The 57,504-nt window shown below is 72.5% G+C and carries 48 protein-coding genes, 1 tRNA gene, 1 pseudogene and 1 riboswitch (2 of these 51 cut by a window edge); of the genes and pseudogenes, 11 read left to right on the forward strand and 39 right to left on the reverse strand.

Annotated elements, in window-relative coordinates; translation table 11 throughout:
* The 7 genes from rho to LRS74_RS10250 form a co-directional block, all read right to left on the reverse strand.
* Positions 1–1,320 carry the 5' portion of a transcription termination factor Rho gene (rho, locus tag LRS74_RS10220; RefSeq protein WP_277740706.1) on the reverse strand. Its footprint begins 798 nt before the window's first position, so 1,320 of the gene's 2,118 nt are visible here — the first part of the coding sequence; it begins with the start codon at positions 1,318–1,320; its stop codon lies off the left edge, out of view.
* Between the two features lie 428 nt (positions 1,321–1,748).
* Positions 1,749–2,663: a homoserine kinase gene (gene thrB / locus LRS74_RS10225; RefSeq protein WP_277740707.1), complete on the reverse strand. Its 915-nt coding sequence runs from the start codon at positions 2,661–2,663 to the stop codon at positions 1,749–1,751.
* Between the two features lie 568 nt (positions 2,664–3,231).
* Complete coding sequence (gene thrC, locus LRS74_RS10230; protein ID WP_277740708.1) at positions 3,232–4,329, reverse strand: threonine synthase; 1,098 nt, start codon at positions 4,327–4,329, stop codon at positions 3,232–3,234.
* 74 nt (positions 4,330–4,403) lie between these two features.
* Positions 4,404–5,705, reverse strand: a complete 1,302-nt coding sequence (locus LRS74_RS10235) for a homoserine dehydrogenase (protein WP_277740709.1) — start codon at positions 5,703–5,705, stop codon at positions 4,404–4,406.
* Positions 5,706–5,972: 267 nt separating this feature from the next.
* Complete coding sequence (gene lysA, locus LRS74_RS10240; RefSeq protein ID WP_277740710.1) at positions 5,973–7,364, reverse strand: diaminopimelate decarboxylase; 1,392 nt, start codon at positions 7,362–7,364, stop codon at positions 5,973–5,975.
* Positions 7,365–7,380: 16 nt separating this feature from the next.
* A complete protein-coding gene (gene nrtL / locus LRS74_RS10245) occupies positions 7,381–8,514 on the reverse strand; it encodes an ArgS-related anticodon-binding protein NrtL (protein WP_277740711.1) in 1,134 nt (377 codons plus the stop codon).
* A gap of 146 nt (positions 8,515–8,660) precedes the next feature.
* Positions 8,661–9,152, reverse strand: coding sequence for a response regulator (locus LRS74_RS10250; protein ID WP_277744688.1), 492 nt, complete (start codon positions 9,150–9,152; stop codon positions 8,661–8,663).
* 177 nt (positions 9,153–9,329) lie between these two features.
* On the opposite strand from LRS74_RS10250, the gene LRS74_RS10255 reads away from it, so the two are divergent.
* A tRNA-Arg gene (locus tag LRS74_RS10255) sits at positions 9,330–9,401 on the forward strand.
* 245 nt (positions 9,402–9,646) lie between these two features.
* On the opposite strand, the pseudogene LRS74_RS10260 reads toward LRS74_RS10255, so the two are convergent.
* From LRS74_RS10260 to LRS74_RS10280, 5 genes and pseudogenes are all read right to left on the reverse strand, one after another.
* Positions 9,647–9,874 (reverse strand): annotated as a pseudogene (locus LRS74_RS10260) (site-specific integrase); the annotation flags it as partial.
* A gap of 3 nt (positions 9,875–9,877) precedes the next feature.
* On the reverse strand, positions 9,878–10,573 hold the full coding sequence (locus LRS74_RS10265) for a hypothetical protein (protein ID WP_277740712.1): 696 nt from the start codon (positions 10,571–10,573) through the stop codon (positions 9,878–9,880).
* 562 nt (positions 10,574–11,135) lie between these two features.
* Complete coding sequence (locus LRS74_RS10270) at positions 11,136–11,342, reverse strand: hypothetical protein (RefSeq protein WP_277740713.1); 207 nt, start codon at positions 11,340–11,342, stop codon at positions 11,136–11,138.
* A 327-nt stretch (positions 11,343–11,669) separates the two neighbouring features.
* Positions 11,670–11,969 (reverse strand): hypothetical protein, encoded by a 300-nt coding sequence (locus LRS74_RS10275; protein ID WP_277740714.1) that lies wholly within the window; start codon positions 11,967–11,969, stop codon positions 11,670–11,672.
* Positions 11,962–12,522: a bifunctional DNA primase/polymerase gene (locus LRS74_RS10280; RefSeq protein WP_277740715.1), complete on the reverse strand. Its 561-nt coding sequence runs from the start codon at positions 12,520–12,522 to the stop codon at positions 11,962–11,964. Before LRS74_RS10280 ends, LRS74_RS10275 begins: the two co-directional genes overlap by 8 nt.
* A 382-nt stretch (positions 12,523–12,904) precedes the next feature.
* Between LRS74_RS10280 and LRS74_RS10285 the strand changes: the two genes are divergently transcribed.
* Entirely contained in the window at positions 12,905–14,149 is a 1,245-nt protein-coding gene (locus LRS74_RS10285) for a hypothetical protein (RefSeq protein ID WP_277744689.1), read from the forward strand.
* 9 nt (positions 14,150–14,158) lie between these two features.
* On the opposite strand, the gene LRS74_RS10290 is transcribed toward LRS74_RS10285, so the two are convergent.
* Complete coding sequence (locus tag LRS74_RS10290) at positions 14,159–15,085, reverse strand: aminoglycoside phosphotransferase family protein (protein ID WP_277740716.1); 927 nt, start codon at positions 15,083–15,085, stop codon at positions 14,159–14,161.
* Between the two features lie 517 nt (positions 15,086–15,602).
* Positions 15,603–17,882 carry a serine/threonine-protein kinase gene (locus LRS74_RS10295; protein ID WP_277740717.1) on the reverse strand — a complete coding sequence of 760 codons (2,280 nt, stop codon included), beginning with the start codon at positions 17,880–17,882 and terminating at the stop codon, positions 15,603–15,605.
* A 262-nt stretch (positions 17,883–18,144) separates the two neighbouring features.
* Here LRS74_RS10295 and LRS74_RS10300 point away from each other — a divergent pair, with 262 nt between their 5' ends.
* The gene (locus tag LRS74_RS10300; RefSeq protein WP_277740718.1) at positions 18,145–18,657 is read left to right on the forward strand and encodes a hypothetical protein; all 513 of its coding nucleotides are present in this window, start codon (positions 18,145–18,147) and stop codon (positions 18,655–18,657) included.
* A gap of 125 nt (positions 18,658–18,782) precedes the next feature.
* Here the strand turns inward: LRS74_RS10300 and LRS74_RS10305 are convergent, their stop codons facing one another.
* Both LRS74_RS10305 and LRS74_RS10310 read right to left on the reverse strand, forming a co-directional pair.
* Complete coding sequence (locus tag LRS74_RS10305; RefSeq protein ID WP_277740719.1) at positions 18,783–20,585, reverse strand: tryptophan 7-halogenase; 1,803 nt, start codon at positions 20,583–20,585, stop codon at positions 18,783–18,785.
* Between the two features lie 370 nt (positions 20,586–20,955).
* Positions 20,956–21,096: a hypothetical protein gene (locus LRS74_RS10310; protein ID WP_277740720.1), complete on the reverse strand. Its 141-nt coding sequence runs from the start codon at positions 21,094–21,096 to the stop codon at positions 20,956–20,958.
* Positions 21,097–21,544: 448 nt separating this feature from the next.
* Between LRS74_RS10310 and LRS74_RS10315 the strand changes: the two genes are divergently transcribed.
* The gene (locus tag LRS74_RS10315) at positions 21,545–22,012 is read left to right on the forward strand and encodes a hypothetical protein (RefSeq protein WP_277740721.1); all 468 of its coding nucleotides are present in this window, start codon (positions 21,545–21,547) and stop codon (positions 22,010–22,012) included.
* 302 nt (positions 22,013–22,314) lie between these two features.
* Here the strand turns inward: LRS74_RS10315 and LRS74_RS10320 are convergent, their stop codons facing one another.
* The 10 genes from LRS74_RS10320 to LRS74_RS10365 all read right to left on the reverse strand — a co-directional run bounded on the left by LRS74_RS10320 (position 22,315) and on the right by LRS74_RS10365 (position 34,709).
* A complete protein-coding gene (locus tag LRS74_RS10320; RefSeq protein ID WP_277740722.1) occupies positions 22,315–23,199 on the reverse strand; it encodes a hypothetical protein in 885 nt (294 codons plus the stop codon).
* A 128-nt stretch (positions 23,200–23,327) separates the two neighbouring features.
* Positions 23,328–24,974 (reverse strand): MFS transporter, encoded by a 1,647-nt coding sequence (locus tag LRS74_RS10325; protein ID WP_277740723.1) that lies wholly within the window; start codon positions 24,972–24,974, stop codon positions 23,328–23,330.
* A 711-nt stretch (positions 24,975–25,685) separates the two neighbouring features.
* Entirely contained in the window at positions 25,686–27,074 is a 1,389-nt protein-coding gene (locus LRS74_RS10330) for an NDP-hexose 2,3-dehydratase family protein (RefSeq protein WP_277740724.1), read from the reverse strand.
* Positions 27,071–28,135 carry an NAD-dependent epimerase/dehydratase gene (locus tag LRS74_RS10335; protein WP_277740725.1) on the reverse strand — a complete coding sequence of 355 codons (1,065 nt, stop codon included), beginning with the start codon at positions 28,133–28,135 and terminating at the stop codon, positions 27,071–27,073. Before LRS74_RS10335 ends, LRS74_RS10330 begins: the two co-directional genes overlap by 4 nt.
* The gene (rfbC, locus tag LRS74_RS10340) at positions 28,126–28,728 is read right to left on the reverse strand and encodes a dTDP-4-dehydrorhamnose 3,5-epimerase (RefSeq protein ID WP_277740726.1); all 603 of its coding nucleotides are present in this window, start codon (positions 28,726–28,728) and stop codon (positions 28,126–28,128) included. Before rfbC ends, LRS74_RS10335 begins: the two co-directional genes overlap by 10 nt.
* An 88-nt stretch (positions 28,729–28,816) precedes the next feature.
* On the reverse strand, positions 28,817–29,938 hold the full coding sequence (locus LRS74_RS10345) for a DegT/DnrJ/EryC1/StrS family aminotransferase (protein ID WP_277740727.1): 1,122 nt from the start codon (positions 29,936–29,938) through the stop codon (positions 28,817–28,819).
* Between the two features lie 99 nt (positions 29,939–30,037).
* Positions 30,038–31,021, reverse strand: coding sequence for a dTDP-glucose 4,6-dehydratase (gene rfbB / locus LRS74_RS10350; protein WP_277740728.1), 984 nt, complete (start codon positions 31,019–31,021; stop codon positions 30,038–30,040).
* Positions 31,018–31,905 carry a glucose-1-phosphate thymidylyltransferase RfbA gene (gene rfbA, locus LRS74_RS10355; protein WP_277740729.1) on the reverse strand — a complete coding sequence of 296 codons (888 nt, stop codon included), beginning with the start codon at positions 31,903–31,905 and terminating at the stop codon, positions 31,018–31,020. The genes rfbB and rfbA overlap by 4 nt, the downstream gene beginning before the upstream one ends.
* A gap of 278 nt (positions 31,906–32,183) precedes the next feature.
* Complete coding sequence (locus tag LRS74_RS10360; RefSeq protein WP_277740730.1) at positions 32,184–33,185, reverse strand: isocyanide synthase family protein; 1,002 nt, start codon at positions 33,183–33,185, stop codon at positions 32,184–32,186.
* A 111-nt stretch (positions 33,186–33,296) separates the two neighbouring features.
* Positions 33,297–34,709: a cytochrome P450 gene (locus LRS74_RS10365; RefSeq protein ID WP_277740731.1), complete on the reverse strand. Its 1,413-nt coding sequence runs from the start codon at positions 34,707–34,709 to the stop codon at positions 33,297–33,299.
* Between the two features lie 1,111 nt (positions 34,710–35,820).
* Here LRS74_RS10365 and LRS74_RS10370 point away from each other — a divergent pair.
* Positions 35,821–38,898 (forward strand): BTAD domain-containing putative transcriptional regulator, encoded by a 3,078-nt coding sequence (locus LRS74_RS10370; protein WP_277740732.1) that lies wholly within the window; start codon positions 35,821–35,823, stop codon positions 38,896–38,898.
* A gap of 1,388 nt (positions 38,899–40,286) precedes the next feature.
* Here the strand turns inward: LRS74_RS10370 and LRS74_RS10375 are convergent.
* The 9 genes from LRS74_RS10375 to LRS74_RS10415 all read right to left on the reverse strand — a co-directional run bounded on the left by LRS74_RS10375 (position 40,287) and on the right by LRS74_RS10415 (position 49,060).
* Complete coding sequence (locus LRS74_RS10375; RefSeq protein WP_277740733.1) at positions 40,287–40,517, reverse strand: ferredoxin; 231 nt, start codon at positions 40,515–40,517, stop codon at positions 40,287–40,289.
* 84 nt (positions 40,518–40,601) lie between these two features.
* Positions 40,602–41,762 (reverse strand): nucleotide disphospho-sugar-binding domain-containing protein, encoded by a 1,161-nt coding sequence (locus LRS74_RS10380; RefSeq protein ID WP_277740734.1) that lies wholly within the window; start codon positions 41,760–41,762, stop codon positions 40,602–40,604.
* A gap of 132 nt (positions 41,763–41,894) precedes the next feature.
* A complete protein-coding gene (locus LRS74_RS10385) occupies positions 41,895–43,112 on the reverse strand; it encodes an FAD-dependent oxidoreductase (RefSeq protein WP_277740735.1) in 1,218 nt (405 codons plus the stop codon).
* A 51-nt stretch (positions 43,113–43,163) separates the two neighbouring features.
* The gene (locus LRS74_RS10390; protein ID WP_277740736.1) at positions 43,164–44,366 is read right to left on the reverse strand and encodes a cytochrome P450; all 1,203 of its coding nucleotides are present in this window, start codon (positions 44,364–44,366) and stop codon (positions 43,164–43,166) included.
* 494 nt (positions 44,367–44,860) lie between these two features.
* The gene (locus LRS74_RS10395) at positions 44,861–45,874 is read right to left on the reverse strand and encodes a ParB/RepB/Spo0J family partition protein (protein WP_277740737.1); all 1,014 of its coding nucleotides are present in this window, start codon (positions 45,872–45,874) and stop codon (positions 44,861–44,863) included.
* 289 nt (positions 45,875–46,163) lie between these two features.
* On the reverse strand, positions 46,164–47,024 hold the full coding sequence (locus LRS74_RS10400; protein WP_277740738.1) for an ABC transporter permease: 861 nt from the start codon (positions 47,022–47,024) through the stop codon (positions 46,164–46,166).
* Positions 47,021–48,028 (reverse strand): ATP-binding cassette domain-containing protein, encoded by a 1,008-nt coding sequence (locus LRS74_RS10405; RefSeq protein ID WP_277740739.1) that lies wholly within the window; start codon positions 48,026–48,028, stop codon positions 47,021–47,023. The genes LRS74_RS10400 and LRS74_RS10405 overlap by 4 nt, the downstream gene beginning before the upstream one ends.
* A 190-nt stretch (positions 48,029–48,218) precedes the next feature.
* Positions 48,219–48,506, reverse strand: a complete 288-nt coding sequence (locus LRS74_RS10410) for a hypothetical protein (protein ID WP_277740740.1) — start codon at positions 48,504–48,506, stop codon at positions 48,219–48,221.
* A 5-nt stretch (positions 48,507–48,511) separates the two neighbouring features.
* Positions 48,512–49,060 (reverse strand): hypothetical protein, encoded by a 549-nt coding sequence (locus LRS74_RS10415; RefSeq protein WP_277740741.1) that lies wholly within the window; start codon positions 49,058–49,060, stop codon positions 48,512–48,514.
* An 81-nt stretch (positions 49,061–49,141) separates the two neighbouring features.
* Between LRS74_RS10415 and LRS74_RS10420 the strand changes: the two genes are divergently transcribed.
* The 4 genes from LRS74_RS10420 (at position 49,142) to LRS74_RS10435 (ending at position 52,922) form a co-directional block, all read left to right on the forward strand.
* Entirely contained in the window at positions 49,142–49,486 is a 345-nt protein-coding gene (locus LRS74_RS10420; RefSeq protein WP_277740742.1) for a helix-turn-helix transcriptional regulator, read from the forward strand.
* Positions 49,483–50,169 carry a permease prefix domain 1-containing protein gene (locus LRS74_RS10425; RefSeq protein ID WP_277740743.1) on the forward strand — a complete coding sequence of 229 codons (687 nt, stop codon included), beginning with the start codon at positions 49,483–49,485 and terminating at the stop codon, positions 50,167–50,169. The genes LRS74_RS10420 and LRS74_RS10425 overlap by 4 nt, the downstream gene beginning before the upstream one ends.
* A gap of 689 nt (positions 50,170–50,858) precedes the next feature.
* Positions 50,859–51,072: riboswitch (cyclic di-AMP (ydaO/yuaA leader) on the forward strand.
* A gap of 5 nt (positions 51,073–51,077) precedes the next feature.
* Positions 51,078–52,274 carry a transglycosylase family protein gene (locus LRS74_RS10430; RefSeq protein WP_277740744.1) on the forward strand — a complete coding sequence of 399 codons (1,197 nt, stop codon included), beginning with the start codon at positions 51,078–51,080 and terminating at the stop codon, positions 52,272–52,274.
* Between the two features lie 81 nt (positions 52,275–52,355).
* Positions 52,356–52,922, forward strand: coding sequence for a hypothetical protein (locus tag LRS74_RS10435; RefSeq protein WP_277740745.1), 567 nt, complete (start codon positions 52,356–52,358; stop codon positions 52,920–52,922).
* Positions 52,923–52,926: 4 nt separating this feature from the next.
* Here LRS74_RS10435 and LRS74_RS10440 read toward each other — a convergent pair whose 3' ends face one another.
* Positions 52,927–53,493, reverse strand: coding sequence for a heme-binding protein (locus tag LRS74_RS10440; protein ID WP_277740746.1), 567 nt, complete (start codon positions 53,491–53,493; stop codon positions 52,927–52,929).
* Positions 53,494–53,642: 149 nt separating this feature from the next.
* On the opposite strand from LRS74_RS10440, the gene LRS74_RS10445 reads away from it, so the two are divergent.
* Together LRS74_RS10445 and LRS74_RS10450 are read left to right on the forward strand one after the other, a co-directional pair.
* On the forward strand, positions 53,643–54,866 hold the full coding sequence (locus tag LRS74_RS10445; RefSeq protein ID WP_277740747.1) for a sensor histidine kinase: 1,224 nt from the start codon (positions 53,643–53,645) through the stop codon (positions 54,864–54,866).
* Complete coding sequence (locus LRS74_RS10450; RefSeq protein WP_277740748.1) at positions 54,863–55,552, forward strand: response regulator transcription factor; 690 nt, start codon at positions 54,863–54,865, stop codon at positions 55,550–55,552. Before LRS74_RS10445 ends, LRS74_RS10450 begins: the two co-directional genes overlap by 4 nt.
* A 36-nt stretch (positions 55,553–55,588) precedes the next feature.
* On the opposite strand, the gene LRS74_RS10455 is transcribed toward LRS74_RS10450, so the two are convergent.
* The 3 genes from LRS74_RS10455 to LRS74_RS10465 all read right to left on the reverse strand — a co-directional run.
* Positions 55,589–55,999, reverse strand: a complete 411-nt coding sequence (locus LRS74_RS10455; protein ID WP_277740749.1) for a DUF427 domain-containing protein — start codon at positions 55,997–55,999, stop codon at positions 55,589–55,591.
* A 150-nt stretch (positions 56,000–56,149) separates the two neighbouring features.
* Positions 56,150–56,380, reverse strand: a complete 231-nt coding sequence (locus LRS74_RS10460; protein ID WP_277740750.1) for a hypothetical protein — start codon at positions 56,378–56,380, stop codon at positions 56,150–56,152.
* Between the two features lie 139 nt (positions 56,381–56,519).
* A protein-coding gene (locus LRS74_RS10465; RefSeq protein WP_277740751.1) for an MFS transporter crosses the window boundary here: on the reverse strand, positions 56,520–57,504 show its 3' portion. Its footprint extends 281 nt past the window's final position; the window shows 985 of its 1,266 coding nt (coding positions 282–1,266); its start codon lies off the right edge, out of view; the stop codon is at positions 56,520–56,522.

The raw sequence follows: 57,504 nt of genomic DNA on the forward strand, positions 1-57,504 counted from the left end.
GTCGATGATCCGGGTCGTCAGGCCGCCCGGGTCGGACTCCAGGCGCAGCCGCTCCTGCGGGTAAAGGGGCGTCAGCTTGCCGAACTCCGGTCGGCCACGGCCGGATTCGGGCGCCATGCCGTTGACCGAGTCCAGGCGGACCAGCGCGTTGAACTTCTCGCGCCGCTCGCCCTCGCGCGGCTGGCGGACCGCACCGGTGACGTGGTCGCCCTTGCGCAGCCCGTTCTTACGGACCTGGGCCAGGGAGACGTAGACGTCGTTGGGGCCCGGCAGGTAGCCGGAGGTGCGGATGAAGGCGTAGTTGTCGAGGATGTCGAGGATGCCCGCGACCGGGATCAGCACATCGTCCTCGGCCACCTGCGGCTCGCCGGCGAACTCCTCGCGCCCGCGGCGGCCACGCCGGTCGCGGTAGCGACCGCGGCGCCCGCGGCGCCCGCCCGCCTCGTCGTCGAAGTCGTCCTGCTGGCCGCCCTGCGCGCGGTCCTGGCGCTGCTGACGGCCGCCCTGCTGGCCGGCCTCGTCGCCCTTGCCGCCGCGACGGTCGCCGCGCTCACCGCGGTCGCGGTCGCCCCGCTCACCGCGGTCACGGTCGCCCCGCTCGCCGCGGTCGCGGTCGCCCCGCTCACCGCGGTCGCGCTGGCCGCGCTCACGGCGCTCGCCCTTCTGGCCGCGCTCGCCGCGCTCGCCGCCCTTGGCGGGCTTGCCCTCGGCGGTGTCCACCGCGGCCTCGGCCGCGGCACCCGCCCGGACCTCGACCTTGACGTCGGACTTGGCCTCGGTCGCGCCCTCGGCGGCGTCGGGGCTGCCGGAGGGCGCGGTGACCCGACGGCGGCGACGCTCGCCGGCCGGCTGGTCGTCGCTCACCGGCTGGCCGGGGATGTCGATCTGCTGCTGCCCCTCGGCAGCGTCGGCGGCCTTGGCGGCCTTCTCGGCCTTGGCGGCCTTGGGCGCGGCCTCGGCCTCCTCGCCGGTGCGGGCCTTGGAGGTGGCCCGGCGCTTGGGCTTGGCGGCCGGCTCGGCGGCGGGGGCGGCCTCGGCGGCCCCGCCCTGGGCCTGCTTGTCCTTGATGACCTCGATCAGCTGGCTCTTGCGCATCCGCGCGGTACCCCTGATGCCGAGGCTGGAGGCGAGCTGCTGGAGCTCGGCCAGGACCATGGCGTCGAGGCCGGTGCCAGAGCGGCGCCGACGCGGGGCACTACCAGTGGCAGCACCGGTGGCAGGCGCGGCGGGAGCGTCCGTGGCGGGCGCGGCGGCATTGCCGACAGAGCTGTCGGAGGTGCCGGCGGCGTTCACGCCCATCAGATCGGTGGTGTCGCTCACGAAGGGTCCTTCCCTGGAGCGGGCGTCGGCCTGTCTGGCTCGGCGACCGGTTGTGCTGTCCGGCTGTAGTCCTCATTCGTGCGGACCGGGCCGGGGCGGTGGTCCGCCGCGTACGGCGGAAAGATCAAATTCATGGTTCCGGCGCGACGGCAAGGCTTTCGTAGAAGTCCGTCACGCCTGTTCCGGAGCGTGCTCGTCACTGCTCAGGCAGGCTGCTCAGGCAGTCGGGGAAGCTCCCGGAAGAAGGGTGGTCCCTGATGGGGACACTGAGCACTGCGCCTCCGAGGCCATGCACCATCGGTATCGGAAGGCATCCAGTGCAGACTTGAGATTAACACTACCGGATCCAACAAACATTCCCCCTCTCAAACAAGTCCCGGCGATCGCGTTTCCGCGCCGCCCCGGGTCTACCCCGGAACCGCCGCGGGTCAGGTCAGCGGCAGGACACTCGCTCCCTGGGCGTCGAGAGCCAGCCGGTTGGCCGCCCACCCCTCGCCCGCCAATCGTGCGACCTTGTCGGCCGCACCGTCCTCGACCAGCGCGAGGACCGTGGGCCCCGCGCCGGAGATCACCGCCGCGACGCCGTCCGCGCGCAACCGGTTGACCAGCGCCATGCTCTCCGGCATCGCGGGAGCACGGTACTCCTGGTGCAGCCGGTCCTCGGTGGCGGCCAGCAGCAGCTCGGGGCGCCTGGTCAGGGCCTCCACGAGCAGGGCGGAGCGGCCCGCGTTGACGGCCGCGTCCACATGCGGGACCGTGCGCGGCAGCAGTCCGCGCGCGGTCTCGGTCAGCACCGGCCTGCTGGGCACGAAGACCACCGGAACGATGGAATCCGCCGGATCCATCCGGATCGCCCGGGCGGCTCCGGCATCCGTCCAGGCCAGGGTGAAGCCGCCGAGCAGACAGGCGGCGACGTTGTCCGGGTGGCCCTCGATCTCGGTGGCCAGCTCCAGCAGCGCCGCGTCGTCCAGCTTCTCGGCGCCACCTATCGTCACCGCGCGGGCCGCGACGATCCCCGCGCAGATGGCGGCCGAGGAGGAGCCGAGCCCCCGGCCGTGCGGAATGCGGTTCGCGCACACCACTTCCAGCCCTCGCGGCTGCCCGCCGAGCAGGTCGAAGGCGGTGCGCAGGGACCGTACGAGCAGGTGGTCCTCGTCGCGCGGCAGGCTGTCCGCGCCCTCACCGGCGATGTCGATATGCAGCCCGGAGTCGGCGACCCGGACGACGACGTCGTCGTAGAGCCCCAGGGCCAGGCCGAGGGCGTCGAAGCCGGGGCCGAGGTTGGCGCTGGAGGCGGGGACGCGCACTCGGACAGCGGCGGCGCGGAACGCTGGACCGGCCATCGCTCGATGACTCTCCTTGTGTGACTGCGAATTCTCGAATTCGAAGAGGTACGGAACACCGCCAACGGCCGTGACACGGAGGTACGGCAACGCCGCGCAGAAAGACAACAGATGGTGCTCTGCTAGCTCTGCGTCGGGGCGGATTCATTACAGCCTATCGAAGGAAGGTTCTGTGGCGACATAGGGCGCACAGGAGGCGCACGATGCGTGTCGCACGCCGCCCCGTGCTTCGCCCTGGCGCGGTGGGGTCGGTTGCCTTGCCGCCTCCCGGTGCTTCCTCGGTGTCAACCGCCGTGACCTGGGGTGACGCGGGTCCGCAGCGGTCCGCGAGACGCCCCGCACGGCCGCCGGGGACGCCCTCCACACCCCCGGCCTGTGGCCGGGTGCCGTGCGGGGACGTCGGGCGTTCGACGCCCCCGCACGGACCGGTACGGACATCGGGCCCCGGCCCCCGAAGGGTGCGGCCGGACACCGCACCCGCACTCGCCGGCGCACCGGCGCCGTGTCGACGCCGGACGGGGCGAGGGACGGGCCGGCCGACGGCCGGCCCGCTCCCAGGCGAGGTCGCCTAGGCGAGGCCGAGGCGCTCGGCGGCCGCGGCCGCGTCCACCGGCACCGGAACCGCCTGCGGAGCACCCGCCACCGCCCAGTCCGGGTCCTTGAGACCATTCCCCGTCACGGTGCAGACGATGCGCTGCCCCGGGTCGACCTTGCCCTCCTCGGCCGCCTTCAGCAGCCCCGCCACGCTCGCCGCGGAGGCGGGCTCGACGAAGACGCCCTCCTGGGCGGCGAGCAGCCGGTAGGCGGCGAGGATTTGACGGTCGGTCACCTCGTCGATGAAGCCACCAGACTCGTCACGGGCCCGCTCGGCCTGGGCCCAGGAGGCCGGGTTGCCGATGCGGATCGCGGTGGCGATGGTGTGCGGGTCCTTGACCGCCTGGCCGCGCACCAGGGGCGCGGCGCCGGACGCCTGGAAGCCCCACATGCGGGGGGTGTGGGAGGCGATGCCGTCCCCGGCGTACTCCTGGTAGCCCTTCCAGTAGGCCGTGATGTTGCCGGCGTTGCCGACCGGCAGCACGTGGATGTCGGGCGCGTCGCCCAGCATGTCGACGATCTCGAAGGAGGCGGTCTTCTGCCCCTCGATGCGCGCCGGGTTGACGGAGTTGACCAGCGCCACCGGGTAGTTCTCGGACAGCCCGCGGGCGAGCGTGAGGCAGTCGTCGAAGTTGCCGTCGACCTGGAGGATGCGGGCGCCGTGCACCAGCGCCTGCCCCATCTTGCCGAGCGCGATCTTGCCCTGCGGGACCAGGACGGCGCACACCATGCCGGCCCGTACGGCGTAGGCGGCCGCGGAGGCGGAGGTGTTGCCGGTGGAGGCGCAGATGACGGCCTGCGCGCCGGCCTCCTTGGCCTTGGTGATGGCCATGGTCATACCGCGGTCCTTGAAGGAACCGGTCGGGTTGGCGCCCTCGACCTTCAGATGGACCTCACAGCCGGTGCGCTCGGAGAGCACCTGGGCCGGCACCAACGGCGTGCCACCCTCGCGGAGCGTGACGACCGGGGTGTTCTCGTCGACCGGGAGGCGGTCGCGGTACTCCTCGATGATGCCCCGCCAGCCCTGCCAGCGGGCGCCGCTCACCGGCGAGTGATCTGCAATAGCGTTCATGTCTTCCTTGGCTCCCCTAGCTCCGCTGGCTCCCGTGCTGCCCTGACGGGTCCCCTGAGTCTCCGGTCCGGCGGTCATTCGCCACGCTCGCCTTCGACGCGCATCATGCTGGCGACGTCACGGACGGTGTCCAGACCGCGCAGCGCCTCGACGGTCGCGGAGAGCGCGGCGTCGGCGGCCCGGTGGGTGACGACGACCAGCGAGGCCTCGCCGGCCTTGCCCTGCTGGCGGACGGTGTCGATGGACACGCCGTGCTCGGCGAAGACGGTGGCGACCTGCGCCAGCACACCCGGCTTGTCGGCCACGTCCAGGCTGATGTGGTAGCGCGTGACCACGTCGCCCATCGGGCTCACCGGCAGCCGGGTGTAGGCGGACTCGCCCGGCCCGGTGGTGTCCGCCAGCTTGTTGCGGCAGGCCGCGACCAGGTCGCCGAGGACGGCCGAGGCGGTCGGCGAGCCACCCGCGCCCGGACCGTAGAACATCAGCTGGCCGGCGGCCTCGGCCTCGACGAAGACGGCGTTGTACGCCTCGCGGACCGAGGCCAGCGGGTGCGACAGCGGGATCATGGCGGGGTGCACCCGGGCGGTGACGGACTTGCCGTCCCCGGCCCGCTCACAGATGGCGAGCAGCTTGACGGTGCAGCCCATGCGCTTGGCGGAGGCGATGTCGGCCGCGGTCACCTCGGAGATGCCCTCGCGGTGCACATCGTCCAGGCGCACCCGGGTGTGGAAGGCGATGCCGGCCAGGATGGCGGCCTTGGCGGCGGCGTCGAAGCCCTCCACGTCGGCGGTCGGGTCGGCCTCGGCGTACCCCAGCGCGGTGGCCTGGTCGAGCGCCTCCTGGTAGCCCGCGCCGGTGGTGTCCATCGCGTCGAGGATGAAGTTGGTGGTGCCGTTGACGATGCCCAGCACCCGGTTGACCTTGTCGCCGGCGAGCGACTCGCGCAGCGGCCGCACCAGCGGGATGGCGCCGGCGACGGCAGCCTCGTAGTACAGGTCCCGGCCGTGCTCCACGGCCGCCGCGTGCAGCGCGGCGCCGTCCTCGGCCAGCAGCGCCTTGTTGGCCGAGACGACGCTGGCGCCGTGCTCGAAGGCGGTGGTGATCAGCGATCGGGCGGGCTCGATGCCGCCGATCACCTCGATGACGACGTCGAGGTCGCCGCGTTTGACCAGCGCGGTGGCGTCGGTGGTGATCAGCTCCGCCGGGATCCCCTCACGGACCCGGTTGGGCCGGCGCACGGCGACTCCGGCGAGCTCGACCGGCGCGCCGATGCGGGCCGTGAGGTCGTCCGCGTGCGTCGTCATGATGCGCGCCACCTCTGAGCCGACCACTCCACAGCCCAGCAGCGCCACTTTCAGCGGACGCGTACGCATCATCCGACCTCACTTCTCATTCATTCTTGCGACGCGTCTCTTCTTGTGACGCGCCGGGAGCGTCCGAGAGGACGCACCAGTCTTGCTCACGGAGGGCGTTTCGCCTCCGTGGATCCATTATCCGAGATTCATTTCTCGGGTACCGACACCGTGCCGTTCACGCGGCGGGCGGCACCGGACGAACGGCGCGCCCGGGGCACCGGGCACCGGTTGCGGACGGGAGACCGGACCGGTCCGCCCGGCCCCCGCCCGTCCCCCGCCTGGAGCCGCTCACCCCACATCGAGGCGCAGCAGGTCCTCCTCAGTCTCCCGCCGGACGATGACCCGGGCCGCGCCGTCCCGCACCGCGACGACGGGCGGGCGCAGCGCGTGGTTGTAGTTGCTGGCCATGGAGCGGCAGTAGGCGCCGGTGGCGGGCACGGCGATCAGGTCGCCGGGCGCGATGTCGGCGGGCAGGAAGGCGTCGCGCACCACGATGTCCCCGGACTCGCAGTGCTTGCCGACGACGCGGACGAGCAGGGGTTCGGCGGTGGAGGTGCGGGAGACCAGCGCGACCGAGTAGTCGGCGTCGTAGAGCGCGGTGCGGATGTTGTCCGACATCCCGCCGTCCACGCTCACATACGTCCGCAGCCCCGGCAGCTCCTTGACCGTGCCCACCTCGTACAGCGTGAACGTGGTCGGCCCGACGATGGCTCGGCCCGGTTCCACGGAGAGCCGGGGCACCGCCAGCCCGGCGGTCCGGCACTCGCGCTCCACGATCTCGCGCAGCGCGCGGGCGATCTCGTGCGGCTCGCTGGGGTCGTCGTCCGGCGTGTACGCGATGCCGAGTCCGCCGCCCAGGTCGATCTCGGGCAGTTCGACGCCGTGCTCGTCGCGCACCTGCTTCAGCAGCCCGACGACGCGGTGCGCGGCGACCTCGAAACCGGAGGTGTCGAAGATCTGCGAACCGATGTGCGAGTGGATGCCCACCAGCTCCAGCCCGTCGAGCTTCAGCGCCCGCCGGACGGCCTCGGCGGCCTGCCCGTTGGCCAGCGCGATGCCGAACTTCTGGTCCTCGTGGGCCGTGGCGATGAACTCGTGGGTGTGCGCCTCGACGCCGACGGTGACGCGGATCTGGACCCGCTGACGCCTGCCGAGCCGCTCGGCGATGTGGGCGACCCGGACGATCTCCTGGAAGGAGTCGAGCACGATGCGCCCGACGCCGGCCTCGACGGCGTACCGGATCTCGGCCTCGGTCTTGTTGTTGCCGTGCAGGGCGATCCGCTCGGCCGGCATCCCGGCCGCCAGCGCGGTGGAGAGCTCGCCGGCCGAGCAGACGTCGAGGTTGAGCCCCTCCTCGTGCAGCCATCGCACGATGGCGCGGGAGAGGAACGCCTTGCCGGCGTAGAAGACGTCGGCGGCCTCGCCGAACGCCTCCCGCCAGCTGCGGCACCGAGCCCGGAAGTCCTCCTCGTCCAGGATGTACGCCGGCGTGCCGAACTCCTCGGCGAGCCGGGTCACGTCCAGCCCGGCGACGGTGGCGACGCCGTCCTCGTTCCGGTCGACCGTACGGGACCAGACCCGGGGTTCCAGGACGTTCAGATCGGCGGGCGGTGCGAAGTAGTGGCCCTCGGGCAGCACGTCGGCGTGGCGGGGTCCTGCGGGGTGAGCGGAACGACTCATGGTGTCTCTGGACTCCTCAGAGATGTGCGGGTGCGCTGATGCCGAGCAGGTGCAGGCCGTTGGCGAGCACCGTCCCGGCCGCGTCGGCGAGCGCCAGCCGGGAGCGGTGCACGGCCAAGGGTTTCTGCTCGCCGCACGGCAGCGCGGGACACGCGTCGTGACAGCGGAAACAGGCGTCGGCCACGGCTTCGAGGTACCGCGCGACCCGATCGGGCTCCCGATCCCGGGCGGCGGCCTCGACGATGCGGGGAAAGTCCGCGAGCGCCTGCGCGAGACCGGTCTCGGCGGGGTGCTCGTAGTCCCCCGCGAGGGGCTCGACCCCCAGGTCGCGCCCGTTCCGGAGCAGGGCACGGGTACGGGAGTGGGCGTACCGGACCCGGAAGAGCGGGTTGCTCTCACGCTGGGCGAGGAGGCGGGCGGGGTCGAGATCGGGAAGGTCGTGCGGGGCGGGCCGCAGCAGGGCCCAGCGCAGCGCGTCCTCGCCGAGGAGGGGGAGGAGCTGGTGGAGGGGGGACTCGACGTCACGGACGTGGACGCGGTGGACGCGGAGCGGGTGAGGGTCGTCGGGGGAGCCGCTCATGGCGAAGGCGCCAGCGGCGCTTTCACCAACCGCGCTGCTGTCGACGCCCACGTCGCCCATGACCGCGTCGCACATGACGATGTCGCCCCCGCCATCCTCGGCCGGGTCATCGACGCGCGCGCCGGAGGCGAGGGCGAGCCGGCACACGGCCTCACCGACGACGGTGGCCCGGGCTCGCCCGTCGTGCGTGATCCTCAGCCGGTGGCCGTCGAGCCCCTGGTTACGCCCGTAGTCGGCGCCCTGCTCTCGGATCAGCTCGACGAGGCGGGCGTGAGAGTCCCCGGAGAGGGTGATGTTGAGGAAGCCCGGCCCGGCGATGTCGACGCCGCGGATACCGGGTTCCCGTACGAGCCGCCGCCGCAGCACCTCGGCCACGGCGCGGGGGGCGAGCCCATCGCCCCGGGCGCCGCCGGCGAGCCGGAGGGCCACGTTCGTCGCGTAGTCCCCACACCCGGGCCGCGGCGGGCTCTGCACGACGACCCGCTCCGGCACCGCCACCCGCAGCTCGTCGGCCTCGACGGCGCGACGCACTGTGCGCAACACGATGCGGGAGAGCTGGGCGGGGGTCACGGCACAAGCGTATGGGAGGAGGGGGGTGGGGACGCGAACCGGTTTCGCGTGGTGGGACGCGGTGGTGGTGAGGGGAGCGGGCGGGGCGAGAGACAGGGGGACCAGCAGCGGATCACCGGGGCTGGGCTCGATCGCCCGGCGCTGGATCACCCGGCACTGGGCCCGACGGGCTCCGCATCGCCAGGGGCCGCCGCCCCTGACACCCCCTCCCCTTCCCTCTTCCGCAACAGCTGCCGAACCAGCCGCACCAGCTCCGAGGGCTCGAACGGCTTCGCCAGAAACGCGTCCACCCCGGCCGCGAGGCCCTCCTCGACCTCCAGCTGCGTACACGCGCTGACGAGCGCCACCGGTACATGGCACGTACGCGCGTCGGCGCGCAGCAGCGCCGCCGTCCGCACTCCCCCGAGCCGCGGCATCACGACATCGAGAGTGATCACATCGGGCCGCACCTGGTGCACGATCTCCAGACACTCGGCACCATCGACCGCGGTCACGACCTCGAAGCCCTCAAGCTCGAGATTGACCCTGATCAGCTGCCGGATGACCTTGTTGTCATCGACAACAAGGACCCGGCCGGTCAAGCCAGGCACATTCGAAGAGTAGGCGCGCCACCGCGACCGCGTCCGGGTTTTCCCCACTTCCACCACGTGCGGGGGACCTTTCGCCGACCACCTGCGACAGGCTCCCGCGATGCGCTAGCCCCCACCGATTACAGCCCCCTCGCCACCCACCCGCCGCCCGTCCCGGTACTCGTACCTGATCACCCTCTCGGAGCTGGTAGTGTTCTACCCGTCGCCGCGAGCAGCAGCGACGAAGCCCCCGTAGCTCAGGGGATAGAGCAACGGCCTCCGGAGCCGTGTGCGCAGGTTCGAATCCTGCCGGGGGCACCTTGTACGAGGTGCCGAAAGACCCCGCCACCAGCCAAGACGCTGAGGCGGGGTCTTTGTGTATGTGCAGCCGGGTGCCGTCGAGCGCAGCCCCATGACAGTGATCACGTAGTGACGACGTAATGATCTTGGTGGGCCTTTCAGCAGGTCAACGGCCGCTTCCGCACCCTTCTCAAGGCAGCCTCTCAGACGCGACGAAAGCCCCGGATCGCTTCGGGGCCCGCGTCGACTTGTCTAGCGGAGCTCTACTCTTCGGGTCCGTCCTCCTCTTCCTCTCCCAGACTCTTCATGATCCGTTCGTTCATCTCGACTTCCTGGCCATCGACGCACTTGGCGTGGATCTTGAGCAGCACCTCAACCGAGTGCCCGGCCCGCGCGGCGACCTCCGCCGGAGGGACGCCGGAGTTGAGCCACTGGGAGACGCCCGCGTGACGAAGGTCGTAGGGGCGAGCCGCCAGCACAGAGGAGACCTTGGCTCAACGGGCGCCCATTCCAGACCACAGGCCAGCGATTCCGGCGATGACAGCGCCTATCACCGCACCGCTCAGCCCAATGATCAATTGCCTGCGCGTTTCGATACTCAATCCGCGAGCCTCTCGACGCCTCTGAGGAATTAGGCGAACCGTCCCCGTGACGTAAGCGCCTATTGCGTTAGGGACGAAGGTCGCGCAGGCACCTCCAACCAGGACCGGAAAAGCATACACCCAAAGACCGATGTCCATAAGAAGAAAAACCCCGGCAATGATCACAGCAGACAAGAGCGCGCATTTATCAAAAGCACCCTGGAGTAGGGCGTATCCTCCGCGTAGATTCCGCTTACCCTTCACGAAGTCGCGGATGGCAACTGCTACGGCACGACTTTCAGTATTCGAGGACGCGGTAACATCCGCGCGCTCGTCCCATAGATCTACTGAGACCAGCGGATCCTTGAGGGCAAGACGCACGCTCTTGAGCTCCTCAGATGTCGCATCTCGCAAGTCATCCGGCTCATCTGCGATTGCGTCCCCGGCCGTAAGCGATACCGCTTCGACGCAGCCGCTTTTCCTCTCTAGTTCCTTGAGGGCCTCGTAGATTATCTGCACATCATCCAGGTAAAGCTTCGATGACCCAAGTCGATAACGCACCAATCCCGGATCGTTCGACGGGATTTTAATGGATCGTTGAAGCGCCATTTGAGGCCCCGTGGTAGCGTTACTGCAGCTCAGCGCTCAGGAATCCGCGACGAGCCAAGGAAGTAAGCGTCACTTCCTTTCTAACACCGCCCCCTGTCCGCGGCATCTCGGAAGGGGCCTACCCAGGCATGCAACGCGGACATCAACTCATGCGGCATGCCTACTAATTGCCAGAAGTGGACCTCGCTCTAGGCAGTTGAATACCCTGCGTTGCTCAGTAGCACAGTAGAGCAACTGGGGAAACTAGCAACGTCGCCGCTCGCGGATCGCCCAACTGATTAGATATCAGATCTCCACGATCTTGCGACCGGTGTTGGTCGTGGGGCAGCCTGACACCCACCCCTGGCATCAGTATCGGCGCACACCCGCCTCCCATGCTGGCCACGCTGGCTTCAGGAGCGAGCTCCACGGCCGTTACGGAGGGTGACCGAGTGAGCTTACAGAGTGCGTGTCAACAGGGAAAGGTGCGTCGCCCCGCGTTCCAGCCGCCATACAGCGACGGCACGCGGGGCTGCTCTGTTCGCGACCCTAACCCGATTAGGTCGCCCTGGATATTACAAGCTCAGCGCGTGATCTCCACGGAACAAACGCGCGAAGCTAACAGCTGCGCGAACGGAGAAATAACCAAGGTTCTGCCGTCTTCCAGGATCAGCCCCTTGGACCCCCCGTGCAGGGTCAGCAAGTTGTCCACCCTGGAATGAACGCCGTCGATTCTCACGATGTCGCCTCTGCGGATTGTCCTGGCGTTGACCGCCATTACCTTCAGCATTCTGGTCCTCATGCTGCCCCCTTCCGCCCGCTCTCGTCTTCCATCTCGGAAACCAGGCCCGAGGTCAGCAGCCTCGCCAGCGACAACACCACATCCGGGTGCACCGAACCGAGGCACACCATCCCGTCACCCTCGACGTTCACATCGGCCCTGAGCCCGGGGAACCCCGACTCCAAGCCGGCTGCGCGGAGCCTTTGCGCCAGTGCCTCCGCACCGCGGTTCGCTGCCGACCAACCGCGCACGTAGGGCACTCCCGGTTCCAGGCTCTCCGCCCGTCTCCGGCATACGCCTCGCGGGTCCGTCATGTACTCCACTCCTTGACCGCATTCAGTCCGCGATGTCACCAGAGGAAATCTCGCTCCCCGGGGCGGGACCTGCGCAGGTGACAGCCCGCCGTAGCAACTCCGAGAGTCGTTGCGCGGTCTCCGGCGAGATGCGGCCGAGCTCGATGAACCCCTGTCCGAACGCGTTCAAATCGGCCCGCAGAAAGGGGAATTCACGCTCAAGCCCGGCCGCGATCAGCACGTCACGCAGGGCCGCGACCGCGTCACGGGCCGCGTACCACTCGCCGTTGTCGACCGGCGACCAGCTGGCGGCGTCGTGCTGCCCCGTGTCGCCGTCAAGCACGGAGAGGATCCTGCTCCGGCCGCCCTGACTGCGTGGTCTCGGCGAGACGCTTCTGCTCCTCGCCGTACCGGTCCGCCCGGGCCACCAACGCGGCCGCGGCGACGAACATGGCCACCAGGGCGTGGATGCGGGCCGGCCGGTACTCCGGTACCCCTCGCGGCGTGCACAGCCAGGTGTAGCGGTCGCCGCTCAGCGGCATGGGGCCGGGCACCACGATGACGGAGCCTTCATCGAGGTAGCGGTACTCGGGCGGCTCCGCGGTCTCGTTCTTCATCGCCGTCTCGAAGCGCTCCCGCGACCTCGCCGGAAGGAAGAACTCCGCCTTCTTCTCCGCCCAGTCGACGATGACCGGGCCCATCGGCATCGCATACCGATCGAGCTGATCGAAGGTCTCCAACCCGATTCGCTGGTCCATCTCCACCACGTCGAAGAGGCGGCCGGTGTGCAACGAGTACGGGGTACGCGGGTTCGCCGCCCACGTCGCACGGCACACTTCCGGATTCTCTGCGACGGCGGAAAGCCACTGGATTCCCCGCTTCGTCACGGTCTGCACGTGATCTCACCTCGCTAGCCTTCGCGGCGACCTGTTGTCCACCGGTGGGACCAGCCTTCGCCTCAAGCCCCTGAGCTGGGCAGATGACGAGAGGTGACGAGGGGTGACGACCCCCGAAGCAGCGCGTCACCCGGCGTCGCCCCATCGTGGGCAGCAATCGCCAAGTACCGGCCACAACAACGGCTTTGTTTCCGTACATTCAGGGGACATCTGAAGCACCGCCCCCCTCATGAAGGAGGCGAGCACCACGGACTCAACGCAGTCGTTCGGCGCGCTTCTGCGCGAGGCGCGGAAGGCTCGCGGCTGGGGTCAGCTGCGGTTGGTGAGGGAGCTTCGAGACGCGGCAGCCCGTCAGGGGAAGGCTCTGCCGACCGACGCCAGCGTGAAGCGGCGTATCGCGAGCGGGGAGAACGGGCACAGTGTGCCGGACGAGTTCTACGGGCCGCTGATCTGCGAAGTGTTCGGGATGACGGCCGCTGAGTTGGGCCTGCACCACATCACCGGCCAGGACTCCCAACTTCTGGAGACCCGCTACCCGCCGAGCCCGGAAGATGCGTTCCGCACCGTTGATCAACTGTGGCGTGCGGACCTCCACGGCTACGAACCCCTTCTGGTGTCGGAGCCCTCATTGACGGCGTGGAGTGAGGCGTCACTCCGGTGGCTCGTTGCTCCCGAACCCGCCTTCCCGGCGACGCCCGGCCGGAGTGGGGTGCGCGTGGGTCTGGCCGACGTGGCAATGATCAAGTCCACCAGCGGCATGTTCGCCCAGCTCGATGACCGCTTCGGCGGCGAGCATGCCCGCCATTCAGTTGTGCAGTACCTCAGCCGCGATGTCGCGCCCCTGCTTACCGGGCAGTACACGGAGGCCGTGGGCCGCGCGCTGTTCTCCACGGTGGCAGAGTCCACGCTGCTGGCAGGCTGGATGTCGTACGACGCCTGCCAACACGGTCTGGCCCAGCGCTACTTCCTCCATGCGTTGCGGCTGGCCCAAGATGGCGACGACCGCCGGCTGGCCGGGAGCATCCTATCCGCGATGAGCCATCAGGCCACGTTCTTGGGCCACTTCACCGAGGCAGCGACCCTTGCCCGGGCCGCGCGCATGGGTATCGCCGGCGTGGCGACGCCGACACTCATGGCACAGTTCCACGCCATGGAGGCCCGAGCGCTGGCCCGTACCGGCGACACTCGCGCCTGCGAGCTCGCCCTAGCCGAGGCGACGAAGGCCCTGGAGAGCCGCAACAGCGGTGACGAGCCCGAGTGGATCACCTACTTCGACGAGGCGGAGCTCGCCGCCGAGGCCGCGCACTGCTTCCGCGATGTAAACAGCGCCCGCCGTGCCGTCGCGCACGCCGAGAACGCGATGAGTGGTCACCACGTGCGAAGCGACTTCTTCGCGACGATGGTGCTCGCCGACGCGCACCTTCGGGCCGGCGAACCGGCGGAGGCTTGCCGCGTGGCACTGGACGCGCTCGACCTGGGCGAACAGCTCAGGTCGGCACGCTGTGTCAGCTATCTTGCCGAGTTCCGGCAGCATCTCGCGACCGTCGGTGGCACTCCCGCAACGAAGGACTTCTACGACCAGGCCGCCGAGCACCGCCTGTGGCTGGCCACGGGCAAGACTGCATAGGAGGCCAGGTCAGAAGGGGCGCCAGTCGCGTCGGCTGGCGCCCGTCCTGAGAGCGTTCACCCGCCGCGTGAACTCTTCGGCCGCCTCGGCACTCGTGGTGACCTGGTGGCCGAGCCACACGACCATCATGAGCTCGCGGACGTCGGCGAGGACCGGGTATCCCGGCCAGTTCATCAGGTCGAACCCGTAGTGGTAGACGAACGACTCGTACTCGGCCCGCGTGTGCCAGCCGAAGCGCTCGTAGTAGATCGCGGTGAGGACGAGGTCCCACTCGCGCGGCGCCAGGGCGAAGCCGTCCAGGTCGATCAGGATCGCTTGACCGGCGCGGTGGCGGATCACGTTGCCTATGTTCGCGTCCCCATGGATCATGCCGAAGGGCAGCACGAAGTCCAGGCCGTCGTACGCCTTGTGGAGCTCACCAGCCCGCTTCTCAAGGAAGGACCGGTCGTCCTTGCCGACCCCGTCGAGCGCCCGCAGACCGGCGTCAAGCCGGGCGAACGGATCGAAGTACGGCAGGCCCAGCGACTCTGGCTCTTCCAGCCAGTGCAGCCGCCGCAGCAGGTCCGCGAGCTCATCCAGCCTCGCGTACTCCTCGTCATCCTGAGCGCTCTCCCAGAAGGTGACAACACTGCCGCCGGCCTCCAGCGGCTGGCGCACCCGCGGCAGCACTCGTGTCGCGGGAAAGTCCTCCGCCTCCAGCCAGCGAGCGACCCGCACGGCCCGGGTCATCTCGTCCAAGCTGCCGGGATCACGGGCGATGCGGACGACCGCGGAGATGGAGGCGAGCCGGTAGACGGCATTGGAGCCGAGCCTGAGCAGCTCAGCGCCCGAGGGGTCCAAGCCCGCCGTTCGACATGCCTCTTGGAGAACGGCACTCGCGCTACTCTCTGTGAACTGCGTCGCCCCGTTCGGGGACCCTCCATCACCCGAGATCATGCGTCGACGCTATCGCTCGCCGAAGCCACTCCGACAGAGACCCACGTAATCACGACGTAATGATCTTGCGTTGGGAAGTGGCGCGGTCTGGCCGCCTCCAGGTCAGGTGCTACCTGCGCTGGCGATCTCCGATGGGCTCCGGAGCCGTGTGCGCAGGTTCGAATCCTGCCGGGGGCACTTCACTGAAGTGCCGAAAGACCCCGCCACCAGCCAAGACGCTGAGGCGGGGTCTTTGTGCAATGTGCAGCGGGGTGCAGCCGTGATCCGCTGTCTGTCGGCAGTCGTGGCGTATTCGTGGCGTGGAGAGTGAGCCGTTTTCCCAGATCAGGCCCATGAGGCGGCTGAACCCCCGAGCGGTTCCCGGATCGCGACGAGCTGGGGCGGCAGCGGGACCGGACGGGTATCTTCGGCGGCTCGGTTCTTGAGCGCCCTGTCGTCGTCGCGGGCCAGCGGAAGGCCCCTGCGTGACCGCAGGTCAGCGTGGCTCGGGGGCGGGTCGCTTCTGCTGTTCGGACCCCTAGAACGTGATCACCGACACCGAGTTCGAGTTGAAGTTGGTCACGTAGACCCGGCGTCCGTCCGGGGACACCGCCACCCCGTCCGCCAACTCGCCGACAGGAATGGGGTCGCCCACGGTGGTGTCGGTGGCGGTGTCGATCACCGACACCGAGTCCGAGGTGGAGTTGGCCACGTAGACCCGGCTTCCATCCCGGGAGGCCGCCACACCTCCCGGCTGAGCGCCTACGGGGATGAGGTCGCCCACGGTGCGGTTGGTGGCGGTGTCGATCACCGAGACCGAGCTCGCGTAGTCGTTGGTCACGTAGAGCCGGCGCCCGTCCGGGGACACCGCCACCCCGTTCGCCGCCTCGCCGAGGGGAATGGGGTCGCCCACGGTGCGGTTGGCGGCGGTGTCGATCACCGTCACGGAGAAGCCGGTGGTCACGTAGGCCCGGCGCCCGTCGGGGGAGACCGCCACCCCGTCCGGCTTGTCCCCGAGGGGGATGGGGTCGCCCACGGTGCGGTTGGTGGCGGTGTCGATCACCGACACCGAGCGAGAGATGCTGTTGGTCACGTAGAGCCGGCGCCCGTCCGGGGACACCGCCACCTCCGCCGGATCCGTGCCGACGGGGATGGGGGCACCCACGGTGCGGTCGGTGGCGGTGTCGATCACCGACACCGAGTCCGGGCCGTAGTTGGTCACGTAGGCTCGGCGCCCGTCCGGGGAGACCGCCACACCTATCGGCAACTCGCCTACGGGGATGGGGTCGCCCACGGTGCGGTCGGAGGCGGTGTCGATCACCGACACCGAGCTCGAGCCGTAGTTGGCCACGTAGACCCGGCGCCCGTCCGGGGAGACCGCCACCCCACCGGGGCCGGAGCCGACCGGGATCGAGGACACGGATGTCGGTGCAGTGGGCAAGCCGGTGGTGGGTGCGGTGGTAGGGGTGGGTGCGGTGCCAGTGGGCTCGGGACTCGGCGAGCCGGGCTGGGTCGCGTAGATGATGCCGCCCACCACGACCAGCAGCGCGAGTACCGCCCCCGCAATGAGCCCGACCCGCCGGCGCCAGAGCCTCGACGGGCCTCGCGACAGCCGGCTCGCGCCGCCCGCTCGCGGCAGTTCCGGGGCCCGGCCAGCCGGTTCCTCCGGCTCGGGCGGCCGCGCGGGCTCCGGCGGCAGCGCCGGCTCAGTCAGCGGGGTCAGCTCGGTCGGTGGGGTCGGTTTGGGCGGCGGCACCGGCTCAGTGAGTGGGGTCGGCTCGGCCGGTGGGGTCGGCTCCGTCGGTGGGGTCGGTATTGGGGTTGTCGGCTCCGGGGTCCGGGGTGGTGGCTCGGGTGATGGGGTCGGGATGTGGGTGCGCGTCGGTTCCGGGGTGGGGGGTGGCGGCCGTGCCGGGAGAGTCTGGTCCCGTGCGCTGGGAGGGTGGGGCTCGGCGGCGATGGGAGTGAGCAGCCGTGCGACCTCGGCGCCGTCCATCCGCCGGGCGGGGTCCTTGGCCAGCAGCCCGAGGAGTACCGAGGTCAGGTCCGCCGCCCGGCGCGGCGGCGTGGGGTCTTCGAAGAGCAGGGCGGTCAGCGTGGCGTAATCGGAGCCGCGGTCGAAGGGGCCGGTCCCCTCCACCGCGAAGTACAGGGTGGCGCCGAGCGCGAACAGGTCGGAGGCGGGGGTGGGCTCCTCGCCGCGGGCTCGTTCCGGCGCCATGTAGGGCGGGGTCCCGACGATCCCCGCGGTGCTGGTCAGGCGCGGCTCACCGGAGCTCAGTTCCAGCGCGATGCCGTAGTCGGTCAGCAACACCCGGCCGCACTCAGGGCGATGCCCGGGCTGCGGGCTGGAGCGGGTCAGGAGGATGTTGGACGGTTTGACGTCCCGGTGCAGGACGCCGAGCCGGTGGCCCTCCAGCAGGGCGTCCAGGACCGCCAGCCCGATCCGCGCGACCTCGGGGGGCGGCAGCGGCCCGTGGGCGCGCACCACCGCCTCCAGGTCGCTCGCGCCGGGAACGAACGCCATGACGATCCACGGCAGGCCGCGCTCCTCCACGATGTCGTGCACGGTGACGACGTGGGGATGGTCGCGCAGTCGTGCGGCGTGGCGGGCCTCGCCGCGGGCCCGGGCGATCCGGCTGCTCACCTCGGACTCCGGGATGCCCGGCGGTAGATTGATCCCTTTGAGGGCGACCTCGCACGCCAGTTCCTGGTCGTGGGCGAGCCACACGCGCCCCATGCCTCCGGCCCCGAGCTGACGCAAGAGCCGGTAGCGCCCGGCGATCACGCGCCCAGCGGCCTCGCCTGCTCCTGTCATGGCGCTTCCTCTTCCAGGATGGCCAGCAGGGTTCCGCAGCGATCACAGAAAAGTTCCTTCTCCTGGTATCGCACATGCCTGAAGAACGGGCAAATCGCACAGAACGCGCATCGTCCGAGCCTCAAGGGTCTGCGGTACCGCAGCGAGGTACCGCACCCCCAGCGTCTGTCTCCAGCCGTTGGTGCCCCTCGACAGCCTTGATCTGACCGGTACGACCGCCGCCGACTGATCCCGCTTGAGCCGCGGATCGTAGATTGGCCCGATGGGCCTTTTCGACAGACTGACCGGTACCAAGCGTCCCGGCGACGGTGTCGCACCCCTTTCGGCCGAGGAAGTCCGGGTGGCGCTGCTCGGGCTCAACGGGCCGGACGTGCCGTACGTCGTGCGCAACGGCACGCCTGGTGAGGGTGCCGACCTGGTGGCCGAGTTGCGGATTCGGGACCCTGCCTGGCACACCTTCTTCGCCAGGACCCAGCTGAGCCGGACCATCAAGACCCGTATGCGTCTGGTGCCGGCGGACCACGAGGTCCGTGCCATGGACGAGCAGTTGGAGGTCACGTGGTTCGGGGATACGCCCAGGGTGGCGCCGCCGCGTGAGCACTCCCGCGGGCAGGTGAACACCGTTTCCCGGGACTGGACGATCGAGCGGGGGGCCGACGGCCGCCTGGGGATGTCGGAGGTGTTCCGCTTCGACACCGCGGAGATGAAGGACCCCCTGCGGGACACGGTCCTCGGCAGTGGATGGACATGGCGCGGAGTCGTGTTCAGGCTGTGACCGGCCCCCGTCACCGTCGTCAAAGACTGAGCCCCCGACCGGCACGCCCCGGCACCCAAGGCCGGGTGCCGGGGCGGTGCCGGAGGGCGTGAGGCCGTTGTCGTCCGGGCCTCCGTCGGGCGGCGTCAGGCCGTTGCCGGTGCCCCTTCCGGCGTGGCGGCAGGCGCCGGGGTGATCTGGAGGAAGCCCGCCACGCACATGCGCTTGAGGAGACGGGTCTGGGGCGGGGTGAGCCGGCCGGAGATCTCGCCGTACGTGCGGGGGCCCTGCGTCAGGAGCTCCCAGAGTTCGGTCACGCCGTCCATGCGGACGTCGGCGTCGATGGTGGTGCCGTGCGGGTCCTCGGTGGAGTAGATGCGCTTGCAGGGGACGGTGTCGCGCAGTGGTGACGGGGCCGAGGCGTGGTTGGTGACGGGGTTGCGCCAGTAGTCCGTCATGCCCGCCATGATCGGGGGCGGGAGCTGGATGTTGGCGGGCGGGTTGGTGGCCTTGAAGCCCGGTACGAGCAGGGTGACGCTGTCGCGGATGGCCGTGGTGGGGGCCAGGGCGATGAGGGCGTCGTCGGTGAGGTCGGCCGGTTCGGCCAGGGCGGAGGCGGCCAGGTACGGGCCCGTGGCGTCGAGGTCCTCCATCTTGCGGCTGCCGTGGGTCAGGACCTCCAGCAGGGCGGGCTGGAAGGCCGTGTTGAGCAGGGCGTCGAAGGTCTGCTCGCGGATGCCGAGGTCGGCGCCGGTGCCGCGGGTGTTCCAGTAGATGCTGCCCGGGTTGTTCTTGGCGATGGCGTGGTACCACTGGTCGATCATCAGCGCGAAGGTCTCGGCGGTGCCGTGCCACTTGGCGTTGTAGTCGTGCCACAGATGGCGCTGGTCGCTCTCGTCGAGGCTGCCGTCGACCGTCTTCTGGAGCAGCAGGGCGGCCGCCGCGGCCTGGGTGAGGGCGACGGCGACGCCGGAGGAGAAGAGCGGGTCCACGAAGAACGCGGCGTCGCCGACGAGCAGGTGCCGCTCGTCGTAGTCCGCGAACTCCTCGGCGACGCGCGAGTAGTTGGTCGCGGTGAGCATGTCGTCCGCGACCGGCACGGCGTCGGCTATCAGCTCCTTGAGGTACGGGACCTGACGCACCGTCTCCAGGAACGTCTTCTGGTCGGTGAAGTCGCGGCCCGGCTCCTTGAGGACGGCCGGGTTGGTGACGATGCCGATGGAGTGGGTGAGGACCCGCCTGCCGTCGATGATCTTGGGCACCGGGATGTACCAGCACCAGCCGTCGCGGAAGGCGAAGCAGCCGATGGGCGAGAGGTTGTCCGCGGTGAAGATGTTCCAGTCGGCTTCGAGGTTCTGGGTCTGGCCGCAGTGGGTGAAGTGCTGCCAGATGGCGATGTTCTTGAAGTGGGAGAGCCAGCCGCGCTTGTTGCGGGCGGCGGAGACACTGCTCTGGCGACCGGAGGCGTCGACGAAGTACCCGGCACGCACCTCGGCACCCTCGCCGAGGCGGACCACGCCGCCACGCGAGTCGGGCTCGTACGCCGTGACGGCGACGCCCTGGAAGACGTCCACGCCGACGTCGGCCGCGTGGTCCAGCAGGATGTGGTCGAACTCCGCCCGGTTGACGTGCATCGTCCAGCGGAACACGCCGTCCTTCTCGTACGGGGCCCGGTCGAACATGGCGATGCTGGGCTGCTCCGGATCCCAGGCGTAGATGCCGCCGAACTTCTTCACCCAGCACGGGCTGGCGAGCACCTTGGCCAGCGCCCCGCTCTCCTGGAGCGCCGGGACGACCGGGTGGGCGAAGGACTCGCCGATGTGCTCGCGCGGGAAGACCTCCTTGTCGAAGATGGCGACCCGGAGATCGGTGCGCTGGGCGAGCAGGGCGCCGAGGGTGGAGCCGGCCGGGCCGCCGCCCATGATCACGACGTCGTAGTACTCCCTCACGGTGTCTGACCTTTCGTTCGCTGTCGGGTGGATGTGCCGGTGGGTACGTCGAGGTGTGGGGGATGGGAGAGAAGGCGGCGCCGGACGTGGCCGCGCCGGAGGGTGACATGCCGAACCGACGTACCGAACTCGTCCCGCCGTCGGGCCGGTCCCGGGAGCGCGCATCAGGCGTGCGGTGGCGCCTCGGTGCCGGTGGTGCTGGTGCCGATGACGTCTCGGTGCCGGTGGTGCTCGGTGCCGGTGACGTCTATGTGCCGGTGACGTCCGTGAGTGCTCGGCGTCGGCGGTGGGACACCCTGGTACGGGCCCTCCCGGCCCGTCGGGGCGGGGGTGAAACGCAGCGTGGGGCTGCGGGAAGCGGTGCGGAGCCCTACCGCGTGCGCGGGGTGCGGGCGCCTGACGTGTCGCGCCGGGCGCCGGAGGAGCCGCGCGCGGTGCCGTGGTGGCGACGGCGGCCCTCGCGCGGGCCGTCGCCGGGGCCGGTATGCCGGGTCAGGTCCTCATGAGCCATGATGCGATACCCCCCGTTCCTCGCCCCCTCCCGGGAGGCGACGTCTCGACCGTACGGGGCGCGACGGTCGTCGTCCATGCGCGTTCGCCGTTCGGCGTGAGAAATCTCGTACAGGGGTGGGCGGTTGGCCATCGGCGAGCGCGAACCCGGGGCGTGGGGGGATGGATTCGGCCTGGTCAGCCTCCCCCCGCGGGCCCGCGCCCGTGCGCGTCGTCGGCCCGCACGCGCCATCGCCCCCACCGTCGCCCCCGCCATCGCCCCCGCCGTCGGACCGTGGCCCGCCCCGCCCCTCGCGCCGTGGCCCGCCCCGCCCCTCGCGCCGCGGGCCGGTGCGGGGCGCGGCGCCAGCCATTCGGTTCAACCGCGCAGGACGTCCCCTACGGCCCGTGCTTGCCTGGAGGTCCCGGCGCGCTGCGTCGGGCATCTCAGACGACACGAAGGGATTCCGGTGGACATAACCCGCTTCTCCGCCGCCGTCGCGACCACCGCCGTCGCCGTTCTCCTCGGCACCGCCGGTGCCACCGGCGCCTACGCCGCGCCCGCCGACGACCCCCCGTCCAAACCGCCCTGCTTCGTCACCGAGAAGCTGGGGCTCGCCGACGAGCCCTGCGACCCGGAGACCGGACCGAAGGACCCCAAGGGCAAGGTCCAGGGTTTCACCGACTGGGAGGTGATCGGGCAGTTCAATCAGCTCGTCAACCCCGGTGAAGCCGCCCAGACGATCGTGGAGTGTTCCGAGGGCAAGAAGGTGCTCGGCGGCGGATTCTTCGGGAACTCGCAGGCGGTGAAGACGATCAGGTCCTTCCCGCAGGGAGCCGAGTTCGAGGCGTGGATCGTGTTCGTGTTCAACGAGGGTGACGTCCTCGGCTCGTACGACGCGTACGCGATCTGCGCGGACGTCGACGGCTCCTACTGACGCCCGAGGCCCGGCCGGCGACGCCGGAGGACCCCGCCGATCCGGGGCCCGCGAGGGCCCGGAGCCGGGGCCGCGGAGCGTCGGCCGGGGCCTGGATGAGGCGGCAGACCGCCTCTTCGGGTGCCCGAGGACCGCCCCTCCCCCAAGTGCCCGCTGACCCCCTCCGAGTGCTTGCGGACCGCCTCGCCCGAGTGCCCGCGAACCGCCTCGCCCGAGTGCCCGGCTGACCCCTCCGGGCCTCCGCGAGCCGTCTCCGCCGTCCCGCCGTGCGGCTCCCCCTCTCGCTGCCGGCCCCGCCGCGGCTACGCCCCCGGGACGCATTCGGCACCCTGGGCGGCCGCGGTGCGCGCCCGCATCGTCGCCAGCACGTCGTCGCGGTCGTAGAGCACCTGGCGGCCGTTCCTGCGGCGCCGCCACCGGTGGGTGTTGGCCAGCCAGTAGACGGTGCCGGAGGCGATGTGCCAGCCGGTGGAGATGTCCCGCGCGGTCAGCCCGACCGCGCGGCCGGGGCGCGGCGGCGCCTCGTGCAGGGTGTGCCACATCTCGGACGACCAGGTGTGGCCGTGGTCGGCGGAGCAGGTGATGGACGGCCGGCCGGCGGGCCCCGAGGCGTCGAGGTGGGCCACCAGCGTTCCCCCGCAGCCGGGCCGTACGCAGGTGCCGACCGGCACGTGCCGGTCGGTGCGGCCGGACAGCACGGTCCAGGCGGCCCGCACCAGCTCGTCGGTCTCCGCCACGAGGTCCCCCGCCGCCTCGTGATCGGCCAGCCAGCCGGCGTGCTCGGCGAGGAAGGCGAGGAGCGCCGGGGTGTTCCGCGTCGGGGACGGCACCCGGCGCGCCTCACTGACGACCGCCACCCAGCTCGCCAGCACCCCGCAGATGTCGCTCCTGACCTCCAGGGCACCGGTGTTCAGCGGGATGCCCGGCGATCCCCGCTCGCGCACCTTCTCCGCCAGCACGCGGGGGCGGGAGGAGGTGAGGGAGTGGGTCAGCTCGTCGTGCAGTTCGCCGAGGGCGGTCAGGTTGGCGGCGATCCTGCGGCGGGTCGCCTGCGCGCTCGGGCTGGAGGCGGCAGAGCCATAGGCGGAAAAGCTGGATACGGAAGAGCTGGATACGGCAGGGCTGGATGCGGAAGGGCGGGATACGGAAGGGCGGGATGCGGGAAGAGGGGCATGCGCATGCGGCATAGGGCGTCCTCGACTAGCGGTACGGCATCGGCACCAACGAGCCTGAGGGGCCGCGCTACCAGGTCGATCCCCATTCGTTCCCCCTCGGACGCGGGGAGCGGGAACGCGGGTCCGCCGCGGGCCTTCGCTCACCCCCGCCCGGGCGTGGAGCCGGTGGCGTCGGGCGTAGGCGGGCCGGTTCCACGCGATCGGCGCCATGGCCCCGACCGAGCCGCCCGACCCGGCCTGACCTGGGCCTGGTCGCCCCCGTCGGCGCCCTCTCCCGCCCGCCGCGGAGCGGACCGCGGGGGCGGGGGCCGGCCGGCGGCGGGGGCGGCCGTCACCGCTGACCCGGCCGGCGCCGTCGCGGTGCGGGTGTCCGCAGGGTGGAGGGTGCGGTTGCGCCGCACGCTCAGCAGCAGCACGCAGCTCCAGACGGCGGCCGCGGCGAGCGCCAGCGCGTACCGCGCGCCGTCGCGGGAGTCCGCCATTCCCCAGGTCGCCGAGGCCAGTGCGGGGCCGAGGGCGAAGCCGAGGCTGCGGGAGAGCTGCACCAGGGAGCCGGCGATGCCCATGGCCCCCGGCGGCGCCGCGCTCATCACCAGCGTCTGTGTCGGCCCCCCGTACAGGCCCATGCCGGCCCCGGCGAGGGCCAGCCGCCAGGCGATGTCGCCCGGGGTCCAGCCGTCGCCGCTCCTCAGGGCGAGCAGGGTGACTCCGGAGGCGGTGACGATCGCGCCGACGACGGCGACGGGTCGGGGACTGTAGCGGTCGGCGAGGCGTCCACCCAGTGGACCCAGGAGGGCCATGGCGAGCGGGAAGGCGAGCACCGTGAGGCCGGTGGAGGTCGCGGAGAGCCCGCTGTCCTCCTGGAGCTTGAGGGCCACGACGTAGTGCATGGCGGTGAAGCCGGCGGCGAGCGCGCAGACCGCCGCGCAGCCGCCGAGGACGCCGGACGCCCGCGCCACGTCCACCACGGGTCGCGCGCCGGGGCGGCGCTGCCACCACAGGGCGAGCGGCACCGTGGCGAGCGCCAGCAGCAGCCAACCGGGGGCGGTCGGGGCGAAGGTGAGGGCGAGGAGGAGGGAGGCCACGGCGCCGCCGAAGAGGGCGGCGTCGGTGAGGGGCCACCGGCCGGGCGCGGTGATCCGGCCCGGCCCGGGCAGCACGCGGGCCGCCACGAGGAGCGCGAACAGGCAGACGGGGAGCTTGACCAGGAGGACGGCGCGCCAGCCGAAGGCGTCCAGGAGCACACCGCCGAGGGCGGGGCCGGTGACCGCGCCCAGCGGCCCGAGGGTGGCCGGGACGCTCATCGCCCGAGCGCGCCGCTCCGGCGGCACCGCGCGCATCACCAGGACCGGCATGAGCACGAACAGCAGCGCCGCGAAGCAGCCCTGGGCGATGCGGGCGACGGCCAGCCAGGCCATCCAGGGCGCGGCCGCGGAGACCAGGCTGAACAGGGCGAATCCGGAGACCGCCAGCAGCAGGGCGGAGCGCGGTCCGATGCCGCCGCTGTCGCCCCTGCCACCGTTGCCGCCTTTGCCGCCGTCCAGCCACCGCCCCGCCGGTAGGAGCAGGGCCACCACGGCGAGTTGGTAGCCGAGCACCGCCCACTGGGCCATGGACGCGGACACGTCGAGGTCCGCGGCGATGTCCGCCAGGGCGATGGTGACGATGGTCATGTCGAGCATCGCCACGAACGACAAGGCGCCCGCGAGGGAGACCAGGATCCAGGGGGCGCGGCCCCCGGTGAGGAGTTCGGCCGGCCGGTCGGGAGCCGTTTCGCGCTGTGGCATCGCTTCAGTCCCCTCCCTCCCCTCCCGTCCGGGGTCGGTGCGGGAGGCTCGCGGCCGGTGCTACAGAGCGGTAGTCGCGGGCGGGCCGGGGGGAGTTCCCCGCGGGCCCGGCCGGGGCGGCTCACCCCGTGCGAACGGCCGGAAAACAGTCGTCTGTCCGGATCGGTGGGGTGGCTCCGCAGTGGGCCACCTCAGGAAGTCGCCTGCCGGGGCGTGTGGGTTCCCGCTCCGCGACGGGAGAATGCTCACGTCGTGATGCACCCCAACACCACTGGCACCTCTGGGAATTCATGCCAGCATGGACGCCAGGGCCACCGAAGGAGACCACACCTTCGCCGCGACACCGGCCCGTGTTCTGACCACCCGTCAGTCGCGATCTCCGGACACCCCCCGAGCCGGAGTGTGCGCCTGGCGGCCAGGGCACGGCATCGGGTCGCCTCGCGAGGGTGCCTGAACGGCCCTGGAGCGCCCCGACCGCCCCTGCTGGACCCCGACCGGCCGCAACCCCCGTACGGCCAGCCGGATTCCGGTCCTCTCCCCGGGCCTTTCGAAGCCCCGAGGGGCGGTACGGGTGCGCGCTCGCCGGAGCCGGCGGGCCCGCCCTGAGGCGGGCCCGACCGGCCCTCCGTCCCGCCCGCGCCCCGCCGGCATCACAGACGTACGGCATCAGGCATCACATCAGACACAGGCGCAGGCATCAGGCATCAGGCATCACAGGCGTACGGCACCGGAGTTGAGACAGCTCAGCAGCGTGCGTGCCTGCACATTGACGTAATGCCCGTGCGCCGTCAGCGAGTTGAGCTGTCCGACGGTCAGCCAGTGGTAGCCCGGCGGCTCGGCGAGCGGCGCCGTGTCCTCGTCGGCCGCCACGAACAGATAGCGGATGTCGGCGTCGAGGAACCGTCCGCCCTCCTCCGAGTGCACGGCGGCGTAGTGCGCGCTCCCCCGCTCGACCGCCGCCAGCACCGGGCCGAGGAAGCGCGGCCGATCCTCGGGCGGCAGCGGATCCCAGTTCTCCGGCGTGCACTGGACGGTCGGGGCCAGCTCGACGGTGTCCAGGAAGCCGGCCTCGACCTTGGCGTGGGCCAGCAGGTGCGGCACCTCGCCGACGCGGCGGAACAGGAAGGCCGCCACCCCGGTGCCGCGGGGTTCGACCAGGGGCTGCGACCACCCGGTGACCTCGCGGTTCCCCGCCTCGACCGCCACCCCGACGACCCGGAAGAAGCGGCCGTCGGGGCGCTCCAGGCGGCTCGCGCCCCGCGTCCAGTCCGTGACCTCGGCCAGCGGTACCAGGCGGGCCGTGACATCGTGCCGGGCCCGCTCGGCCGTGAACCAGGACAACACCTCGGTGTCGGAGTGCAGCGCCCCCGGTTCGACCACCGCCATCGGGAAGCAGGAGAGGACGGTGCGCGCGTCCATGTTGACCACGTGGTCGAGCCGTAGCAGCTCGCCGAGTTGGCCGAGCGTCAGCCAGCGGAAGTCCTCGTCGGGCGGGACCTCGTCGACAGTCTCGACCAGCATGTTCCGGTTGGACTTGCGATAGAACCAGGCGCCGTGCTCCGACTGGAGCGAGTCGGCCAGCACCCGGCCGCGGGCGGGGTCGGTGAAGTGCTCCAGGTGCTTCACCCGGGCCCCGCGGTGCACCCGCTGGTAGTTGCTGCGGGTGGCCTGCACGGTCGGCGACAGTTGGAGCAGGTTGGGGTTGCCCGGCTCCATCTTCGCCTGCATGAGGAAGTGCAGCACCCCGTCGAACTCCTTGGCGAGAATGCCGAGTATCCCCACCTCGGGTTGGTGGATGATCGGCTGCCGCCAGCCGCGGAACGGCCCCTCGTCGACCGTGACGGAGAGCCCTTCGACGGAGAAGAAGCGACCGCTGCGGTGGACGAGGTTGCCGGTGTCGGGCGCGAAGGACCAGCCGTCGAGCCGGTCCAGCGGCACCCTGCGGACGGCGAAGCGGTGGGCGCGCGCCCGTTCCGCCAGCCATCCGACGACGTCCGCGGTCCGCAGCTGGTGACCGTGGCCCGTCGCGGCCGCGGATCGGGCCAGCCGCGCGGGCAGCTCCGGCGCGGTTCGCGGGCGCAGCGCCGCGGCCGTGGTCATCCCCGGCCCCCCGCGGCCCGTTCCGCACCTGCCGGGCGGCCCGGTCCAGGGCGTCCAGCGCCGGGGCTCTCCCGCAGCGCCTCGTCCGCGAGGTGGTCCACCGTGCGGCGCAGCGCCTCGGTGAACGGGGTGTGGGGGGACCAGCCGGTGGCGGAGCGGAAGCCCGACGGGTCGATGACGACGTCGGAGAAGTCGCCGGCTTCGGAGTGGGCGGGCGGTTCCACCGACACGACGGGCACGGGCGGCTTGCCGGTGCGCCGCGCGACCAGCGCGGCCAGCTCCTCGAAGACCGGCCCCAGCGGCCGGGCCTCGCCGGTGCCGAGCAGCCAGTGCCGCCCGGCGAGCGCGTCCAGGTGGTCGACGCCGGCGGCCAGGGCGCGGGCCAGGTCGTCGATGTAGAGCAGGTCGCGCCGGACGGTGCCGTCGTGCCACATGGTGATCGCGTCCCCGGCGAGGGCCCGGCGCGCCATGGCGGAGACGACGCCCCGGTCCCGGGCGGTGGAGTGCGGCCCGTAGCCGAAGACGGTGGGCAGCCGCACGGAGGTCCCGCGCAGCACGCCGCGGGCGCTCGCGTCGAGCAGCAGCCGCTCAGCGGCGAGCTTCTGCCGGTCGTAGGCGCCGGCCGGGCGGTCCTCCTCGCTGCCGTCGAGCACCGGCTTGTCGGTGGGGCCGACCTGGGAGGCGGCGCCGGTGAACAGCACGCCGGGCGGCGGTCCCGGCTCGCGGTCGGCGAGGGCGGCGACCAGGTCCCGGACCAGGCCCACGTTGACGCGCTCGGCGGCCGGGTCGCCGTCCTCGACGCGCCAGGTGGCGGTGGCCGCGCTGTACAGGGTCGCGTGCACCACGAGGTGGGCGCCGGCCACGGCGGCGGCCATCTCGCCGGGTTCGGTGAGGTCGGCGGCGCGCACCTCGACCTCGGCGCGGGCGTCGGCCGGGACGGCGGCGGGGCGCCGGGAGACGGCCCGGATCCGCACCGGCCGGGCGGCGAGCTCGCGCAGCAGGGCCGAGCCGACGAAGCCGGTGGCACCCAGCAGGGTGATCAGCGGCGGGTTCACTGCCACAGCGCGGCCTCCACCCTCCGGCAGGTGTCGTACTCCGGGAGCAGCCCCCGCCGCTCGGCCTCGGCCAGGGTGGGCGCGGCGGTGTCGCGCGGGGACTGTGCGAGCGCGTAGCCCTGGGGGACGGGCAGGCCGAGCTTCGGGTCGAGCGGGGAGACGGCGAGCTCGTGCTCGGGGACGTACCCCTCGGACATCACGTACACGACCATCGAGTCGTCCCGGAGGGAGAGGAAGGCGTGCCCGACGCCGACCGGGAGGTACAGGGCTCGGGCCTCCTCGCCGCCGAGTTCGGTGGACTCCCACCGGCCGAAGGTGGGCGAGCCGAGCCGCAGGTCGACCAGGTAGTCCTGGACCCGCCCGTAGGGGCAGTAGACGTACTTGGCCCGGCCCGGCGGGGTGGTGGTGTAGTGGATGCCGCGGAGCACCCCGCGGGCGGACAGGTTGTGGCTGATGTCCTTCACCGGGAAGAGCGGCCGGCCCTGGCTCTCGGCGAACGCCGCGTCCTGGAAGGGGGAGGTGAACAGTCCGCGGTCGTCCTTGTGGACGGGGGGCGTGAACGCGTAGGCCCCCTCGATCCCCAGCTTCTGCACCTGCATGGTGGCGGTTCCTTCCGCGTACGGCACGACGCCGCGCGCCGGGCGTCGTGGGTCAATGGCGCTGACGGGTCTGCGGGCGGGGCGCGGGTCAGAGCGCGGCGAGCACCTCGCGCAGCGCGCCGACGACCTTGTGCTGCAGCCCTTCGGGCAGCGAGGGGTACATCGGCAGCGAGAAGATCTCGCCGGCCAGCTTCTCGGTGACCGGCAGGGAGCCCTCGCGGTATCCCAGGTGCGCGAAGCCGGACATGGTGTGCACCGGCCAGGGATAGCTGATGTTGAGGTGGATGTCGTACGCCGTGAGGGCCTCGATGATCTCTTCGCGCCGGGGGTGGCGGACTACGTACACGTAGTGGACGTGGGTGTTGCCCGGGTTGGTGGTGGGCAGCAGCAGCCCGCCGGGGCCGGTGAGGTCCGCGAGCTGCTCCTCGTAGCGGCGGGCGACGGCGTTGCGGCCGGCGATGTACGCGTCGAGCCGGCCGAGCTTGCGGCGCAGGATCTCGGCCTGCACCTCGTCCAGCCGGGCGTTGTGTCCGGGGGTGCGGACGACGTAGTAGACCTTGTCCATGCCGTAGTAGCGCAGTTGGCGCAGGGCGCGGTCGGTCTCCTCGTCGCGGGTGAGCACGGCACCGCCGTCGCCGTAGGCGCCCAGCACCTTGGTCGGGTAGAAGGAGTACGCGGCGGCGTCGCCCAGGGTGCCGGCGAGGGCGTCGTGCTGGCGGGCGCCGTGTGCCTGGGCGCAGTCCTCCAGGATCCTCAGCCCGTGCCGCTCGGCGATCCGCCGCAGCGGCTCCATGTCGGCGCACTGCCCGTACAGGTGCACCGGCAGCAGCACCTTGGTGCGCTCGGTGACGGCGGCCTCGGCCTGGTCGGTGTCGATGAGGAAGTCCTCTTCGCGGACGTCGACGAAGACCGGGGTGGCGCCGGTGGAGACGATGGCGACGACGGTGGGCGCCGCCGTGTTGGAGACCGTGATCACCTCGTCGCCGGGGCCGACGCCGAGCGCCTCCAGCGCCAGCTTCAGGGCGTTGGTGCCGTTGTCGACGCCGGTGCACAGCCCGCCGCCGTGGTAGCGGGCGAACTCCTCCTCGAAGCCCCGGACGCTCTCGCCGAGCACGAGCCGGCCCGAGGCGAAGACCTTCCCGACGGCGTCGAGGATGTCCTCCCTCTCCCTCTCGTACTCGGGCAGGTAGTCCCAGACATAGGTGACCATGCTTCTCCTCGGGTGCGCGGCGGGTCCGGCGGGGGTGGCGGACGGAGGTCGGGGTCGTCGGGGTGGTCGGGATGGGGGCGCGTGCGGGTGGTGCGGGGCTCACCGGCCCGTGGCCGGCGCCCGGTGCCGGACCGCCTTCCACCACTCGGGGTTGTCGCGGTACCAGGCGACGGTGCGGGCGAGGCCGTCGGCCAGGGTGTGCCGGGGGGCGTAGCCGAGCTCGTCGCGGATCTTGCGGTCGTCGAGCGCGTACCGCAGGTCGTGCCCCTTCCGGTCGGGCACATGGCGGATCATGGAGGGGTCGGCGCCGCACAGGTCCAGGAGGCGCTCGGTGAGTTCGAGGTTGGACAGCTCGTCGCCGCCGCCGATGTGGTAGACCTCCCCCGCCCGGCCCCGCTCCAGGACGAGGTGGACGGCCCGGCAGTGGTCCTCGACGTGCAGCCACTCCCGTCGGTGACGGCCGTCGCCGTAGACCGGCACGGGTTCCCCCTCCAGGAGGTTGGTGACGAACCGCGGGATCACCTTCTCCGGGTGCTGGTGGGGGCCGTAGTTGTTGGAGCAGCGGGTGAGGGACACGTCCAGGCCGTGGGTGCGTCGGTAGGCGCGCGCGATGAGGTCGGAGCCGGCCTTGGAGGCGGCGTAGGGGGAGTTGGGCAGCAGCGGCGCCTCCTCGGTCCACGAGCCGGTGGTGATGGAGCCGTAGACCTCGTCGGTGGAGACGTGCACCACGCGCTGGACGCGGGCGTCGACGGCCGCCTCCAGGAGGGTCTGGGTGCCCAGGACGTTGGTGCGCACGAAGTCGGCCGCCCCGTCGATGGAGCGGTCGACGTGCGACTCGGCGGCGAAGTGCACGGCCGCCTCATGGCCGGGCAGCAGCTCGGCCAGCAGCCGGGCGTCGCAGATGTCGCCGCGCACGAAGGTCAGGCGCCGATGGCCGGTCGGCAGGTTGTCGCGATTGCCGGCGTAGGTGAGCTTGTCGAGCACGGTCACGGTGTGCGCGGCGGGCCCGTACGCCCGGCTCAGCAGGGCGCGCACATAGGTCGAGCCGATGAAGCCGGCCCCGCCGGTCACCAGGATCCTCACGAGCCCTCCCCGCGCCGGGCGTTGCCGGTGATCTCCATCAGATACCGCCCGTAGGGCGACTTGGACAGGGCGAGGCCCAGTCGGAAGCAGGTGTCGCGGTCGATGTACCCCATGCGCCAGGCGATCTCCTCGATGCAGCCGATGCGCACGCCCTGGCGGTCCTCCAGGATGTGCACGTACTGGCTGGCGTCGGCGAGCGCCTCGTGGGTGCCGGTGTCCAGCCAGACGAAGCCGCGGCCCAGCTGGACGAACTCGACCTTGCCGCGCTCCAGGTAGGTGCGGTTGACGTCGGTGATCTCCAGCTCGCCGCGCTCGGAGGGGCGCAGCGAGCGGGCGATGTCGACCACGTCGTTGTCGTAGAAGTACAGGCCGGTGATGGCCAGGTTGGAGCGGGGCTCCGCGGGCTTCTCCACCAGGCCGATCAGCCGACCCTCGGCGTCGATCTCGCCGACGCCGTAGCGCTCGGGGTCGCGCACCGGGTAGCCGAACAGGACGCAGCCGTCGACGTCGCGGGCGCTGGTGCGCAGGATCTCGCCGAAGCCGGGCCCGTGGAAGAGGTTGTCGCCGAGGACCAGCGCCACGGAGTCGTCTCCGATGTGCTCGGCGCCGAGGATGAAGGCGTCGGCCAGCCCCCGGGGCTTGTCCTGCTCCGCGTAGCTGAGGGTGAGGCCGAGGATGGAGCCGTCCCCGAGGAGCCGCTGGAATCCGGGGACGTCGCCCGGGGCCGAGATGATCTGGATCTCGGTGACTCCGGCGAGCATCAGCACCGACAGCGGGTAGTAGATCATGGGCTTGTCGTAGACGGGCAGCAGCTGCTTGGAGACGCCCAGGGTGATGGGGTGCAGCCGGGTTCCATGGCCGCCGGCGAGGATGATTCCCTTCATCGTCCGGTCCTCCCGGTTGGGGTTCCGCGCGCGGCCGGTCGGGCCTGCCGGGGGCCGTTCCGTGCCGCGCGGGGGCGTACGGGGGGCGTGCGCGGTCCGTGGCGACCGCGCACCGCGCACGTGGACCGCCCACGTGGACCGCGGTCCGCGGACGGCGGCGACCGTCGCCCGGACGTGGGCGCGGCCGGGCGCGGGTGCGCTTCCCCGCTCGGGTGTCCCGAGGCGGGCGGCCGGCGTTCGGCCCGAGAGGGCCCGAGCGGCCCGCGGCGACGGGCGTCCTACGCCGCGGCGGCCTCGGACTCCTCCTCGCTGCCGCTGCCGCGGCCGTCGCCGACCGCCTCGTAGTGGCTGGGCCGACCGTCCTGGTGCACCACCCGACCGAGCTTCTCCGCCTCGCGGCGGTGCATCAGCTCCCAGCCGCCGTCGGTGCGGTGCAGCAGCACCGAGTGCCACGGTGTGGTCCAGGCGTCGGCCGCGCCGAGCAGCCGGATGCCGAACTTCACCTCGCCGCGGTTCTGCGGGTGGATGGAGAGGCGCACATTGCCCGGATACGCCTCGGCGATCAGCTCGCCCCAGGCCCGGCTGCGCAGGATGACCTCGTAGGCGCGCCGCCGGCACTCGCGCTGGAGCGCGGAGCGGGTGCCCTCCCAGTCCGCGGTGTCCTCCACCAGGAAGCGGGTGATGCCGCGGTACATGCGCAGGGTGGAGTCGTTGACGCGCACCTCGGCCCGCAGCTCCTCCAGGGAGGGGCCGAGGTTCTCGGCGGCGGTCTTGCGCTTCTCGTCGTAGGAGAGGTCGGGGCCGTAGACATCCCGCAGGTCGAAGGTGTCCAGGTGGTCCCCGAGGTCCTCGGTGCGGATCATCTCGCGCAGTTCGTCGCCGTAGGCGTCGATGTGCTCGTCGGGCACGCCGATGACGTCACCGAAGATATGGCCGTCCGAGCAGACGAGGATCTTCGCGCCGGGGGCGTAGACCTCCCCGATCCGGAGGCACAGGGAGTGCAGAAAGCGCAGCGCGAGCCGCTCGCCGTGGTCCGGAAGATGGCTGAAGACCTTCTCCGTGTTGGGCGACTTGCACGGGAAGCCGGGCAGGCTGAAGATCACCGGCTGACCGTTCCGGACGAAGGCGGCTATCTGCCGCAGCTGCTCCGGGAAGTGGTGGGTGGTGTCCAGGTGGGTATCGGTCTCGACGGTGCGCCGGTGCGGGAGCAACAGCGCCAGGATCGCGTGGCTGACGCGCTCGACCTCGGGTAACAGGGCTGCTGGGGTGGGCTGGGACATGGCTGTGTCGGCTCGCTTTCGTGATTCGTCCTGCTGGTGGCCGCGCACTCCCCACGGGCGGCTCGGTCCGCCGCCGGTGCGCGCGCGTTTCCGGTCGGTGCTGCGCTCCGGTCAGTGCCGTACGGGGCAGCCGGTGCGAGCGGCCGGTCCCGTCGGCCCGTAGGCGACGGGAAGCTGGTTGACGCCGCGCGCGAGGACGGCGCCGACCCAGACGAGTTGGTCGTCGGGGACGGCCAGCCGCACCCGTGGCAGCCGGGTGAGCAGCGCGCGCAGCGCGATCTGGAGCTCGATGCGGGCCAGGGCGGCACCGGGGCAGAAGTGGACGCCGTGGCCGAAGGCGAGGTGCGGGTTGGGGCTGCGGTCCAGGTCGAGCGTGTCCGCGTCGGGGAAGCCCTCCGGGTCCCGGTTGGCGGCGCACAGCGAGACGATGACCGAGTCCCCGGCGGGGATGCGGGTGCCGAGGAGATCGGCGTCCTCGGCGAAGAACCGCCAGGTGGTGAGCTCGAAGGCGCTGTCGTAGCGGAGCAGTTCCTCCACGGCGCGCGGCAGCAGGTCCGGGTCGGCGCCCGGGCCCCCGCCGACGGCCCGCTGGAGCCGCCGGAGCTGCTCGGGGTGGCGCAGCAGGGCGATGACGGCGGTGGTGATCTGGTTGGTCACCGGCTCCTGCCCGGCGACCAGGAGCTGGAACACGATGGAGTCCTGCTCCTCCTTGGTGATCTCGCCGTTCGCGCAGGCTCGCACGAGCTTGCTGAGCAGGTCGGCGCCGGGGTTGCGGCGCTTGTCCTCGACGACCTCCGTGATGTAGTTCTGCAGCCCGCGCAGGCGTCCCTCGTAGACGGGCCGCTGTGGGTCGGTGGGCCCGACGGGCTGCACCACCTTGCCCCAGTCGCGGTCGAAGCGCGCCGCCAACTCGGGCGGCAGTCCGATCACCTCGGACAGGACGCGGAAGGGGAAGTGAGCCGCGAAGGCCCCCACCACGTCGATCACCCCCGCGGCGGCATCGCCGACCCCGGTCGAGTCGCCGAGCCCGGTCGAGTCGCCGACCTCGGTCACGTCACCGGCCTCGGTCGAGTCACCGGCCTCGGTCACGTCATCGTCACCGGCCTCGGCGGTCCCGGCGGAGCCGACGGCGGCGTCGAGGAGTTCGGCGGCGATCTCCTCGAACCGGCCGCGCAGCCGCTCGACGTGGCGGGGCAGGAACGCCTCGGCGACCATCCTCCGCATCACGGTGTGCTTGGGCGGGTCCTGGTGCAGCAGATGGACCTGGAGCTGCGAGTGCTGTGGCTCGGGCATGATCGCGGCACGCTCGCGCCAGGCGCTGTTGCCGAGGTCGTGGTTCTTCCCCAGGCGGTCGTCGTTGAGCGCCCGGTGGGCCGCCTCGTAGCCGGTGACCAGCCAGGCGTTGACCCCGCTGGGGAAGTTGACCCGGTGCACGGGGCCCTCTTCGCGAAGCCTCCGGTACAGCGGATACGGGTCGGTCTTGTACTCGGTCCCGTGCAGGGGCAGGGGTTCGGGAGCTGTCATGGCGTGCTGCTTCCTTCCTTGAGCGACCGCCCCCGCCGGGGCGGGACAAGGCGGGAGGACGCGCGGGCGGTCGAGAGCGGGCGGAGGACGCGCGGTCAGGCGGAAGAGGTGCGGATGAGGTGGGGGGACGGTCGGCGTGCGGGCGGTCGGCGTGCGCGGCGGTCGGCGTGCGCGGCGGCGCACCGGGGTCCGCGGGTACGCCGGGATCCGTGGGCGTGCCGGACGCACCCGGGTCCGCGGGTACGCCGGGCACAGCGGGGTCTGTGGGCGCGCCGGCGCCCCCTGTCCGTACGACGGCCGACGGCCGGCGGCGTGCGGGGTGCGGGGTGCGGGGTCTCGCGGCGGGTCGACGGAGCCTGAGGTGGGCCTTACGGCGGGTCGACGAGATCCGTGTCCCCGAGGCGGCCACCCGAATCCGTGTCCCCGGAACGGCCGGGTCCCGAACGACCGGGACGCGCGGTGGGGTCGCGGTGGCGTGGCGATTTCGCGGCCCCCTGGGGCGGGGGACGACGCCCGTGACGTTTGAGCCGTGAATCCGGGCCGCGCGGCGCGGATCACGCGGGGAGCGCTCCGCCGCGATGCCGAACGCTGTCCGATGCCCGCTCGTCGAAAACGCCCGCGACCCGTATATCCGTCGCGCCGCGTGCGGCCGTGGCACGTCCTCGGCGGTGGTTCCGGCGCTCCTTCAAGGAGCACACGTCACCAACACTGAGTGAGTATTCTTGGCCAACGGCGGTGCGTCAAGCGGGATTTGTTCATTCCGCGCATCAATCCGTTCCAGCCAGAATTGAACGGCCGACTGGCCAGAATAATCGGCCCTAATCGCCGCGCTTCTCCCATAGAGTTCGCTGCCATGATGGCCTCACGGGGGAGCGCTGTCCGGTTCGGCATTCTCGGCACGTTGACGGCGCGGGTCGGAAGACACCACCTGTCCATGGGCGGGCCGCGGGCGCGCGCACTCCTGGCCGCATTGCTACTGGAGGCCGATCGACTGGTGCCGATATCGCATCTGGTGGAGGCGGTATGGGCACAGGACCCCCCGGCCACGGCGGAACATCAGATTCGCAAAATAGTCGCCGATCTACGGGCGCGAATTCCGGGCGGCCATCAGATGCTGCTGACCGACGGACCGGGATATCGGCTGGTGATCGCCGAAGACCAGCTCGATGTGATCGCATTCGACCGGGCGCTGGACCGGGCACGGCGGTGCGACACCGTCGAGGCCGAGGTGGACGCCCTGGAGACGGCCCTCGACCTGTACCGGGGGCCGGTGCTCCCGGACTGTCGCAGCGCGGTGCTGGCGGCCGCGGCGGCCGTACTGGAGGACCGCCACCTCACCGCGCGGGAACGGCTGCTCGAACTGCGGCTGGCCCAGGGGCGCGCCCACGACGTGGCGGGGGAGCTCATCCCCCTGGTGGCGGAGCATCCGCTGCGGGAGTCGCTCAGCGCGCTGCTGATGGTGGCCCTGTACCGGGTGGGTCGCCAGGCCGACGCGCTGCGCGTCTACCACACGCTGCGCAACCTCCTCGCCGAGCAGCTCGGCATCGACCCGAGCAGCGAGGTCAACCACCGCTACCGGCAGATCCTGCGCGGCGACGCCGCTCTCGGCCCGTCGTCGACGCGGCTTGAGCGGGCCGCGCTCCGGCCGCGCCCGGCCAGGCCGCGCTCGCTCCCCCACGACCTGCCGGACTTCACCGGCCGCGAGGCCGAGTTGAGCCGGCTGCTGTCGTACGCCGCCGACGACGCCCGGGAGGCCGTGCGGATCATCGCGATCGACGGGATGGCGGGCAGCGGGAAGAGCACCCTGGCGGTACGCGCCGGGCACCGCCTCGCCGACCGCTACCCGGATGGTCAACTCTTCGTCGCGTTGCACGGCTTCAGCCTCGACCACGAGCCGGTCGCGCCACGCGACGCGCTGGGGACGCTGCTGCGGGCGGTCGGTGTGCCCGCCGAGCAGATCCCCGGGGAGACTGCCGACCGGGAGGCGCTGTGGCGGGGGTTGACCGTCGGCCGCCGGTTCCTGCTGCTGCTGGACGACGTCGGCGCCTCGGAGCAGGCGCGCCCGCTGATCCCGGGCGGCCCGGGCTGCCTGGTGCTCCTCACCAGCCGTCCTCGACTGGCCGGGCTGGACGGCGCCACCGCGCTGCCGCTGCCCCTCTTCACGCCCTCCGAGGGGCTGGCGCTGCTGCGCCGGGTGCTCGGCCCCGAGCGGGTGCGGGCCGAACAGCGGGCGGCGGCGGAGCTGGTCGCGCTGTGCGGCCGGCTCCCGCTCGCGCTGCGCGTCGCCGCGTCCCGGCTGGCCAACCGCCCACGGTGGCCCCTCGGCCACCTGGCCGACCGGCTGCGCGACGAGCGGACCCGGCTCGACGAGCTGACCGTGGAGGGACGCGGTGTCCGGGCCTCCCTGGGCCTCTCCTACGCCGCGCTGCCCGCCCGGCACCAGGGGCTCTTCCGGTGTCTGGGCGCCTACCCGGGACGGGACTTCGACGGCCCCACCGCCGCCGTACTGGCGGGGCTGCCCCCGGGGACGGTGGAGGCGCTGCTGGAGGAGCTACTCGACGCCCGGCTGCTCGTCCAGCACACCCCCGGCCGGTACGCCTTCCACGACCTGGTCCGCGCACTGGCCCGGGCCACGGCGGCCGCCGAGCCCGCGACCGCCCGGCAGGCGTCGCACCGGCTGCTCGACCACTACCGGAGGGCGGCCGACGAGGCCGCCGCGTCGCTGCGACCCGGTCGCGAGCCGTCACCGGCCACGCCCCGCCGCCCGCCACCCGCACGGGGCGCGGCGGACGCACCCGCCTGGTTGGCGACGGAACGGGCCAATCTGCTGGCCGCGCTGGACCAGGCCGAGGAGGGCGGTTTCGACAACCACGCCGCACGCCTGGCCCGGGCCGTCGCCGGCTGCCTGCGGGTCCTGGGCCGTCCCGGAGAGGAAGCGGACCTGCGCCGCCGGGCCGCGGCCGCCGCCCGGCGCCTGGGCGACCCGGCGCGCGAGGTGGCCGACCTCGCGGACCTGGCCGGCGCCTATGGGGAGTCCGGGAACCTCGCGGAGGGGGTGCGGACCGCGCGGGCGGCGCTGGCCCTCGCCGAACGCGCCGGCGACCGGCTGGGCTCGGCGATCTGCGTCACCCGGCTCGGGCTGCTCGCTCAGGCCACGCGGCGCCACCGCGAGGACGCCGCCGCCCTGCCGCGCGCGCTGGCCCCCCGAAGCCGAGCCGGCCCACGGCGAGTGCCGGCGCCCTGGGGCCCTGCCGGCCCACAGCGTGGGCCGGGGCCCCGGGGCCACGCCGGCCCCCGGCGGGTGCCGGGCGCCGTGCCGCCCGCCGCCGACGCGGCACGCGCCGGCCGCGGTGGGCGCTCCGGTCCGCCGTACGACCGCGGGTCGGCGTCCACCCGTCGCGGAGGGGCCGGGGGCGGTCGCGGGGGCCCGCCCGGACCGGCCGTCGGCCCGCCCGCCGTCGCCGCGAGGACGCCCCGGCCCGGTGCGGTCGCGGGACCGCCGGCCGAGGTGCCCGGTCCCGTGCGGCGCGCCGTACGGCCGGGACGCCCCGGCCCGGTCCCCCGCCGACGCGACGCCGAGGTCGCCGGGCCCTCGCCCCCGGGGGGCGGTCGTGGGCTGCCCGGTGGGCCACCCGGCGTCGGTGCGGCCGACGACGGCCCCCGCGGCGGCACGGTCCCGGCGACACCGGGGCCACCGGGGTCGCCGGGGCTGCCGGGGCTGCCGGGGCTGCCGGGGCTGCCGGGGCTGCCGGGGGCACCGAGGTCGCCGGGGACGCCGGGGACATGGGGGACGCGGGGGACGCCAGGGTCGCCGGGGACACGGGGGACGCCGAGGTCGCCGGGGCGTCTCTCCGACGGCCCCGGGGTGCTCTCCCCGGCCCCCGTCGCCGCGCCCTGGGCCTCTGTCACCGACCGGCGTCTCCCCGGCGGCCGTCGGCGGCGGGCTCGCCGGCTCGTCCGCCAGGCCCGTCTGCGCGGGGTGCTGGCGCGTGCCCTGGCCGGCACCGCCCCCGCGCGCGCTCGCGACGCGGTCCCCCAGCCGACGGACGCCGACCCCGCTCACCAGCCCCGGCGGCCGCCGGCCCCGTCCCGCACGGAGGACGACTGCCCGCTCGGGCTCCCGCCCACGTCCCCGCCCATCACCGTGGAACGACCGCCGGCCCCCACCCCGAAGCGACTCGCCACCTGAGCGCGCACACAGCCACCCCACCGCGCCCGCGACACGGCCGTACGGCGCGACACCCGGGACACACCCCTCGCCACCACCGCGGCGCGCCGCCCCAAGCCGCACCGCCACCCCGCCCGCAGCGCCGCCATACGCCGTGCGCTCCCCCGCAGGGGTTGGCGAGCCCGCGGGTTGGCGAGCCTGTGGATCGCCCGACCCACGGGATGAGCGGGCCCGCTTGGCGGGCTCACAGGCCGACCGGCTCGCGGGTCGCCGGACCCGTGAGTCGCCGGACCCGTGAGTCGCCGGACCCACGAGCTGCCCGGCGCCCGGGCTGCCGCGCCCGGAGGGTTGGCGGGCCGACGAGTTGGGGGCGTGCGGACTGCCCGGCCCACCGACCGCCCGGCCCACGAGCTGCCAGCCCCCCGGATTGCCTGGCCCACGGATTGGCGGACCCGCAGGTTGCCCGGCCCAAGGGTTAGCGGACCCGCGAGCTGCCCGGCCCCCGGGCTGCCGCACCCAAAGGGTTGGCGGGCCGACGAGTTGGCGACCTGCGGGCTACCCGGCCCACGACCGCCCGACCCAGGGCTGCCAGACCCCGGATTGCCCGGCCCACGGGCTGCCGCACCCCGGATTGCCTGGCCCAAGGGCGGCGGGCCCGCGAGCTGCCGGCCCCCGGGCTGCCACGCCCAAAGGGTTGGCGGGCCGACGAGTTGGGGGCGTTCGGGCTGCCCGGCCCACCGACCGCCCGACCCAGGGCTGCCAGACCCCCGGATTGCCTAACCCACGGATTGGCGGACCCACAGGTTGCCCGGCCCAAGAGTTGGCGGACCCGCGAGCTGCCCGGACCAAGGCTCACAGGTTTGCCCGGCTCACAGGTTGCCCGGGCCCAAGGGTTAGCGGGCCCGCGAGCTGCCCGGCCCCCGGGCTGCCGCACCCGAAGGGTTGGCGGACCCCCAGGTTGCCCCGAGCCGCGGACTGCGGCACCCCGCGCATTGCTCGGCCCAAGGGTTGGCGGACCCGCGGGCCGCCTGGCCCAAGGGTGACGGGCTCACGCTGGCCGGCTCGCGGGCCTCCACACCTGGATCGCCGGACCCGCTGGCGGGCTGCCGCACCCCGGTTGCCCGGCCCAAAGGTGGCGGGCTCACACGCTGGCCGGCTCGCGGACTGCTGCCCCCGGATCGCCGGACCCGCGGGCAGCCGGACCCACAGACCGCCCGGCCCACGCGCCGGCCGACCCCCGGCCCGCCGGTTGCCGGGCCCAAGGGGCGGCGGGCCCCACAGGTCCGCATGATCGGCGGCCGGGCGCTCCAGGTCCGCGGGCGCGGCCGCCCGGGCGCTTCGGGTCCGCGCGGCGCCAACGTGCCGCCCGGCGCCGGGTGGCCGCGCGGGGCCGGCGGGTCGCGACGGGGTCAGCGGGACGGGGCGAGTACCTCGCCCGTCACCGCGTCGCGCACGGTGATCGCCTCCATCGGGCAGGTCTCCGCGGCGTCCAGCATGCTCTCGTCCGGTCCGATCAGCTCGTCGACGGGGCGGGCCCGCCCGGCGTCCAGCCGCATGCGGCCGTTCGCCGTGCCGAGACAGATCCCCGTACCGGCACACGAGAGCCGGTCCACTTCGATCCGCCACTGGTCCTGGGACATGTCTTCGCTTCCTTTCGCCGCCCTCCAGTCCGGTACTGCAGGGTCACTGGGCAACAGCGGTCGCGGGGCCGAGCGGAAGGGGCGTCAGCCCTTCGCCGAGCCGGCGAGGTCGACCAGCCGGTCGACGACCGAGTGCGGGGACGGCATGTTCCTGATCTCGTCGCGCACCTCGGCGGCGGCCGTCCGGATCGCGGGGTCGGCGAGGACGGCCTCCAGCACCTCCGGGCCGAGCTCCTCCGGCTGGACGATCCGGCCCACGCCGCGCCGGGCGATCGCCTCCGCGACGACGGGGCGGCCCAGCCCCTTGAAGGCGGGCATCACCTGCGGCACGCCGAGCGCCATGGCCCCCAGGGCCGTGCCCGGCCCGGCGTGGTGGATCACCACGGAGGAGCGGGCCAGCAGCGAGACGTACGGGACCCAGTCGAAGGCGTGGACGTTGCTCGGCAGCGGGCCGAACCGCTCCAGGTCCACGGTCGGCAGCACCACGACGAACTCGGCGTCCATCTTCGGTGCCGTCGCCAGGATCCGCTCCATGATGATCGCGGCCTCGCCGGGCACCGGGCCGCTGCCCAGGGTGACGGCGATACGGGGGACCTCGGGCCGGCTGTTGAGCAGGTCGTAGATCGGCTTCGGCAGCGCCCCGCTGCCGTTGTACGGGACGAACCCCATCGACCACAGGCCGGGACCGGTCGGGACCAGGCTCGGCGGGGTGAGGTCGAGGGTGGCGCGGACGGCGGGCAGGTCGACGCCGTGTCGCTCGAAGAGGTCGGCGTGCACGTCCCGCAGCATCTCCGCGGGCGGGTTGATGAAGCCGAAGCCGTGCTGCACCGCGGGCACGCCGAGCTTGGCCGCCGCTACCAGCCCGGGCGTGAGCAGCGGCGAGTGCAGCACGAGGTCGGGCTGCCACTCCTCGGCCGTGCGGATGACGGCGTCGACCATCTCCGGCTGGAGCCGGAGCGCCATGGCGACCGCCCCGCCCACCGTCTCCAGATAGCCGGCGCCGGCGGCCTCCTGGGTCAGCTTCGCCGCGACCTCCGGGTGGGTGGCCGCCAGCTTGCCCAGCATGGCGCCGAGCGAGAGTCCCGGGGCGACGTCCACGGTGCGGGCGCCGGCCTCGCCCAGCGCCAGTCCGGGTCCGCTGGAGGCCACCAGCACCTCGTGGCCGGCCAGTTGCAGTGCCCAGGCCAGCGGCACCATGGGGTAGGTGTGTCCGGTTCCCGGAGTGATCGTCATCAGAAAGCGCACGGCTGGGACATCTCCGTTCGAGACAGGAAGGGGACGGGAGGACGGCGCCCGAAGGCGGAAGGACGGCGCCCGAAGGGCGGAAGGGCAGGAGCCCCGAGGGCGGAAGGACGGTCGGCGGAGCGAGGGACACGATCAGCGGAGGGACGGGACGGGAGACTCCGGGCGGAGTCCGATCGCCATGGCGCGCGCCGGTCCGGCCTGGAGCACGGGCAGGCGCTTGAGCAGGCGCAGCACCACCGGGGTGGCGGACCTGCCCTCGCCGCGTACCCACGGTTCGAGGAAGCGCGTCTGGAGGAACCGCTGGATCCGCTGGGTCTGGGCGGTCGGACGCATACGGCGGCGCTCCACCCGCGCCAGGTGCTCCTCGGTCAGGTTTCCGGACCGCAGCGGTTCGGCCAGGACGTTGGCGGCGGCGACGGCGTCCTGGATGGCGAGGTTGATCCCGACGCCCATGATCGGCGACATGGTGTGGGCGGCGTCCCCGATGCACAGCAGCCCGGGGCGCCACCACCGGCGCAGCCGGTCGATCTGGATGTCGAGCACCTTGACGTCGTCCCAGCTCCCGACCGCGTGGACGCGGTCGGCCAGGAAGGGCGTGAGGGTGACCAGGGTCTCCCGGAACCGGTCCAGGCCCTGCGCCCGGATCTCGTCGTATCCGCCCTTGCGGACCGCGATGGCGGCCTGCCAGTGGGTCTGCCGCTCGATGCGGACGAACAGCTGCCCCTTGGACAGCCGGCCCACCATGCCTCCCGGGTCGCCGTCCCCCTTGGGGAGCTTGAACCAGAGGATGTCGATGCCCGAGCCGAAGACCCGGGGCTCCATGCCGGCGCTCTCGCGGAGGACCGATCGCCGGCCGTCGGCGGCCACCGTGAGCTCCGCCCGGAGCTCGTGCTCCCGCCCCTCGGTGTCCCGGTAGCGAAGGCCGTCGACCCGTCCTTCGGCGGTGGTCACCCCGGTGACCTCGCTGTGGCGCAGCAGCTGGAAGTGGGGGAAGTGACTCGCCTCGTCGAGCAGGAAGGTGAGGAAGTCCCACTGCGGCAGGAAGGTGATGTACGGGAACTCGCCCGGCAGTCTGCGGAAGTCGGCGAGGGTGTACGGCCCGTCGTCGGTGACGACCTGGAGGCAGTGGATCCGCTGGTGCGCGAGCTGGGAGAACTTCTCCTGGAGGCCCAGCTCGCCCATGAGGCGCAGGGTCGAGGCGTGCACGGTGTCCCCCCGGAAGTCCCGGAGGAAGTCCCCGTGCTTCTCCAGGACCACCGTGTCCACGCCGGCTCTGGCGAGCAGCATGCCGAGCATCAGTCCGGCGGGGCCCGCGCCGGCGATCGCGCACGTGGTGTGGCGTACGTCCATGGTCTCCCTCACTCGGTGGCGGACGGGTCGACGGGGCGCGTCACCCGCCGCTCACCATTCGACGAGGAGGGACTCGGGAGCGCGCGCGATCAGTCCGGGCTTCCAGGGGACCTCCTCCACCGGGCCGGCCAGGCGCAGTTCGGGGAAGCGGGCCATGACCCCCTCCAGGGCGACGCGCAGTTCGGCCCGGGCCAGGCTCGCCCCCAGGCAGAAGTGCAGTCCGTGGCCGAAGCCGAGATGGGGGTTGCTCTCCCGGTCGAAGCGGATGGTCTCGGGGTTCTCGAAGACCCGCTCGTCACGGTCGCCCGCGGCCCGCTGGAAGATCACCGTCTCGTCCTTGCGGATGAGCACCCCGCCGATCTCGACGTCCTCGGACGCCCGGCGCGGGAAGCTGCCCACGGAGCGCAGCGGAATGATGCGCAGCATCTCCTCGATGGCCGCGTCCAGCAGTCGGGGCTCCGCGCGGAGCCGCACATAGAGCTCGCGTTGGGCCAACAGCAGGAAGCAGACGTTGGAGATCATGCTGAGCGAGGTCTCATGGCCGGCCATGAGGATGCCGATACCGGTCCGCACCGCCTCCGTCTCCGAGAGCTCCCCCGCGTCCAGGGCCTGGATCAGCACGGAGATCAGGTCGTCGGAGAGGTCGTCGCGGCGCTTGGCGATCAATGCGCGGAGGAAGGCCTCCAGCCCGTCGCGGGCCTCGTCGATCTCCTCCTTGGTGTGGGCGGAGGTGGCGACGAACACATCGGAGTGGCGGCGGAACTCCGCCCGCTCCTCGTAGGGGACGCCGAAGAGCTCCACGATCATGCGCACCGGAAGCGGAATGGCCAGGCTCCGTACGAGGTCGCCGGGGGGACCGGCGGCCTCCATGGCGTCGAGTTCCGCCGTCACCAGGTCGCGCATGCGGTCGGCGAGTTGGGAGACCAGCCGGGGGCGGAAGGCGTGCGCGACGACCTTCCGGATCCGTCCGTGGTCGGGCGGGTCCATGCTCAGCAGATTGCCCGGCCGCAGCGGCAGGGGCGTCACCCGCGCGGTGTCCGGGGCGGTGGCGGCATGGGAGCTGAAGCGCGGGTCCGCGAGAAACTGCTTGATCTCGTGATATCCGGTGATCAGCCAGGCCTCGCCGCCATAGGGCATCGTCACCCGGGATATCGGTTCGGTGCGGCACAGCTCCAGATAGCGCGGATGCAGGTCCAGTTTGACGACGGGTCCGAAGGGATACCGCGGCGCCCTGTCGGTTTCCGTGACGGTCATGGTTGCCACCTTCTGCTTGGATGTCGGCGCGCCGGGAAATCCACGACGATCGGTCAGCCACGGCGACGTGTACGGAATCCGGCGTTCAGTTCCGAGGGATCATGACGATCGACGGTGAAGAGAATTCCGATGCCCTCACGGGCGGAACTGATCGATCCTGGACCGCGGTGCGTCGACGCGCGCCGCGACCGGCCTCCGGTACGGAAATCCTCCCACACGGCCGTGCGCGGACCCGGTGTTCGTCCGCGAATTCCGAGGGCGAATGATCAGCCCTCGGGAGGAATTCGGAGTGGGTGGGCGAACGGGCCGCCGACGGTGGGCGGAGAGTGAAAGGGGAAGGAGCTGCTGCTTCCGCGTCGTCGAGGCGGAAGGGGGCCGCTCGGCGTTCGGCTCGGGTGTGCCCCGGCCGGGGAGGCCATGACGGCGAACGGGCGGGCGGACGAGCGCGCGGTGTCCGGGTGAGCGGACACGCCCGCTCACCCGGACAGGCCGGTTCAGGCGCGGGTGGAGCGTCGGCTCACTCGGGAGTCGCTCTCGACCAGATCGGCGAACCTGGTCCAGACGTCGGCGCACTCCCGCGCCAGCTTCACCACCCCGTCGGCGCAGTGCGGGGGGATGGCTGCGACCACCTTGGCCCAGACCGACGATTCGATGTCGTGAACGGCCAGGCAGCGCAGCAGGAAGCGGCCGGACTGGGAGAGGCGCACCGCCGGGTCCTTGCGCAGCCGCTCCAGCAGCTGTCCGGAGTCGGCCGGCTGCGCGTCGGGGAGGTCGAGTCGACGCTCCGGCGGCCGGGCCGGCGCGCTGCGGGCGCGGGGCACCGGGTCACGCCCGACGAGGATGCGCCGCTTGACGTCGTGCGCGGTGCCCAGCGAGATCCCGGCGGCCCGGGCGATCTCCCGCAGGGTGGCGTCGGGGCGCTCCCGCAGCAGCTCGCCGGCCCGCTGCCGGCCGTGCGCCACGTCGTCGCGGTGGCGCTTCCCATCCCGTCCGACTCGGGTGTTCACGTGAGGAATGTCGGCGGTTGAACACCGGATGCGGGCCACCGTGCGGGCCGAGAGGGCGGTGACGGAGGCGACGTACCGGTCCGAGAGCGCCGGGTTCTCCTTCAGGATCCGGTTGGCGGCGGCGACCCGGTCCCGGTAGGTGAGCGGCTTGCCGTGGGAGATGTTGAGGCTGACCGCGGTGGCGAACACCCTCGCCTCCGGCAGGTCCAGAAGGTACGCGCTGATCGTCGCGTCGCCGCGCAGCCGGGCCGCGGCCACCCGGTGCATTCCGTCGATCACCCGCCCGGTGGCGCGGTGCACGACAATGGGAGGCAACTCGGCGCCGAGGGTGCCGAGGAGTTCCACATACTCACGATCCAGGCCCGTGGCCCGGGGAGAATCCGCGGGAAGCAGCGAATCGATCATCACGTCCGCGCAGGCCGCCGTGGCCAGATCGAGGGATGTGCGCTCGCCTTCCCGCGCACCGGACCCCTCGGGAATTAACGTTCGAATGGAATCCACGCCACCGTTACACATCGCATCCCCCGTGTGTGATCCATGTGGCAACGCGTCGCACGTTAGCAAGCGCCCCATTCCTTGGCAATGACCTTACTCAGCGTAAAATCGGCCAGGGAGGCACTCGGCGGAAGCGGCGCACACCGCTCACGCCGGGCGCCCGACGAGATGACGAACACCCGTTTCCACCGGGGACGTTGTGGTCAGGGGTGGCGCGGAGCCACCGACGGGGCCGGCGTCGAGCCGGGCGTTCTCGGCCAGCGCGAACCGACCCCGTTCAGCGCGCCTTAACGGATCACTTCCGGTTGTACAGGCGCACGGTGACCGATCCGAATACCGCGACGAACGCGGCCGACCAGCCCAGCGTCCAGGCCACGTCGACACCCGGCCACTCGCCGTCCATCAATCCCCGCACGGCCGAAGCGACATGCGTGATCGGGCTGTTGTCGACGAATGCCCGCAACCACCCGGGCATGGTTTCCGGTTTGACGAAGATATCGCTGAGGAAAGTGAGCGGAAAGATCAATGCCATCGACATGCCCATCACCGACTTCTCCTCGCGCAGCAGCATGCCGAACATGGTGCCGAGCCAGGAGAACGCGAACGCGAACAGGATGAGCAGCACGATGCCGGCGACCACGCCCACCACCCCGCCGTCCGGGCGGAAGCCCATGACGAGGCCGACCGCGAGGACCACCGTCGAGGCGACCGTGTAGCGGACGACGTCGCCGAGCAGATAGCCGACCACCGTGGCGGGCCGCCAGATCGGCAGCGTGCGGAAGCGGTCGAAGACGCCCTTGCCGATGTCGGTGTTGATGGCCATGCCCGTGTACATCGTCGTCATCATGACGGACATCACCAGGATGCCCGGGAGCAGATACTGGACGTACTCCCGCGGGGAGCCGGCCAGCGCGCCCCCGAAGAGGTAGGTGTACATCAGCACCAGCATCACCGGGAGCGCGGTGACGTCGAACAACTGCTCCGGTATGTGCTTGATCTTGAGCATGGCCCGCCAGCCGAAGGCCAGGGAGGCCGACACCGGGCCGACCCGCGGCGGTCTCCCCTCGGCGGCCAGCAGTTCGGCCAGGGACCGGGCGGAGACCGGGGCGAGGTCGTCGCCGTGGGCGGCGGGGCCGCCGGTCGTCACGGTGCTCATGCCGCCTCCCCCGCGACGCCGTCGGACCCCCGGTCCGGCCGGCCGGTGAGCGCGAGGAAGACCTCGTCGAGGCTCGGCTGGCCCAGCGAGAAGGTGTCCACGAGGATGCCGCGGCGGGCCAGTTCGGCGAGGACGTGCGCGGCCCTCTCGGCGGCGTCCCGGTCATCGCCGTCGCCGACCCGGGCGGCCAGCGCCAGCGGGTCGGGCTCGCGCTGCACCTCGGCGCCGAGCGCCAGCTCCAGGATCCGCGCGGCCTGCGCCCACTGCTCGGGGTCGCGCAGCCGCAGCCGCACCGAGCCCGCGCCGACCGACGCCTTCAGCTCGCCCTTGGTGCCCTCGGCGATCACCCGCCCCCGGTCGATGACGGCGATCCGGGACGCCAGCTGGTCGACCTCGTCCAGATACTGCGTGGTCAACAGCACCGTCGTGCCGTGCGCGACGATCGCGCGGACGATCTCCCACACCTGGTTGCGGCTGCGTGGATCCAGGCCCGTGGTGGGCTCGTCCAGGAAGAGCAGGTCGGGGGCGTTGAGGAGGGAGGCGGCGATGTCGAGCCGGCGCCGCATGCCTCCCGAGTAGTTCTTCACCTGCCGGTCCCCGGCCTCGACCAGGCCGAACACCTCCAGCAGCTGCCCGGCCCGCTCCCGCGCCGCCTTCCGGGAGCGGCCTGTCAGCCGGCCCAGCAGCATCAGGTTCTCGGTCCCGGTGAGGTCCTCGTCGAGCGAGGCGTACTGGCCCGTGAGGCTGACCCGGCCGCGCACGGTGTCCGCCTCCCGTACGACGTCATGGCCGAAGATCCGGGCTTCGCCGCCGTCCGGGCGCAGCAGCGTCGCCAGCATCTTCACGCTGGTGGTCTTCCCGGCGCCGTTCGGCCCGAGCACGCCGTAGACCGTGCCCGCGGGAACGGTCAGGTCGACCCCGTCCACGGCGCGGTTGGTGCCGAAGCTCTTGACCAGGCCCACGGCCTCGATCGCCGGGCCCGACGAAGGGGCTCGTCTGCTCATCTTCCGGTCCCTCCCGAGTCGTCCGGGTCTGTCGTGGAGCGCCTGGGCACGCGTCCGGTGGGTCGTGCTCCGCCGCCCCGCCCCGACGCCCACGGCCGGGGCACCGCCCCGACTCCCGTCATCCGAGGATGGGGCAGGAGGGGCGGTCAGGGGATGCGATCGGTCGAACACGCGCGGCCCACCGGGCCCCTCACCCCTGGGGGACGCTCCCGGCGGTGGCCTTGAGGGTCTCGGGGTGACGGTTCAGCTGGTGCAGCACGAGCATGCCGCCGATGCCGGGGACGAAGGCGCGCCAGCGGACGCCCGTCGAGCCGGCGACGGTGGACGCGAAGGTCATCGCGATGACCACCAGATAGGCGGAGCCGTGCACCGGGCCGCCCAGTGAGGTGATCACCTTGACGTGGGCGGTGAACAGGTTGGTGAAGAGGATCAGGATGGAGGCGGCCTCCACCGCCGCCGCGATCCGCAGGGCACGCATGTTCCTCACACTCCCGTCGTGGAGCCGGGGCGAACGATCATCAGGACCACCACGACCGCCCACAGCAGGTTGAAGACCCCGGTGACCATCGCCAGTCGAGCGGCGGCCGTCCGGAGCCCCTCGCCGGCGGCCGCGCCCTCGGGCGCGCTCCCGGCCTCGCCGGCGGTCCCGGACTCGCTCCCGGCCACGGCCTCACCCTCGGACCCGGTTCCGGCCCCGGCCATCGCGAGCAGCCGCTGCTGATGAGGGATCACGGCCACGGCGAGCATCACGGCGGCGACCGCGGTGAGGATCATCGACACGATCAGCCAGGCGTCGCCGAGGACGCCCAGTTGCGCCCCGGTGGCGATGCCGAAGACCGGCACGACGAGCCCGGCGACGGCGTAGCCACGGCAGACCCGGTGCAGGAACGCCGCGACACCGGCGGCGCGCCGGTCCTCACCGTCCATCACCGACTGCTTCGCGTAGCGCGGGAACAGCGAGGCGGCCAGGGTGATCGACCCCACCGCGACGATGGCGGCTAAGACGTGGACGGACAGAAGCAGCTTGGTCACGTGCGTGCCTCCAAGCGAACTCAATAAGTTGACAGCCAATAGGTAGCACACCTACATCTTGGCTGAGTACGCTTCGCGGATATGAAGGCAGACGCGGTACGAGGTCACCTCGACGGACTCCTGCTCGCCGCGCTCGAAGAGGGCCCCCTGCACGGTTACGCGATCATCGCCGCCGTACAGAAGCGCAGCGGCGGGGCGCTCGAGTTGCGCACGGGCACCATCTATCCGGCGCTGAAGCAGTTGGAGCGGCTCGGACTGCTGCGCAGCAGCTGGGACTCGGTGGGCGAGCGTCGGCGACGCTGCTACGAACTCACCGAGGCGGGGCGTCGGACCCTGGACCATGAGCGCACCGCCTGGCGGGAGTTCACGACGGCGATCGGCTCGGTCCTGAACCCCGCCCCCGCGTCGCCCGGGCTCGCCACATGAGTGCGGCGCCGAGCACCGACGGTCCCTCCGACGACCCCATCGAGCGGTATGTCGCGACCCTGTCGGCGGCGCTGCAGGGACCGGCGCGCGACAAGGCCCGGCTGGTCGAGGAGATCCGCGACGGCCTCGACGACGCCGTGGCGGCGCACACCTGCGAGGGGGTCCCCTACGAGCACGCCGCCCACGCGGCCATCACCGAGTTCGGCTCGCCGGACAACCTGGTGCCCAGCTGTCAGCGGGAGCTGACGATCGCCCAGGCCCGGCACACCGCACGGGCCGCCGCGCTGGCGGTGCCCTTCGCGATCGCCTGCTGGCTGGTGATCCGGACGGCCGGCGACGACCGTGCGTGGGAGCTGAGCCGTGCCACGCAGCTGCTGACGGCGCATCTGGTCGGCGTCGCCGCCACCGCGGCGGCGCTGGCCGGCGCGACCTGGGCGGCCACCGGCCCGCTCGCCCGCTGGCTGCCCACCCCACCCCGGCTGCCGCTGGCGGTCGCCTGGACCGGCACGGCCGCGAGCGTGGCCATGGCCGTCACGGCGCTGGTGCTCGTCACCCTGTCGGTCGCGGTCACGAACTGGCCGCTGGCCGTGGCCGCCGGTCTGCTCGCGGCGGCGTCGCACGCCGTGGTGGCGGCGTCGGCCCGCACCTGCCGCCGGTGCGCCCGCCTCCGCGCCCCCTCCTAGCCGTCCGCCGATTTCCGTTCCCGGGATATCCACCGCCGGGCCTTTCCCCGGGAATCCCTCCGGCGATGCGTCGTCAGATTCCGCATTCGCCGCCGATAACCCCGGGTCGCGACGGACCACTCCGCACACCGGATCACTCCACGGACAAGGCGCACCCGCCCCCGATGCGGCTGATCACGCCGCACCTCCGCGCGAGGCGGCGATCCAAGCCGTTTGCCAGCCCTCACTCCCTTCGCATCAGCACCCCTTCTGCTTTGCCAGTGCATAGAGAAGACGCCCGCTGACGCGCCCCACGGGGGGCGATCCCCCACCACCGCGGCGAGCACGGGTCGGGAGACCCCCGGGACATCTGCCGAAAGTCCCAGGGAACCGGACAGATGGAATCGGACTCTTAGGACTTAGGGCACATAGTTACCGCCGGTGACTGAGGTCACAGGTTTGCTGGCGGGAATGTCACTCACTGCCCGCCTTCAGCACACTTTCCGTCCACATTGTCACGCCGTGCAGCACCCGGACGGCATTCCGCAAGATCTTCTTTCGCTCTCGGGAAGAGATCCAGAGCGCAGCGTGACAAAAACCCCCGGAAAGGTCCCGAGTCGATCTTTTCCGGAAATCCCGACGCTTGTGGGCCGCGAAATCCATGTGTTTTGGTTACGGCCGTTCCCTTCGCAATCACTGCGGGGGAACCCAAAGCCGGAACGCCTAGTCCTGCCGCCGGCCGAGGAGTGTCCACGAACACACGACGGCAGGAGCGGGGGACCCAGGTAAGTCGCCGGGTCGCGCCACGAAGCGCGACACGGCTTGGGGTGAAGACGTGCCGCGGCCCATGAGGCCGCTCAGGGCACGGCCGGGCAACTCCAGCCCGAACCCGACAGCTCACCTCGCAGGCGTGGGAGAGGAACACCCCTATGTCTGTCGGTCGTCACCGTCGTATCACCCCTGGTCGCATCGCCAAGCTTTCCCTCGCTCTCGTCGCCGGCGGCGCCGGCATCGCGATGCCGCTCGTGGGTGCCACCACGGCCAGCGCCGCGTCCGTCGAGACCTGGGACAAGGTCGCGATGTGCGAGTCCACCGGCAACTGGAGCATCAACACCGGCAACGGCTTCTACGGCGGTCTGCAGTTCACGCAGTCCACGTGGGAGGAGTTCGGCGGCACCGCGTACGCCTCGCGTGCGGACCTCGCCACCAAGGACCAGCAGATCGCCATCGCCGAGAAGGTGCTGGCCGTGCAGGGCCCCGGCGCCTGGCCCGTGTGCTCCGTCAAGGCGGGCCTGACCAAGGGCGGCCCGGCCCCGGCCATCTCGCCCGACGGTGACACGGCCACCTCCACCCCGGCCCCCGCCGCCCCGGCGCCGGCCGCCCCGGCCGAGGACGCCAAGCCCGCCCCGGCCCCGAAGGACGACGTCCCGTCCGAGGCCGCGAAGAACACCGAGTACACCGTCGTCGGCGGCGACTCGCTCTTCTCGATCGCCCAGGCGCACGACGTCGAGGGTGGCTGGGAGGCCGTCTACAAGGCCAACCGCGAGGTCGTGGGTGCCAACCCGAACCTGATCTTCCCGGGTCAGAAGCTCTCCCTCCAGGGCGAGGCCGCGAAGCCCGCCACCGGCGAGGCCGCCCCCGCCGAGGCTCCGGCCGCTCCGGCCCCGGCCGCCCCGGCTGAGGCCCCGGCCGCCCCGGCCCCGGCCGAGGCCCCGGTCGCCTCCGGTTGGACCGCGCCGGTCGCCGCCCCCCAGGGCACCCCGTACCACCAGGCCGGTTCCGCCTGGTCCAGCGGTTACCACACCGGCGTCGACTTCCCCGTCGCCACCGGCACCACCCTCAAGGCCATCGGTGACGGCGAGGTCGTCTCCGCCGGCTGGGGCGGCGCCTACGGCAACGAGGTCGTCATCCGCCACGCCGACGGCAAGTACAGCCAGTACGCCCACCTGTCGCAGCTGTCCGTCTCGGTCGGCCAGACCGTGACCGGCGGCCAGCAGATCGGCCTCTCCGGCTCCACCGGCAACAGCAGCGGCCCGCACCTGCACTTCGAGGTCCGCACCGCTCCGGGCTACGGCTCCGACATCGACCCGATCGCCTACCTGCGCTCGCACGGCGTCAACATCTGAGTCTGAGCATCACCCGAAGTGCCCGGTCCGCCCCACGCGGACCGGGCACTTCGGCGTTTCCGCGCCGGTAGCCTCTCGGCCATGTCCTTCGAGAGTGCCCGGCCCGCTCCCGTTCCCCCGCACGGCGACGCCCCGGCCCGGGACGGCCGTACGGTCCCCGACCGGGACGAGGCCGCCCGGCCCGGGGAGCCCGCGGCCGCTCCCCGGTCACCCGCGCCCCGGCGGTCCCCACCGGCCCGGCCCGCGCGGCGGTCCCGGCGCGAGGGACTTCCCTGGACCGTCCTGGCCTGTCTGCTCTGCGCCTGCGCCGTCAGCGCGCTCTTCCTGCCCGTCGCCTTCCACGAGGACCGCGCCACCCAGGAGTGCGGCTCCGTCCTGTCCCCGCATGTGGCACGGCAGGGCGGCGGCGAGGCGCGCTACGGCCACGAGTGCGCCGCGCTGCGGACCCAGCGCCTGGGGTACTCCGCCCTCTTCCTGGCCGGCGCCGGCGTCACGCTCGCCGTCGCCGGCTCCCTGACGGGGCGGGGCCGGGGGCAGACCGAGCGGCAGCGCCCCGCGGCCCCGCGCCCACCGGCGCAGCGGCCCTCCGCCGCGCACGCGAACGGCCGGGCGGGGGCCCCTACGGACCCCCGCCCGGCCGTCTCCTAGCGGCTCAGCCCGCGAGCGCCGCCGCGCCCGCGCTCGCGTACTTCTCGTCCAGGTCGCCGCTGGGCGCGCCGGCCACGCCGATGCCCGCGATCGGCGCGCCCTTGGCCGGGGCCTGCACCGGCACCGCGCCCGCCAGGAACAGCGTGCCCGGGATGTCCTTCAGGTTCGGCGCCTGCTGGAGGCGCTTGACCAGCTCGGAGGTGGGGGCGTTCCAGGAGACGGCCGTGTACGCCTTGCGCTGCGCCGACTCGTACGACTGCGGGCCCGCGCCGTCGCCGCGGAGCACCACCACCGTGTTGCCGTTGCGGTCGACGACCGAGACGGTGATCCGCTGGCCGTCCTTCTCCGCCGCGTCGAGCGCCGCCTGGGCGGCCTCGGTCGCGGCGTCCACGGTGAGGTGGGTGGACTGGTAGGTCGCCTTCTTGGGAGCCGGGGCGGCCGGCGCGGCGGCCGGGGCCACCGGCTGGCTCTCCTCCGTGCCCGCCGCGTTCGCCGACACCACGCCCAGCGTTCCGCCGCCCAGCAGCGCCGCCGCCACCGCCACCGTCAGCACCCGCGTGTTCTTCGCCATGAGTCTGCCTCTCCTTCGGTTCATGCCTGCCTGAGGACTCGCCCCGATCCTCCGGCCGGGCACTCCCCCGCCACATCGCCGTACCCGCCGACCCCGCCATCGGCCGATCGGTTGATGCGCCGGTGATCCGCGCAGGTCACGATGGGGTGATGAGGCACGAGCAGGACCCCGACGCGCGCTGGCTGGCCGCGGTGATGCACGCGGCGTTCTTCCTGTTGCTGGCCGCCTCGCTGACCCGCTTCCTGCTGCGCCACCCCGGCGAGGCCCGCACGCCGTGGATCATCGCGCTCAGCGTCGTGCTCGCACTGCTGTACGTGCTCGGGCCCGCCCTCGGCTTCCGGCCCACCCCACGGCGCCTGGCCTGGCTCGGCACGGTGGTCGCCGTCTGGGTGGTGCTGGTGCTGCTGGCGCCCAGCTTCGCCTGGTGCGCGGTCCCCCTCTTCTATACGGGGCTGCGCGCGCTGCCGCCGCGCGCGGCGCTCGCCCTGGTCGCGGTCCTCACCGCTCTGGTCGTCGGGGCGCAGCTGCGGCTGTCCTCGGGCTTCGACCCGAACCTGGTGCTCGCCCCGCCCGCCGTCGCCGCCGTGGCCACCGCCGTCTTCGTCCACATGGATCGGCAGGCCGAGCGGCTGGCCGCCACCGAGCGGCGCGAGGGCACGCTCGCGGAGCGGCAGCGGCTGTCCATGGAGATCCACGACACCATCGCGCAGGGGCTTTCCAGCCAGCAGATGCTGCTCCAGGCCGCCGAGCGGGTCTGGGACACCGACCCGGACGCGGCCCGCGCCCATGTGCGCACCGCCGCCGGCGTCGCCGAGCGGGACCTCGCCGAGGCCCGGCGCTTCGTTCGGGGGCTGGGGCCGGCGGACCTGGCCGAAGGCGGCGGGCTTCCGGAGGCGCTGCGCGCGCTGACCCGGCGGGAGTCCGCCCAGCACGGGTCCGGCCGTGGCGGGCCCCATGTGCGCTGTCTCATCGACGGCACCCCGCTCCCCCTCCCCGACCACGTCCAGTCGGCCCTGCTCCGCATCGCCCAGGGAGCCCTGGCCAACGTCCGCGAGCACGCCGAGGCCGGCGCCGCCGTGCTGACCCTCAGCTACCTCGGCGACCAGGTCGTGCTGGACGTGGCGGACGACGGGCGTGGCTTCCAGCCCGGTGCGGCGGCAGCGGCGGGCGGGGCGACGGGTGAGGGGAGCGTGCGCGGGCACGGGCTGCCCGCCATGCGCGCCCGGGCCGCCCAGGTCGGCGGCACCCTGACCGTGGAGTCCGCCCCCGGCGAGGGCACGGTCGTCTCGGCCGCCGTCCCGCTGGGCCAGACCCCGCCCCCCACGTCCCGCACGCCCCGCGGCGGCCCCGGTACCCAGGAGGAGACATCATGAGCGCGGTCCGGACGATCCGGATTCTGCTCTGCGACGACCATGTGGTGGTGCGCGCCGGCCTGCTCGCGCTGCTGAGCAGCGAGCCGGACATCGAGGTCGTCGGCGAGGCGGGCAGCGGTGAGGCGGCCGTCGCCCTGGCGGCGCGGCTCGGCCCGGACGTCGTGCTGATGGATCTCCAGCTCGGCGCGGGCATCGACGGCGTCGAGGCGACGCGCCGGATCGTCGCGGCCCGGACGGGAGGCGAGGAACCGGCCCGGGACCGGGCCGCCGACGCGCCGGTCCCCGGCTCCGGCCCCCATGTCCTGGTCCTCACCACCTATGACACCGACGCCGACATCAGCCGCGCCATCGACGCCGGCGCCACCGGCTATCTGTTGAAGGCCGAGCGGCCCGAGGCGCTGTTCGCGGCCATCCGGTCCGCCGCGCAGGGGCGCACCGCGCTCTCCCCTCCGGTGGCCAGCCGGATGATGGCCCGCATGCGCCAGCCGCGCCCGGCGCTGACCGGGCGTGAGCTGGACATCCTCGGTCAGCTCGCGCGGGGGCTGAGCAACCGCGAGATCGCCCGGGCGCTGTTCATCAGCGAGGCCACCGTCAAGACCCACCTCGGGCGCGTGTACGACAAGTTGGGCGTCGACACGCGGGCGGGCGCGGTCGCGGTCGCCAAGGAGCAGCGGCTGCTCCCCTGATCCCGACTGATCCCGACCGCGGCGCGGGGCCGACTCCTAGCCGCCGATCCGCTCGCCGTCCACGGTGACCGTCGCCACCGTGTCGTAGAACGACAGAAAGCCCTTGATCGGGGCGACCGTCTCGATCGGTTCGAGGTAGGACCACACCACGTCCCGGCGGACGACCGCCCCGGCGTCCGTGCCGTCGCCGACATACGACCAGTACGAGGCGACGCCCTTGAACGGGCACACGGTCTGCGAGTCGGTCGGCTCCAGGAGCGTCAGGTCCACGTCGTCCGGGGGGAGGTAGTAGCGGGCCGGCAGGCCCGTCTCGTGGACCAGCAGCGGGCGCCGGGACTCGGCGACCAGGCGGCCGTCGATCTCCACCCGTATGTGCTGCGAGCCGGGCGCCACCTCGACGCGGTGGGTGGTCCGGGGGTGCGTGGTGCTGTGGTGGTGGGACGGCACGGGAATTCCCCTCCCTGACTCCTGCGGGCTCCCGCGACTGCGGAGGCTCGTTCGTAAGACGCCGGCCCGGTGCCTCCTATTCCTGGATTCCCGGTCCCGTTCCGGATTCCCGGTCCCGTTCCGGATTTCCGGTCCTCTCCCGGATTCCCCTCATTCCTCCGGGAGGCTGTCCCACGCCTCGCCGCCCGGGTGCAGTTCGTACCCCTCCGCCGCCGCGATGGCCTGCGCCTGCGCCCGGCTGTGCAGCGGCACCTCGTGGGTCTCGCTCGTGACCTCGGCGTGGGTGCCCTCGTCGTCGGCGACGGCCTCGATCGAGTGCGTCTCGTAGATGGCACGCCCCGCCTCGGACGTGCTCCAGACCACGTACATGCTCCTTGTCATCGGGCTCACTCCCCGGGCGACCGGACCGGACGGAAGAGTTCCCCCGGTCCCAGGATCCCACCTGAACGGCGTCCCCACCCCGCGTTGGCACCCGATCGCCGCGTGTCGCCCCCGTTGGCCGGTCCCGGTCGGGGGGTGCCTAGGCGCCCGCCCGCCGGCCGGCGATCATCGCGGTGAGCCAGGCCAGCACCGCCAGCGCGCCCCCGCACCACATCACGCTGGTGACGCCGAAGCCGTCGGCGGCCCGCCCGCCGAGCAGCGCGCCCAGCGAGATCGCCACGTTGAACACCCCGACGAAGAGCGCGGAGGCCGCCTCGCGGGCGCGGGGTGCCGCGGCCAGCACCCAGGTCTGCGCGGTGACCGAGACGCCCCCGTAGGCCAGCCCCCACAGCACCAGCAGCGCCGCGGCGCCCACGGTGGTGCCGCCCGCGAGCGGGGTCAGCAGCTCCGCGGCGGCGAGCAGGGCGATGATCACCGTGAAGGTGTGCCGGGGGTCGCGATGCGCCCGGGCGCCGGCGAGGAAGTTCCCCACGATGCCGGCCAGCCCGTAGGTCAGCAGCAGGGTGCTGACCAGGCCGGCCCCGACCCCGGCCACGTCCTCCAGCACCGGCCGGACATAGGTGTAGGCGCCGAAGTGCCCGGTCACCAGCAGGAGCGTGGTGATCAGCCCCGCTCGCAGCCGGGCGTCGCGGAAGAGTCCGGGCACCTGGCCGAGCCGGATCGGCTCGTCGGTGGCGGGCAGCGGCGGCAGCAGGACCGCCATGGCCACCGCCACCACCAGTGCCAGGGCGGCCATGACGGCGAAGGCCGCCCGCCAGTCGGCGAGGTCGCCGACGAGGGTGCCGGCGGGCACCCCGAGCACGGACGCCACCGCGATCCCGCTGAAGATCAGTGAGGTGGCGTGGCCGACGGACCGCTCCGGCACCAGCCGGGGCGCCATCCCCGCCGCCATCGACCAGACCCCGCCGATGCTCACGCCCACCAGCACCCGGGCGACCAGCAGCACGCCGAAGTCGGGCGCCAGCGCCGAGAGCAGATTGGCGACGGCCAGCAGCGCCATCAGGGCGCACAGCACGATCCGCCGGTCCAGCCGGCCGACGCCGACGGTCAGCAGCGGGGCGGCG

This window comes from Streptomyces sp. LX-29 (assembly GCF_029541745.1).
In the GTDB taxonomy this organism is placed as follows: domain Bacteria; phylum Actinomycetota; class Actinomycetes; order Streptomycetales; family Streptomycetaceae; genus Streptomyces.

Coding starts and splice junctions, on each gene's coding strand:
- lysA (WP_277740710.1), bottom strand. CDS start 7,364: ATGAGTCGTTCCGCTCACCCCGCAGGACCCCGCCACGCCGACGTGCTG.
- LRS74_RS10375 (WP_277740733.1), bottom strand. CDS start 40,517: ATGTCCCAGGACCAGTGGCGGATCGAAGTGGACCGGCTCTCGTGTGCC.
- rfbC (WP_277740726.1), bottom strand. CDS start 28,728: ATGCAGGTGCAGAAGCTGGGGATCGAGGGGGCCTACGCGTTCACGCCC.
- LRS74_RS10420 (WP_277740742.1), top strand. CDS start 49,142: ATGAAGGCAGACGCGGTACGAGGTCACCTCGACGGACTCCTGCTCGCC.
- LRS74_RS10310 (WP_277740720.1), bottom strand. CDS start 21,096: ATGGCTCATGAGGACCTGACCCGGCATACCGGCCCCGGCGACGGCCCG.
- LRS74_RS10300 (WP_277740718.1), top strand. CDS start 18,145: ATGGGCCTTTTCGACAGACTGACCGGTACCAAGCGTCCCGGCGACGGT.
- LRS74_RS10410 (WP_277740740.1), bottom strand. CDS start 48,506: ATGCGTGCCCTGCGGATCGCGGCGGCGGTGGAGGCCGCCTCCATCCTG.
- LRS74_RS10295 (WP_277740717.1), bottom strand. CDS start 17,882: ATGACAGGAGCAGGCGAGGCCGCTGGGCGCGTGATCGCCGGGCGCTAC.
- LRS74_RS10390 (WP_277740736.1), bottom strand. CDS start 44,366: ATGACCGTCACGGAAACCGACAGGGCGCCGCGGTATCCCTTCGGACCC.
- LRS74_RS10360 (WP_277740730.1), bottom strand. CDS start 33,185: ATGTCCCAGCCCACCCCAGCAGCCCTGTTACCCGAGGTCGAGCGCGTC.
- rfbA (WP_277740729.1), bottom strand. CDS start 31,905: ATGAAGGGAATCATCCTCGCCGGCGGCCATGGAACCCGGCTGCACCCC.
- LRS74_RS10330 (WP_277740724.1), bottom strand. CDS start 27,074: ATGACCACGGCCGCGGCGCTGCGCCCGCGAACCGCGCCGGAGCTGCCC.
- LRS74_RS10435 (WP_277740745.1), top strand. CDS start 52,356: ATGTCCTTCGAGAGTGCCCGGCCCGCTCCCGTTCCCCCGCACGGCGAC.
- LRS74_RS10430 (WP_277740744.1), top strand. CDS start 51,078: ATGTCTGTCGGTCGTCACCGTCGTATCACCCCTGGTCGCATCGCCAAG.
- LRS74_RS10365 (WP_277740731.1), bottom strand. CDS start 34,709: ATGACAGCTCCCGAACCCCTGCCCCTGCACGGGACCGAGTACAAGACC.
- LRS74_RS10370 (WP_277740732.1), top strand. CDS start 35,821: ATGCTGCTGACCGACGGACCGGGATATCGGCTGGTGATCGCCGAAGAC.
- LRS74_RS10405 (WP_277740739.1), bottom strand. CDS start 48,028: ATGAGCAGACGAGCCCCTTCGTCGGGCCCGGCGATCGAGGCCGTGGGC.
- LRS74_RS10325 (WP_277740723.1), bottom strand. CDS start 24,974: ATGCCACAGCGCGAAACGGCTCCCGACCGGCCGGCCGAACTCCTCACC.
- LRS74_RS10320 (WP_277740722.1), bottom strand. CDS start 23,199: ATGCCGCATGCGCATGCCCCTCTTCCCGCATCCCGCCCTTCCGTATCC.
- LRS74_RS10400 (WP_277740738.1), bottom strand. CDS start 47,024: ATGAGCACCGTGACGACCGGCGGCCCCGCCGCCCACGGCGACGACCTC.
- LRS74_RS10265 (WP_277740712.1), bottom strand. CDS start 10,573: ATGGCGCTTCAACGATCCATTAAAATCCCGTCGAACGATCCGGGATTG.
- LRS74_RS10345 (WP_277740727.1), bottom strand. CDS start 29,938: ATGGTCACCTATGTCTGGGACTACCTGCCCGAGTACGAGAGGGAGAGG.
- LRS74_RS10385 (WP_277740735.1), bottom strand. CDS start 43,112: ATGGACGTACGCCACACCACGTGCGCGATCGCCGGCGCGGGCCCCGCC.
- thrC (WP_277740708.1), bottom strand. CDS start 4,329: ATGAACGCTATTGCAGATCACTCGCCGGTGAGCGGCGCCCGCTGGCAG.
- thrB (WP_277740707.1), bottom strand. CDS start 2,663: ATGGCCGGTCCAGCGTTCCGCGCCGCCGCTGTCCGAGTGCGCGTCCCC.
- LRS74_RS10450 (WP_277740748.1), top strand. CDS start 54,863: ATGAGCGCGGTCCGGACGATCCGGATTCTGCTCTGCGACGACCATGTG.
- LRS74_RS10235 (WP_277740709.1), bottom strand. CDS start 5,705: ATGATGCGTACGCGTCCGCTGAAAGTGGCGCTGCTGGGCTGTGGAGTG.
- LRS74_RS10440 (WP_277740746.1), bottom strand. CDS start 53,493: ATGGCGAAGAACACGCGGGTGCTGACGGTGGCGGTGGCGGCGGCGCTG.
- LRS74_RS10290 (WP_277740716.1), bottom strand. CDS start 15,085: ATGATCTCGGGTGATGGAGGGTCCCCGAACGGGGCGACGCAGTTCACA.
- LRS74_RS10460 (WP_277740750.1), bottom strand. CDS start 56,380: ATGACAAGGAGCATGTACGTGGTCTGGAGCACGTCCGAGGCGGGGCGT.
- LRS74_RS10445 (WP_277740747.1), top strand. CDS start 53,643: ATGAGGCACGAGCAGGACCCCGACGCGCGCTGGCTGGCCGCGGTGATG.
- LRS74_RS10425 (WP_277740743.1), top strand. CDS start 49,483: ATGAGTGCGGCGCCGAGCACCGACGGTCCCTCCGACGACCCCATCGAG.
- LRS74_RS10270 (WP_277740713.1), bottom strand. CDS start 11,342: ATGCTGAAGGTAATGGCGGTCAACGCCAGGACAATCCGCAGAGGCGAC.